This window comes from Paenibacillus sp. FSL A5-0031, from assembly GCF_001956295.1.
Classification (GTDB): domain Bacteria; phylum Bacillota; class Bacilli; order Paenibacillales; family Paenibacillaceae; genus Pristimantibacillus.
In genome coordinates, this window is the sequence record NZ_MRTD01000008.1 from 115343 (window position 1) to 173013 (window position 57671).

Genomic DNA, 57671 nt, shown 5'->3' on the forward strand with positions numbered 1-57671 from the left:
TATATTTATATTTAGATTTTGTATAAAGTTTAATAATTAACATTTGGAACAAGCTAGCTACTGTTGAAAATAAGTATACTAATGAAATATTTAAGTTTAGTTTTACTAAAACAAGAATGATAACTGTGTTAATACATAAATAAATTATTCGAGTAAACGAAATAACATAATTATATTGCGATGCTGTAATAAGCACATTATACTTAGAAATCGTAAATAAATTAATAACATTAGGAACGCCAAGTGCTAAAATCAGCAACATTACTTCATATCGATTTATATCATCACTCACAACAAATAATGGATATATTATCATCATTGAAACAACTAAAACAGAAAAATATACTCCTGTTTCATAATAAGACTTTTTCGCAGCTGATAATATACTATTTATCTTTAAAATATTATTTTCCACAATAGGCTGGTACAGCGCAAATGTAAGTGCCCCACCCAACCCCATTTCAATAATATATAAATATCCAATGAATTGGGCAATAGATGCTCTAAGTCCATTTAGCGAAGAACCATATGTATCAATTATTAATACAGGAATAATTAATCCAATAATAAACGTAACAATTTGCAATATGAAAGATGCAAATGTATTAAGTATTGCTTTTTTCGTTCGCATAATATAATCCTTCCTAAAATGACACCAGCATACTTATTAGAAAAACCGACGTTTAAGTTTCCTATATGCAGTATCCCCTATTGCAAACTTAATAACATTAACTATTAATGCTATTTGTTTACCAAATAGTTTCCAAATAATACTTTTTTTTCTATTTTTTTCTTTTTCACTGTGCCATGAACCCGCGAAATAATGAATTGTGTGCGTTTCGTTAGAGATATCTGTATCATTACTATTCCAATTAAGTGGGCAAAAAACAGTTTTCGGATAAATTGTGTAACCATTCACAATCTGATAATTATTATCTTTAATAAATCCATATTTCAAACATATATCTGTAATTATCTTGACATTTGTAGTAGTATCCAAACTTCCATCTTGCCTTACAAATCCCCTTTGACTATAATAGTCTAAAAAAATATTAATTATTTCATTGCCTTTTGTCGAACCAATAACACCTGTTGTTATACTTTGATGATCTTCGAATCCTGAAAACGCTTCATTATTTAAGAATTGGTCTAAAGGCTTTATTACTTCGACATCAGTATCTAAATAGATACCTCCATAGTTATATAAAGCATATAATCTAACATAATCAGAAACAAAAGCGAATTTTTTACTTTCATATGCTTGCATAACATATAGATTAGAGTTCACATTAAAATTATTTTCGTCCCACCTAATTATCTCATAGTCTGGCATATAAGTTTTCCAACTGTTTATACACTTTATTGCGAGTTCTGGTAATGGATTATTACCAAACCAACAATAATGTATTACTTTTGGAATTTTCATCTCTGTTGATGCACACATATTGGCCTCCTGATAGAGTTTATTCAAATATTTTATTGGATTATCCCTTAAACTGTGAGCATGTCACTTCACTTTTATATAGACAAATTACTGAAATCCGTATTCCCCCAAAAAATGTAGCATTGATTAGAGATTGTACTTATTTAGAAAAAAATAAAGCCAGAGTCTATGCAACTCTATTTTTTTCACATAGCACTTTCGTACCAATTCACCTAGTCTGAACAACTATAAACCAATGAAAGCTGCAATAATTCTTGCATTGTAAATTAGAATTTAATATTGAAAAAATTTATATGGCATCTGCCCTTGTGAGGAATTATTCAATCCACCATAAAATAAGTATATACCTAAAATTATGATCATTAATATACTAATAAATGAAAATGTTTTAGTTCTACTTATCATCGCAAATAATAGAATTTGAAAAACAGTTGCATACGTTGCTATTCGTCCGGCGAACATATACATATATCCCAAAATTGACATTAATAATCCCAAAAAGCTTACAGCTATAATTTGTTTTTGAAAAATATTGTCTTCATATTTATATTCATTCTTCAAATAAAGAAAAATTGCAAACAAAAATATTCCCAACCTTGCTAAAAATAATAGACCAAAATTCCCATTGGTTGAACCTATTTCATTAATATAGTATCCATAGTTCTCAATAGTGGAGGAGATACCAGTTATATTTAATATTTTACCTGAAAATATTAGAGATAAAATAATTATCAAAGCATAAATAATTGGTAACTTCTTCATAAAAAACATATGAATCGGTATGAATAATAAACAGATTATAGCGGAATTATGGATACTAAAAGCAATAATAATAAATGCAATAAATACACCATACTTCGATCTAATTAAGTACCTAAAGGCAAAGAAGATTATAGCAATAGCTAACCATTGCCTTGAAATATTATATGTCTCAAAATAAAACATTGTAATATAACAAAAAACTGAAAGAGCAAAGTTCATTCTCTCCCGAAAAATCCAACACGTACTAATTATCAAACTGTTAGTTAATAGTGCAATGCTAAAAAGTACATAGTGTGGTTCATTTAAAACAAACATAAGTAACCTAATCAATATCTGAAATCCTTGCTCCGTATATTGATAAAATAATTCACCCGAATACGATATACTTGTGCTCTCGATTATTTGAAGATACGCCCACGTATCTTTTCCAACCATCGAGCCTCTTAGACCAGCTACTATAGACAAGGTCAAAACAACAAACATAATCATATATCTTGCAAATAATTTTCTATTGGAGAACTGAGCCAAGAGAGAAAAGATCACACAAAAAAACAAAATACCACTATAAAAAATTGCGGAATAAGGAAAAGAAACTATAAAATTCAAAATCTATTCTCTCCTAACAGTCTTTTACAAACCATATCATTTATAATAATCCTTAATTGAGATACTTTTTTAAAATACATAAATTTATTTTAAAATATCATTCATAAACCTATATGCATTTTTATTAACAATAAATATAAAAGATTTAATTTTATTTTTAACGGTCTTTGATTTTCCAAATAAAAATCTTTTTTTATATAACTTAGAATACTCTTTACTATATAAATTCCCATGATGGATTGCATGCAAAAACAACTTACCTAAATTATCATTTAATAAAATTCTTAATTGTTTGTCATCTAATTGACGATAAATATCATCCAATTCATTACAAGTATTGATCAAATCAATTCCATTTTTCGATAAATCTTTTTTTGTAGTTATGGAGCCTTCTCTTATAATATAGTTATAAAATTTGAAATTTAAATACATTACTCTTGAGGCTTTTATAAACACTCTAGGAGTCCATTGTTCATCCTCATGATATATACCTTTTTTGAAAAATAAATAATTATCTATAAGAAAGTTACGTTTATATAAGTTCAACCAAGTAGCCATATGCATACTATTTCTTAATAATTGTTGCTTTAAAAATTCTTTTCCTGTCATAACTCTATCTAATGAGATATCATTGTGCTCTAGATAAGAGATTGAACTACCTTCTATTCTGATCGCGTCTCCTATAACAATATCCAGATCCTTTTCAATGGCCGATGAATACAATGTCACACATGCCTCTTTATTTACATAGTCGTCTGAGTCTATAAATAGAATATATTCTCCTCTCGACTCCTTCAGTCCATAATTTCGTGCATCTGAAAGTCCACCATTTGTTTTGTGAACAACTTTAACTCTTGGATCTATTCGTGCATACTCATCACACATTTGAGGGCACTTATCCGTGCTACCATCATTTATTAATATAATCTCAATACCATTTAAGGACTGATTTAGTATACTTTCAACACAGCGCTGCAAATCATTTTCTACATTGTACACTGGAACAATAACTGATATTTTTATGTCTATTACATTCAACCTCCAAAAAAAGCATTAAAACCTAAATTTACTCAATCGGCTTTCGTAATAATACTTCTTCTTCCATCAAGCATATACTTAATAGCTTCTTTCAATCCTGTATCATTTTTATATAATGAATATTTTCTAATAGCAAATTGTATAATTAAAAATATACTCCATTTATTTGATAAAAGCTTAAAAAAAACGCCTTTATCAAAAAAGTACTTTTTATTATAACCATTAAACCAAGTAGATGACTCTTGTTTAACAATCCCTATTTGAGAAGCACTCGTATATATTTTTAAGCCTTTCTTTAAACAGTCGTTTATAAACAGTGTATCTTCTCCACTACTATATTTTGCTCCTCCACCAAAAAGTAGAGAAAAATATACATTAGCTTTAATAACGCTTTCTCTTCTAAATGCAATTCTGACGGCTCCATATCTCATAAAGTTTGTATAATTAACTCGATGTTCTTTTTTATTATTCAAACTTCCAACCCTATTCATGTTAAGGGATGGCACATTAAACATTATGATATCTGCGTTTGGATTATTTTCAAAAGCTTCAATTATTAATGTTCCATATCCATCATTATAAATTACATCATCATCAGCCAATAAGCATATGTCTGCATTTGATCTCATTAATGCATTGTTTCTGCTGAGACCGATACCTCGTTCATTAAATGAATACATTTTCACTTGCATGTTCTCGTCTTCATACTCACTATATTCATTCCTGCTACATTGATTTATTATTATTGTATTTGACTTAAGATTCATTTTATCGATAATTGAAAAATCATTTTGATGCATTGTTGAGACCAAAACTTGTAATTTCATTTTAGTATCTAAACCTTTCATTTATTAACTCCTGTATTTATCCAATTAACAAAATCGAAGTATTTCTCAAAATATCTGTTCCCACTAAAATCGCTATATCTTGTTATTACGCCAACTTCATTTTCTTTTTCAAAACCAGGAACATAACACATAAAATCATACTTAAGGACTGGACGATGAGTGTAAAATACTTTTGGATAGTTTATCTTAGAATATCTATCAATTATCTCATCTGTACAATTATCCTTATCTGACATCACTACAAACATATTTTCAAAATTTATGCGCTTTTTCCTCTCATTCCACTTGATTTCAGCATCTTCAAAACTTTTATAATGTACAAAATGAATTTTTATATCATCAATCTTACCTATTGGGTAACCTTTAATTTGACCAAAGTCATACTCTTCACCATCTGCTATTTCTAAAAACTCAAGTTTTGAATTAAGATAGTGTTCCATATTTTCAAGAAAACTTATGAAGCTTTCTGAATCCATACTTAAATTTATTGTAGGAGATAAAAACTTTTTCCCTAATGAGCTATACATTATCCCTCCTATGCAATTGCTGGATATAATGGTGAAATTATCATTTTTTAATCGGCTTCTGAAACTTAGCTCTCTCTTTTTCCGAAAAAAAGGCTCCGATATCATCCTAAATAATTTAGTTTTTATCCTAAAGACTAGTTTCATAACGTCACTCCAAATCTCAATTATCATCTACCAAGCTTTTAATCAGATTTACAATTTCAGCATATGTCTTACTTCTATCAAACTTACTTTCAGCGAATAATCTGTTATTCAGACCCATTTCTTTTCTTAAATCTTTATTATTAATTAGCTCCTCTAATTTATTTGCTACATCCAGTGAATTTTCGCATTCACAGTTTAAGCCAATTTTTAGACTTTCAATATAATTACGATATTCTAGACTTTCTTGAGTGTTTACAACAGGAATACCTGCGGCTGCATAATCGCCTACTTTATTAATTATACTAGAAGCAGTACCTTTAATTATTGGATTGACTCCTATATCACATAAAATTAGTTTACGGACCATATCCTCATACAACATCATTCCTGTAAACTCATAAGATATATCAAGTTCATTTGCATATTTTTCAAAAAAAGTTCGCTTTGGCCCATCACCAATTACTATAAATTTAATATTATAAATGTCTCGCTCTTTTAAAATCTTTAATGCTTCCGATACCGTATTTATATCATAGCTATTTCCAAGAGTACCAATGTATACAATCCAGATTTCGTTTTTCGGTTTAAAGAGTCCTTTTTGTTGTTTTGAATAAGAATCAAATCTCACTAAATCTGTACCTAAGAATACACTTAGCCCACATTCTAATGATTTATTTACAGATAGGGCTCTGTTAACATATGTTTCAGAAACAGCAACAACAGCATTAGCATTCTTGAAAACCTTATTCGCTGACATTTCCATCGGCTTAAACAATAAATCACTAATCAGTGGTAATTTAAACACCATTTTAAATGCTTCAGGCCATAAATCTTGTATATCGATTACAAAAGGTATTTTATTATTAGCAGAGAATTTCGCTACTTTATTTCCAATTGAAATTGGTGGAAATGGGCAGTATATTAAATCTGGCTTTTTGCGTTTTTTCAAATACTTTATTATATTTCCTGCAATAACTTTATTACTATGTATTCTTTTCAAACTAACATTTTTAGAGTATCCCGGTTCATATATTAATGTTGCCTTATATCCCACGCCTTTAATACTATCGCCATCAAAGGTACGTTGTTTTTTTGTTTTATGATAAAAAGTTGAAGCGATTATCTCTACTTTAAAGCCCGCCTCGACAAGTTTTTCAGCAAGATAAGTATACCTACTATTTCCGGATTCACCAGGGAATTGACAATAATTAGTTACTAATAATATATCCTTCATTAATTCCTATCACCATATTTCTATAATAATTTTCTTAATATTCAATCGATATGGTTTCCTAAAATGTCAATATACATTCTGCGCTATTGCTCTATTAATAAGGTAGCTTTAAACATTTTTTTTACTTTTCAACTCATTTAGTAATGGCATGTTTTCTTTAAATGCCTTTATATTTCTGTAAATCAATTCAAACATTCTAATAGGCGTATTATCAGATATAAACGAATTATGCGGTGTTATTAAAACTCGAGGAATATCCCAAAGTATACTCTGTTTTTCAAGTGGTTCCATCTCAAAAACATCAAGAGCTACTCCTCTTAATTTCCCCTTTTCAAGATGAGCTATTAAATCTTCTTCATTAATAATTCCACCTCGAGATACATTTACTAATACAGCATCGTCTTTCATTGAATTTAACATCTCGTAATTTATTATATGTTTAGACTTGTCTGTTAATGGTAATGTTAGGACAACAATGTCGCATTGACCTACATGCAAATTCAATTCATTAACCGTTTTACATTCATCAAAATATTCCTTTTTATTGCCACTATTATCAAAACCCATTACGTTACATCCAAATACCTTAAGGCGTTTTGCCACTTCAATACCTACACTGCCTGTTCCAATAATACCTACTATCTTTCCATTTAGTTCAAGCAGATTTCTATTTTTCATCCACTCAGATCGCCTTTGAGCTTCTTCGAAATACCGTGTGTTTTTATATATTTCAAGTATTTTGACAATTACCCATTCAGCCATTGGGATACTATAAATACCTTTAGCATTAGCAAGTTGTATATCATGATTTTCAATGTAATTGAGTGGAATCTTATCAAGCCCAGCACTTGTTAGTTGTATGAATTTCAGTCCATTGAATTGAGCTATGTCGTTGTTCATGAACAAACCATTACAGACTATAATGTTTATATCTGAAAGTTCAATATTCAAAGCGTTTTTATTAATTGATAATCTCTCATCCTGAACTAATACAACCTTACACCCTAAAGATATTAATTGGTTTATTTGTGAATCTGTATATTGATATGCCCCTGTAAGCAAAAGATTCATTGGCTACTCCTTGTTATTTTCTCTGGAAAGTATTTACTTATAATTTTTTCTATTATTTCTATTATCTTTCTCGAAATAACATGTAAAATAAAAGCTACTAAAAGAATAGTGAATGTTATTAATACCCAATTAAGTGGAAACGGCAGAAATGTTAGTTTCGGTATTATCACATATTGGACTACGTAAATCTCAAGTGTAATTTTGGCTAAAAAACTTATAATAGTATTAAACTTAGGAGGAAGGGAATTTAATTTATCTTCGATACCAGCAAAACATCTTAATACGTAATATAGTAAAACCACTAACACAATTTGGTTTAATATTTGATATGAACTTAAACTACTAATTTTCACAAAAACGAGTTTCGATGAAAAATACAGAATACATATCACTACTAATGCTAGCCAATTTAACAAGTTATTTTTATTTACATATATTTGAATATTTTTCCGGAAATATGCCCCTAAAAGCATAGACTGAAAAAACAAGAAACGTATAAATGGCTCTCGCACATTATCAATATGATATGAAGTTTTATCATAAATAAATATAAATAATAAAATTTCAATAATAAACAACGCTAACATTATTTTTGGTATATTTTCTTCCAATATTCTTATTTTCATTACTATATAAAAAGCTACATATAACACGATGATTGAGGCAACAAAATGATAATATGTTGGGTATAAGTAATAATCAGCTAGAGACCAATTGTCTAAACTATAGAAGCCTAATGCAATATAAAGTGTTGTAATTATCCAAACAATTGGAAAAATCCTAATAATACGTTTACTATACCATCTTAGGAATGTCTGCTTAATATTTACCAAGCAATAACCGGAAACCGCAAAGAAAATCACATCTCCAAGCAAGCCTCCATTCGCAATTAAATCTGTTGGATATACCCCTGTATAATGTGAATTTGTTATCATAATTGCAGCCATCGCTTTAAGAACTGTAATAAAAACGAACATTCTAAGCCCCCTGCTTTATATCTCTTGTTATACTGCCACTATATTGTTTCCCATGTTAAGCACTATTTCTTTAACTTTGATATTATTATTTACAAAAAAGGTATTTGACTCATACATTAGTTTATTTTCAAATTGCCTAATTTCATTAATGCCTTCTTCAAATACCTTTCTAATTTCATCAACACTTTCACTACCATCGGTATAGCAGAAACTTCTAGAAAGTATAGCCATACTAGACCCTACTCTATAATGTTCTGCAATTACATATTCTCCTGGAAGCAAACCTTGACCAAGTCGGGCAATTCCACCAAAGCCATATTGAATACCTTTTGTTTTAAACTTTTTACAAAGCATATCCACTGTACCATCCGTTACAAGTTCAAACATGAACTTCATCCCATATCCTAGATGTAAATCATTAAGTCCAATGTGCGCTAAATCAATACCCTTTACGTTTAAAATTTCATCGATTCTTTCAACCGCTTCAGGTGTCTCGAACAACAAACAAGTCTTAGCCCTCCCATTCACAAACTTTATAAACTTCATGACTTCTTGCTTTGTTTTAAAAAACGGAAGCATAACAATATCGGCTCCATCATTTATAACTCTATTAATTTCAACCTCTGAGCCCTCAAAAATTGGATTAACCCTAACTAAAAGTTCAGCTTTAGTTAGCATATTCTTAATTCTCTTTATATCCTCTATTTTATGACGAGAAATTACTGTGTCCAGATGCCCTTGTCGATCCTCCTTTCCATTTATCTCTAAATCGATAAATACCCAGTCTACACCGCTTTCTTCGGCTACTCTAGCAATCTTCTCTTTGTTTGTTATATACATCAACTTTAAAGCCAAAATTAATTCAACTCATTTCCATTTTTATTTGGCCTTACCTTTCAAAATACTTGAAATAATAACGGGCTAGTTTTTTATTAATCTCTTACTTAGTTGTGACCTCTGTATTTACGTTATCTTGCATACTTAATACCTTATAGATTGTTTTATAAAATATTTTTAAATCCAATGCAAACGAGATGTTAATAACATACTCCACATCGTACTCAATTCTTTTATCCCATTGCACTTCTTTTCTACCATTAATCTGTGCCCATCCAGTAACACCTGGGCGAACACTGAACCTACGGAATTGTTCATCGGTATATTTTTCAAGTGACCAAGGATGATATGTAAGTGTCGGTCTCGGACCTATAATTGACATATCACCTATGATTATATTTATTAATTGTGGAAGTTCATCAATGCTAGTTGCCCTAATAAACCTTCCAATTTTCGTTACTCTTGTATCCCCCTTTGAAGAGTATACGCCGCTTTTTTCTGCACCAATACACATGGAACGAAACTTGTATATTTCAAACACTTTTCCATTTAGCCCTAATCTTTCTTGTTTAAATATAGCTGGACCCTTCGATTCTACTTTTATTAAAATTGCTGTTATCAAAAGAATTGGTGATAAAACTAACAATCCAATAAGTGATATTATTACATCTAATATTCTTTTTAATTTTAAATAATTTGATTTACTTATCATCCGATTGTTTTACTCTCCTGAATAATTATTTAGTTCATACCATTGTTTTTAAAAACATCTATTTAATTTATAAATTATAAAAATTAATAATACAGATGTATAGAAGAAGTGAATCTAATACCATCTCAAAAATTATTTCTCAATTATTAATTCATGTCTGGTGAGATCTCTTAGATATCCCATTAACTGCTCTTTTAGATCTTGTCGCTGTAGTGCAAACTCCAATGTAGTTTTAATAAAGCCCAGTTTTTCGCCAACATCATACCTGACACCTTCAAAGTCATATGCATAAACCGCTTCTATTCGATTTAATTCAGCGATGGCATCCGTTAACTGAATTTCACCACCAGCTCCTGGCTTTTGTACATCCAATATCTCAAATATCTTTGGACTAAGAATATAACGACCCATTATTGCTATATTAGATGGAGCTTCTTCCTTGTTAGGCTTCTCTACTAGACTTTTAACGCTATAAAGACGATTATTAATTTCCTTACCATCAACAATACCATATCTAGAAACCTCGTCTTCAGAAACACTTTGTACTCCAATAATCGATGATTTATAACGATCATATTGCTCGATCATCTGTTTTAGACAAGGCTTTACTGCCTGTACTATATCATCGCCCAGTAACACAGCGAATGGTTCATTCCCTATAAATTTTCGAGCACACCAAATTGCATGTCCTAATCCTCTCGCTTCTTTCTGACGAATATAATGTATATCCACCATCTTTGATGACTTCTGCACTTCGTTTAGTAGTTCAAACTTCCCTTTTTCGAATAAATTCTGCTCTAATTCGAATGAGTTATCAAAATGGTCCTCAATCGCTCGTTTTCCCTTACCGGTCACAATGATTATGTCTTCTATTCCAGACTCTATCGCTTCTTCTACAATATATTGAATAGTAGGCTTATCCACAATCGGCAACATCTCTTTGGGCATAGCCTTAGTCGCAGGTAAAAACCTTGTACCAAGACCAGCTGCAGGTATGATAGCTTTCCGAACCTTCAAATAGTTTCACTCCTATATAATCATTCTGCGTCTATAAATCAGTTCTTAATTATTTTTCTTTTATAACCTCATCATAAGACTTGCCTTGACTCATCCCATACTTCTTAGCTACCTGAATCAACTCATCATATTGCTCAGCAGATAGTTTATCGAGAATAATACTCCGTGCCTTTTTCTTTTCTTCTAGATTCATTCCACCGCTCGCCAAAGCTTGTAGCTCTTTAATATCAGACATACTAAGCTCTTTTAGTAATACGGATGATACCTTCGCTTTTTCAGATACCGTTATTTTTTCCTGAAGATCTTTAGCTTTGTCTATAGAAACCTCACCGCTATAACCGTCTTTAGGCTTATCTTCTTCTTTAGATACGTTTGAATCATTGGATCCATTATTCTTTGTATTATCTGTCGTTGGCTTATCTTTAGTTCCATTTGAACTATCTGTCATTTCATCATCATCAACTGTTGAAGAAGGATCATCCTTCCCCGTTGTATCCGTCCCCTGCTCATCTGTCTTCGTCTCCGGAGTTGTCACTTCATTCAACAAATCACCCTCAAGGTCAGCAGCCAACGTAGAAATAAGCTTATCCACAGCATAATTAGCTGCAAATAAGCCCCCTACTCCTAGTATGACAATGACTGATGCGACCCAAATTAATATCTTCTTCCACTTTTTCTTACGCATGTTCAATCTCCTCCGTTATGTTAGTTTGTCTGCTAAGATACATGTGAATAAAAAGGAACAAGATGCTCGATAACATCTTTAATTGTCGTTTGATTATCTCCAATAGCTTTCTCAATTCGTTTGAATTGAAGCTCGAGTTCTACTCTATTGATTTGTGTTGGCTTGCCTATGTAAATTCGCTCATGTTGTGTGGATGACACTGCTTCTTCATCCGTTAGCAGCTCCTCGAACAGCTTCTCGCCTTCACGCATACCGCTAAAGTTTATTTCGATATCAATATTCGGTTCATAACCTGATAAACGAATGAGATCCTGCGCTAGATCAAGAATACGAACCGGTTCTCCCATATCTAGAACAAATATTTCTCCACCTTTGGCAAATGATCCCGCCTGAATAACGAGCTGAACCGCTTCAGGTATCGTCATGAAATATCTGACCATGTCGGGATGTGTAACAGTAACCGGACCGCCTGCAGCAATTTGCTGCTTGAACCTTGGAATAACGCTTCCACGGCTGCCTAGTACATTACCGAAACGTACTGCCACGAACTGGGTCTCGCTTATTGTATTAATACTTTGTATGTACATCTCTGCAATTCTCTTGGTCGCTCCCATAATGCTGGAAGGATTAACGGCTTTGTCGGAGGAGATCATGACGAACCGTTCCGCTTTATATTTATCCGCGCAATCAGCTACGTTTCTCGTGCCGAAAACATTGTTCTTAACTGCCTCCGATGGATTTCGTTCCATAAGCGGCACATGCTTATGTGCTGCTGCATGAAATACAACTTGCGGCCTAAACCTACGGAATACATCATCTAAACGACTTCGATCTTGAATGTCCGCTATAACCGTTTCCAAATGTACATTAGGGAACTTCGTCTTCAGCTCCATTTCAATCGTATAGATACTGTTCTCACCGTGTCCAAGCAGAAGCAGGGTTTTAGGTCTAAATGAAGAAATCTGCCTGCATAGCTCTGAACCAATCGATCCTCCAGCACCTGTTACTAGAACAACTTTATCGGATACATAATTGGCTATACCCTCTAAATCTGTCATAACAGGTTCTCTACCTAACAAATCTTCTACTTCAACATTGCGTAAAGCCTTTACCGCGAGACGCCCTTTGATAAAATCATTAATAGAAGGGATAATCTTGACCTTTGCTCCGGTCAGCTTGCAAATATTAATAATTTCCGTTATATGCACTCGCTTTGCAGAAGGCATCGCGATAATAATGTCATGGATGTGATGTTTATGTACTATCTCTTCAATGTTCACCCTAGTTCCCAAAACTGATAGACCGACTACCTGCATATTGCGTTTATGTGGATCATCATCAATAAACCCTACTATACGATTGCCTAAAAAGCTGTTGCTTGTCATGATTTCCTTTGCAATTAACGCCCCACAATCTCCAGCACCAACAACAAGTACATTGTTTGTCAAAGCGGTCTTTTTGGTTCTATTTACTCGGATTAAGCGCCAGAGGAACCGTGAGCCTCCCATTAATAGGAGCATGAGTTCAAGTGTTCGAGAGCTAATGGAGATAGGGACTCGTTCCCCATTTAATGCATAAGTTGCTCCGTACGATAAAACAAGTCCAATCACTATGGCTTTGGCCAGCTCAATAATTTCACCAATACTGGCATATTGCCACATTCGTCTGTACATTCGAAAAAAAGCTAAGCTGCTGCCACAAATAATGGTGGTTAAACATGCGAATTCAAGCATTTGTCTCACGTAGATGGGAGGGATGTTTCCGTTAAAACGAAAGAGATAGGATACCCCAATCGCTATCCATATAATACAAATATCTACCACCAGTATGACCAGCATTCTATTTCTATTACTCAACTAACTCATCCCTCCGCCAAAAGACATCTACTTGTATTTTTTCATTTCTCTTGAACACCATAATAATAGTAGTAAGCCTCTTCATTTGCCTTACGCTTCACATTATTCAGCACTACTCCCAAAATTCGCGCATTTACACTCTCAAGGTTTTTTACAGCTTTGCTGGCAATATCCCGCTTTACTTTCCCTTGATCAACAACAAGAATTACGCCATCACTTTTCGTAGCTACAATTTGTGCATCCGTTACTGCAAGCAGCGGTGGCGTATCAATGAGCACAATGTCATACATTTGTCTAAGCTGCTCAATTGTTGCCGTCATCCGCTTTGAACCCATCATCTCTGCCGGGTTTGGCGGTATGGCGCCTGATGTAATCACATCTAGATTAGGAATGTCTGTAACTTGTATTCCTTCCTCGAGCGAGCACTGCTGTGAAATAATGGACGACAACCCATAACGATTAGAGATAGAAAATGTATGATGGGCAGTAGGCTTACGAAGATCGGCATCAATAAGAACAACTTTCTTCTCGGATTGCGCGAAAGTGACAGCCAGATTCGTTATCGTTGTCGACTTCCCCTCACCAGGGCCTGCTGAAGAGACCATTAGCACCTGCAATTTCTCATCTATTGATGAGAACTCTATGTTCGTCCTCAGAGCGCGATAGGATTCTGATATGGGAGAACGAGGATTCGTTAGCGTAATGATCTGACGCTTATTTTTCAATCGAGACACCCTCTAATTCACCTGCCTTGTAAGTTTGAGTTGTTTTGCTGGTTTGGCTAGAATTAGCATCCTCCGTATTCATTCTTGAGATCATAGCAAGCGTGGGCTGACCCAAAAACTGCAGCACATCTGCTTCGGTTTTAATCGTGTCATCCATATACTCAAGTAAGAATGTAATACCTACAGCAATCATTAAAGATACGATAAACGCGATCGCGACATTAAGAGGAACGTTCGGTGAAACCGGACTTGGCTTCGCATCGACTACAGCTTCATTCAGAATCGATACATTCTCCACTTTAAAAATATGCTGGATTTCTTCGCGGAAAACATTCGACACTGCATTCACAACCTGTGCTGCTTGCTTATAATCCACATCCTGCACGACTAATGTCATGACCTGTGTATTATTTACAGAGCTAACCTGGATTTTACGTGAGAGCTCAGTTGCAGTTAATCCAAGCTGTGGATATTGCTCAGCCACTTTATCCAATATAGCTGGTGTTTTAATAATCTCTTTGTACGTATCGATCATTTTGATATTGGAGTTGATTTGATTAAGATCAAGCTGACCGGTTGCCATTTGTGTCGTCGTTTGATTTACGATTATTTTAGTAGATGCCTCATAGACCGGATCTTTAAAAAACATGCTAATAACGGCCGCAGCTGCTGTACAGAGGAAAACAAATACTAATATTAGCGCCAATCTCTTCTTTATGATTGCCATATACTGTCGTAAGTCTAGTTCGTTAGACATGCATATTCCTCCATGGGATATAGTTATTTAGAATGAGAATATAATCCTCAAGAACTATACCTTACTACATAATAATCTATAATCTTACAATATCCTATATATTCCCGAAAAAAATCTTCCTCTCATCCACATGAGAGGAAGATTTTGTATATATTTTTACTTAATTGTCGAAGTTTAGTGCACGGTAAATAATTACTGCTGCCTCTGCACGAGTCGCATTGTTATTTGGCAAGAACTTGCCTGCATTTCCAACTACGATTTTGTGAGTTGCCGCAAATGCAACGCCATCTTTTAATGACGCATTAATTTTTCCAGCGTCCGCAAAGTCTTTTAGTGCAGCATTTACATCAGCTACGTTAGAAGCGCCTTGCGATACTTTCAATGCGCGAGCGATCATCGTTGCCATCTCAGCACGAGTAATCGTTGCATTTGGATCAAATTTAGTATCTGAACGGCCGTTAATGATTTTGAGTTGTGCCGCAGCAGCCACGTATGGTGCATACCAAGCAGCTGAATCTACATCAGCAAAACCCTCTGTAGCTGAGCCATTCTCAAGATCAAGAGCACGGATAAGCATTTTTGCAAATTCAGCGCGAGTTACTTTGTCCTTTGGTGCAAATTGACCTTCTGATTTACCTTCGATTGCACCCTTAGCAGCTACAACGCTAATTTCGCGGCCAGCCCATGCTTCTACAGAAGCAATGTCTTTGAACGAAACTTTGTTTTCTACAACAACATAAGAGGAGAACGAATCACGAGATTCGATAATAGAGTTGCCCGATACACGTCCACCGTGGAATACCAGCTTTCCATCAACGATTTTCGCTACGGAAAGAAGCTCTTTATCAAGACCAGTTGTATCGCCCAGCGGAATGCTGATTACAATCGGTTGATCGAATGAAGTTTTTGCAGTGCCGCCAACCGTTAGGTTGAAGTCATAAACTTCAGATACTGATTTCAGCGTGCCTACAACGTCAGCAGATACATCGCTCTTCTTAATAGTAAGACCAATTGCAGAAGAGAATGAACCGCCTACAGGTACAGTTACTTCAAATTTGCCAATCGTGAATGTTGCACCGGATACATTTCCAGCTGCCGCAGCTTTAACCACTGCATCGGAAAGGTTTAGAACTACATCCTTTTGTGCCACTTCACCAAGATTGATTTGCAAAGCAGTCTTTGCAATTGCAGAAGCTGGTGCTAGTTCTTTTACCTTAGAAGCAACCGTGTTAATACCAGCAATTGCTGACAATACACTCTTCTCATCCAATTGAAGAACAGCTTGTCCATTTACTGTAGTAACACTTGAAGCTGCGCTGATTGCTGCAAGCTTAGCAATTTCTGCTTTTGCATCAGCAACAAATTTAGTAATAATAGCAGCTTTCTCAGCATCAGTTGCTTTATCAAGCGCTGCTTTCAAATCGTTTAGCAATTTGTCAGTTGATTCAGGAAGCGGTGTAGTTGGTGTTACTGTGCCACCTGGACCACCCGGAGTGATTGGAGGTGTAGTCGGGTTCAAATATTGATAAGCTTTGAACAAAGATCCTGCCGCAGCAACGAATGTAGCATCTTTGTCTACAGCCTCTCTTGCACGTGACAATACGCCAATTACATCATCTTTAGTAATACCGAAGTTTGTAAGCAATACCTGTGCTTTATATTGTTTAGTCGACAATTCGTTCAGTACGCTTTGCATTAATTGCTTAACACTGTCTTTATCAGTCAAAAGTGCGAGCAAACCATCCAGATCCTTTGATCCTACTTGCTTAACCAATTCTTTCTGAACATCGAAGAAATACAGTGCAATGTCATCGATTGAAAGATCAGGCACCTCTCCACGATCAGCAAAGGTTTGAAGCAGCGCACCATACTTTGTATGCAATTCCTCAAGACCTGCTACCGTTGGACCGTAAGACCACTCTACTGCATCCAAAAATAGTTGTTCCAATTCTGTTTCTTCTTCATCCGATACAATAATTTTATTTACGATCGGATTTACGATATCGCCTTTTTGATGGATCGTTAAGTTGTTAAGTGCATCTTGCAGTGCTTTTACATTAACCCAACCGTCTGTCGCTTTGAGTGCGTTATCCAGTTTCTTCGCTTCACTTACAAGAGCGGAATCAGCCAATGAAGATGCATAAACAACCCCATTTACTCCAAGCTTCTCTGCCAAACCTTTGCTACTTAGCGGAATGCCAGCGAAAGCCGTAAGGGCTACGCTTGCCGCAATTGTAGAAACTGCTAATTTTTTTCTTAATGTCACTTTCTTCACTCCTAATTATATGATAATAGTTGCACTCATCTAATAGATGAATGACTAATAACGCCATTAAGAACATTTTTAGTATGCGCTTTCTTCAACTTCCAATCATTCTAGCGCGCACTATTTTTTGTAGAAATAGGAAATAAAACGACGCAAAACCCCGTCTGAAGAAGCTATAGTAATAGGCTGGTTATGTATAGGTTTGTCGTCTAACACAGACTGAGCGTTGGATTGCAAATAGGTAACCCACTGTTCTCCCATCCGCCTCTCAATGGACGCGTAGGCTTCGCCAAGACGAAAACCGCGGCGCTCAATATGATGAGCATCGGAAGATACAAAATGAATATGGCCCGCCTTCAATAATGACCATGCGGATTGTTCAATGCGCTTACCAAATCCCCCAAGCAGTGAGTGGGTCGTAACCTGTGCGAATGCGCCTGCTTCAATAAGCTCAGCTAATCGATCGGGGTGCTTCACAACTTCTGCATTTCTTTCTGGGTGAGCGATAATCGGTTTCAACTTCAATACATTAAGCTCATGCACGAGCTCAATCATCGCCTTCGGAATACGGGAGGATGGCATCTCAATCAATACATAACTAGAGCCGGCTAAGGGAAGCAATTCTTTTCTATACCAAGCATCGAGCAGATCATCATGAACGCGGATTTCTTGACCTGTGTGTATAGCAATAGGCACACCCGCAGCTATTAACTGTTCGTTAATAGAGAGAGTGTGCTTAGCTACGTCGATTGCTGTATTGGTATAGGTTCCATTGGCATGGTGCGGAGTGGCGATGATCGTTGTAATTCCCTCTGATACAGCTGCCCGGGCCATATTCAGAGTATCATCGAAACTTGCCGCACCATCATCCAATCCAGGTAAAATATGCGTATGGATGTCTATCATGCTGAGTTCACTTCCTAGTAGAATTTACCTGTTAGGTAGGTTTGAACCTATTCTACCATAGGAAAATGGATCTTTCAGCACTTCTCCCTATAATTCGACAGTAATTACTCTCACTTTTTCATTATATCCTACTATTTCCAAAAGTGTAAGTAAAAAATTGTAAAATGGAGGGGAATGTTCAGAAAAGTTTCAGAACTATAGAAGCTCTTTACGCAGTTCTGCTGCGGATTTTGGTGAAAGGTAGCCGTATGGAATATCGAATACGGTTTTGGCTCCAGACTGTCCTTCACGAGCAAATTTATAAGCCGCTCTAGCATAAGCAACAAGCACGCTAGCCGTGAATTCAGGGTTGCTGTCAAGCTTCAAACCGAACTCGATAATTTGAGTGCTGTTCTCGCCTGTTTTGCCACTGCGAAGCACCATACCACCATGAGGCATTGTGGAATGCTCGGCTTTCAATGTTGCTTCATCAATGAAATGAACAGTCGTATTATAATCGGAGAAATAGTTCGGCATCGTACGGATTTCCTCAGCAATCGCGTCTTGATCAGCACCCTCTTCTGCTACGATGTAGCAATCACGGACGTGCTTCTCACGCGTTGTAAGCTCTGGATTTTCACCGTTACGAACTCGCGCTACTGCCTCTTCACTAGGAATGGTGTATTGAACGCCGTTCTTTACACCTTTCACGCGGCGAATCGCATCTGAATGGCCTTGGCTTACACCTTTGCCCCAGAATGTATATTCCTTGCCTTCTGGCAATATTGCCTCAGCAAGCAAACGATTCAATGAGAACAAGCCTGGGTCCCAGCCTGTGGATATTACACTTACTTTATTGCTCGTTTTGGCAACTGCATCTACCTGATCAAAAAATTCAGGAATACGCGCATGCGTATCGAAGCTGTCAACCGTATGGAACAAGCGGGCAAAAGCAGGAACCTGCTCTGGCAAATCTGTTGCTGAGCCGCCGCAAAGAATCATAACGTCGATATCATCGACAAAGCGCTCAGCGTCTTCAATTTTATATGCTTTTGTTTCAGACGGAATAGATGCTGGGTCTCTGCGAGTAAAAATCGCATCCAATCTCATATCCGCACTTTGTCTAATTGCAAGCTCTACGCCGCGTCCAAGATTGCCGTAACCAACAATACCGATGCGAATCTGTTCTGTCATGACGCCGCCACCTCTTCTTGTTTTATAAATATATTAGATCCAGCCTCTAGCTTCCATTGCCGCTGCGATCCGTTTGATCGAAATCATATAAGCAGCTGTACGAAGGTCAGTGTCATGTTCCTTAGCAAGATCACGAACAGCTACGTAAGAAAGAATCATATTCGTCTCAAGCTTCTCAAGAACCTCTGCTTCGCTCCAGTAGTAGTTAGCCAAGTTTTGTACCCACTCGAAGTACGAAACCGTAACGCCGCCTGCATTTGCAAGTACGTCTGGAATAACTGTGATGCCATGGCTCCAAAGTACGCGATCCGCTTCTGGTGTTGTTGGTCCGTTTGCAGCTTCTGCAACGATTTTTGCTTTAATGCGATCTGCATTTTTAGCTGTAATTACGTTTTCTAGAGCAGCTGGCACCAAAACATCAACATCAAGCTCAAGCAAATCTTCATTAGAAATATAGTACTTCTCGCCATACTCACGGATGGAAGTCGTATCCTTTAGTATGGAGATCTGTTCGATATCCAATCCATTCGGATCGTAAATTCCGCCTCTGGAGTCGCTAACCGCTACAACTTTAATGCCTGCTTCGCTAAGCAAACGAGCAGCAATGCGACCAGCGTTGCCGTAACCTTGAATCGCTGCAGTAGCCGTTTCAATAGGAATATTCTTATCTTGAAGTGCTGCCAAGATTGTGTACACACAGCCTTGTGCTGTTGCTTCATTACGACCTTGGGATCCGCCAAGAATAAGCGGTTTACCTGTAATAACGCCAGGTGAGTTAACGCCTTTTAGTCTGCTGTACGTATCCATCATCCAACCCATGATTTGTGGAGTCGTGTATACGTCCGGTGCAGGAATATCTTTGTCAGGACCTACAAAATCAGCGATAGCTTCCATGAAAGCACGGCTAACACGCTCTAGCTCGCCTTTGCTTAGAAGATGCGGATCACAAATAACTCCGCCCTTGCCGCCGCCGTAAGGAAGGCCAACAACGCCGCATTTAAAGCTCATCCACATGGAAAGTGCTTTTACTTCATCAAGCGTTACATCAGGGTGAAAGCGAATGCCGCCCTTAGTCGGTCCAATCGCGTCATTATGTTGGGAACGGTAACCTTCGAACACTCGAATTGAGCCATCATCCATACGAACTGGGAAGTTAACCGACAGCACGCGCTTCGGCTGCTTCAAGATGTCTGTAACATGCTTAGGCAATTGTAGATGGGCCGCTGCAGTATCGATTTGCTGTTGTGCGATTTGGTACGGATTTAACGTTTCTTCTACTATACTCACTGTCATTTTAAGTTCAGTCCTTCTTCGTAGAGTCCGACTCCCATTCCATGGATTAGCCGCTTTTTTGATTTTACCTTTTTCATCACTATTTTAAAAGAAAAATTTCGTTATTTAGTGCAAAAATTCTACATTTTTATCCATTGTCATGTTAGGTTTCACGTGATGGGAGTTACCATAACACATGCTGTTCTTTAATAATCCTTTTTATGTAAAAAATAAAAGGGTTTCGTACTAAGTTAGTCCAACTTAGTACGAAACCCTCACATGATACATTTTTATACAATTAGAATTCGATCTCATAAACTATGAACCACAATTATGAATCACAAGAATTAACCATTCGACTCCACTGTCTTCACGGACGATTTGCTTCGCGGTTTGCTCTCGATGCTGATCCATATCAGTCCTGCGGCCATGCAGCCTGCGCCGCACATTTGCAGCAGCGCGATCTTCTCATCGAACATCACATACCCAGCTACAACAGCCGCCGCCGGAACCGCATAACGGAAAAAGTTAGAACGCGTTGCGCCAACCTTGAACATACATGCATTCCAAACGACAAAAGCGACAACGGTGCAAATTAATACATTATAGCCAATGGATAAATAATGCCCCGCCTGAAGAGCCGACCAATTGGTTTGCCCCCAAGCCCCAAAGGTGAGCGGCAGCATAAACAACGACCCAAAAGCTATCGTCCACGTGCTTACACGCAGAGCAGAGTATTGCTTCATAAGCGACATGGAGCTTAGATTAAATAACGGACCGACAATACTGACTCCAAGCGCCATCAAGTTGCCGATCATATTGTCAGATGAGAGACTGAAGCTTTCACCGCCGCCCAGTATGACGAAGCATACTCCAACGATAGATATCGCTCCGCCAACAATGAGCCTCTTCGTGATGGTTTCGCGCATGAATAAAGGGGCAAACAATGCAGCGAAGATCGGCCACGGCGCTACGTTCAGCAGCGACGCGTTGGCTAAGGTCGTATATTTAATCGAGTACATCACCGTAATTTCGAGCAGTGTAATGCCAACCAACCCAATGACAGCAAGCTTCGGCACGATTCGCCACGGAATGCCCACGCTGCCCTCTCTTAGCTTAAGAATGAGAAAGAAAAACGGAATAGCCAATCCAAATCTCATAAACGAGAAAACGATGGGATCAAACGACTCCATAGCTAACCGCGATATGCCGAAGTTCGCTCCCCACACAACAGCGATTAGTATAAGACCGCCGTAATTCATCCATCTGCTATTCATGCTCTCCGCCCCATCTATTCACATTTGCCGCCTCATCTGGAAATATCTCATCCAGCATAGCATGGGAATCATTAGAAAAATGCTATCTCTTTTGTTTATTTCTTATGCATTTTAAACTCAAGGAACAACTCGTTATAGTGGGCCAGCATTCTTTTGCCGAGATTGTCGTAAACCTCAAGCCTTTCGGTCAGCTCTTCATCTGGGTAAAAACGCTCATCGCTCGCAATCTCCTCAGGCAGCAGCGCCAGCGCCGCCTCATTCGGAGTCGAGTAACCAACATATTCTGCGTTCTGAGCAGCCACTTCAGGGTCGAGCATGAAGTTGATAAACTGATGCGCGCCTTCGATATTTTTGGCCGTCTTCGGAATAACCATATTATCGAACCAAAGATTTGAACCTTCCTCCGGCACGATATAATCAAGCTTATCGTTCTCATCCATAATTTCCGATGCATCACCCGACCAAACAAGACCGACTGCCGCTTCTTCGTTTGCAAGCAGCATCTTGATTTCGTCACCGACAATCGCCTTCACGTTAGGCGTCATCTGGAGCAGCTTCGCTTTCGCCTCCTGCAAATGAGCCTCTTCCGTATCATTTAGCGAATAACCCAAAGAGTTAAGCCCCATGCCCATAACCTCGCGAGCACCGTCCAGCAGCAGGATCTGGTTGCGCAAGCTTTTATCCCATAGGTCATTCCAACTGGAGAAGGTCAGGTCCCCGACTAGCTCTGGATTGAACACAATTCCGACAGTCCCCCAAAAATAAGGAATGGAATAAGCATTGTCCGGATCAAATGATAAATTCATGAAACGCGGATCGATATATTTTAAATTCGGGAGTTTCGAGTGATCGAGCTTTAAGAGCAAACCATCCTCTTTCATCTTGCTAATCGCATACTCAGAAGGAATGCTCACATCAAACGTCGTACCGCCTTGTCCAATTTTGGTCATCATCGCTTCATTCGAATCGAAGGTTTGGTAAATGACCTTAATGCCTGTCTCATCTTCAAAGCGGTCAAGCAGCTCGGGATCAACATAATCACCCCAGTTGTAAATCGTCAGTGTATTGCTTCCGCTGTAGCCTTCACTATCATTCAAGTACGAAGTCAGATAGATGAGGCCAAATGAAACAACAAACACGATTACGAACATACGTACAAGCTGTGTCATTAATGCCCCTCCTTGCTTGACGGCTTCATATTTCGTTGATTAATGAAGTAATAACCAACGACCAGAATGATCGTAAATAAGAAAATAAGTGTCGACAACGCATTAATCGATAACGACACACCTTGGCGCGCCCGTGAATAGATCTCAACAGAGAGCGTCGAGAAGCCGTTGCCGGTTACAAAAAACGTTACTGCAAAGTCATCTAGCGAATACGTCAGCGCCATGAAGAACCCTGCGAATATGCCCGGTCTGATGAATGGAAGCACGACGCGCGTCAGCACCTGCCACGAGCTGGCACCAAGATCATGCGCCGCATCAATCAACGTTGAACTCATTTCCTGCAGCTTCGGCAGCACCATAATAACGACAATCGGAACACTGAACGCAATATGCGACAGCAAGACGGACACAAAGCCCAGCTTGATGCCAATCATCGTAAATAGGATCAGAAAGGACGCACCGATAATAACATCGGGACTTACGATCAATACATTATTGAGCGTCAAAAGCGATTGTTTCGGTCGATTGCTGCGAATATGATGAATAGCTATCGCACCAATAACACCAAGAATCGTCGAAATTGCAGCGGACAGCAGCGCAATAACGAACGTGTTCAGGACAATGATGAGTAAACGCGTATCCGCGAAAACCTCTTTGTAATAATCAAGCGTGAAGCTCTCGAAATTACGCATCGAGCCGCCGCTATTGAACGAATAAAACATTAAATAGAAAATAGGCGCATAGAGTACTGCAAACACGAGTACGAGATAGATGTTCGACCATTTATTTTTTCCGCGCATCTGCCGCACCTCGCTTTCGATTGCCAGTTAACAGCATCATCGCCGCCATCGCTAGAATCAAGAACACAGCAATCGTCGAACCCATACCCCAGTCCTGCGTCACGAGAAAATGCTGCTCGATTGCCGTACCTAGCGTAATAACCCGATTGCCGGCAATAAGCCTCGTAATCATGAACAGAGATAATGCAGGTATAAATACAGCCATACAGCCGGACTTCACACCACTGATCGTTAGCGGAAAAATAACACGCCGGAACGTTGTCCACGCCGATGCGCCAAGATCACGCGCCGCATACACGAGCGTCGGATTCATTTCCTCCAATGCATTGAAGATCGGCAAAATCATAAAAGGAATAAAGATATATACGGATACAAAGATAAAGCTAAAGTCCGTAAACAAAATTTGCTGTTTCGGAATGCCGATCGCTTCCAGCACGGAGTTTGCAAAGCCGTATGTACCGAACAAGCCAATAAACGCATAAGCCTTTAGCAGCAAATTGATCCAGCTAGGAAGTATAATAAGCAGCAGCCAGAGCTGTTTATGCTTAGTTTTTGTCAATAAGTAAGCTGCCGGATACGCGACAAGCAATGATATTGCGGTTATCAGAAACGCGTACCAGAAGGAGCTAAGCGTCATTTTCATATAAACCGGCGTAAAGAACTTCACATAATTGTCCAGCGTGAAGTTGCCCTCTACATCAAAGAAGGAGTAATAGGCAATTAACACGATCGGCGCTATAACAAATAACACAATCCAAGCCATATACGGTATGAGATAAAAACTACGTGATTTATTCGACATCTGCGGCCTCGCTGTATGCTTCAAGACGCTTATCGAATTCTTCTTCCGTTTCACCCAGTCTCATAACATGGATGGCTTCTGGGTCAAAGGTTAATCCGATCTGCTCCCCTACTGTAGCTTTGCGAGTGGAATGGACAAGCCACTCATTTCCTGATTCATCGTAACAGCAAATCTCGTAATGTACGCCCCGGAACAATTGCGAATCTACACGCACTTGCAGCTTACCATTCTCTGAAGAAGTTATTTCCAAATCCTCTGGCCTGATTACAATATCAACAGCCTCATTTGGCGTGAGCCCTTGATCGACGCATTCAAATGAACGACCAGCGAACTCCACCTCGAAGTCGCGTGCCATTCGGCCTGGTACAATATTGGATTCACCAATAAAATCCGCAACAAAGCGATTGATCGGCTCATCGTAAATATCTGTTGGCGTTCCGCTTTGTTGAATTTTTCCTTCATTAATAACAAAAATTTCGTCAGACATCGCCAGCGCTTCCTCTTGGTCATGCGTTACAAATATAAATGTGATGCCAAGTCGGCGCTGCAGCTCGCGCAGCTCGTACTGCATTTCCGTACGAAGCTTAAGGTCAAGCGCGGATAACGGCTCGTCCAGCAAAATAATTTCCGGCTCGTTCACGATCGCCCGCGCGATGGCAACACGCTGCCGCTGACCGCCAGACATCTCCGAAATCTCCCGTGATTCGTAACCGTCCAAGTTGACGAAACGAAGCGCATCCTTCACTTTATTCGTCACATCCGCGTTTTTCATCTTCTTGATTCGCAGGCCAAAGGCAACATTCTCGAACACATTGAGATGAGGAAAAAGAGCATAATCCTGAAAAACCGTATTTACTTGTCGTTCATTCGCAGGAACCCGGTTTATCACTTTATTATGGAAATAGATTTGACCCTCTGAGGGTTCAGTGAAGCCAGCTATAAGCCGGAGCACCGTCGTCTTGCCGCAGCCGGACGGACCAAGCAGCGTATAAAATTTGCCTCGCTCTATTGTAAAGCTGACGTCTTTGAGGACAGCAGCAGCATTATGAGCATATTGTTTTGTCACATGTTCAAAACGAATAATCGTTTGGTCTTGCATATCGCATTCCCCTTTGCAGTTTTAGAAGAAACAATAGTGATTATACAGCATCCCCGAAAATCAGCAATACTAAAAGGAAAAATGATGTCAACAATGCTCATGACGCAACCTGTTTTTCAATTCATTGAATATGAAAGCGCTATACATTACGATTAATTCAGGTTCAGTTAGTGAACATTATTATAAATTGGAGGTTTAAGCATGAGTAAACTGACATCCGAGCAACCGGTATCCGGCGGAGTTAAAGTTTCCGTACAACGATTTGGTCGTTTTCTAAGCGGCATGGTCATGCCGAATATTGGCGCTTTTATTGCATGGGGACTCATTACGGCACTATTTATTCCAACAGGCTGGTTTCCGAACGAAAGCCTAGCAACTCTTGTTGGACCGATGATTACCTACTTGCTCCCTATACTCATCGGCTATACCGGTGGTCAAATGATTCACGGCGTACGCGGAGGCGTAGTCGGCGCAATCGTCACACTCGGCGTTATTGCAGGGGCGGACATTCCAATGTTCCTCGGAGCCATGATCGTTGGCCCGCTAGCCGCATGGGTGCTGAAGAAATTCGATCAATCTATTGAAGGAAAGATTCCTTCGGGCTTTGAAATGCTCATCAACAATTTCTCGTCCGGCATTATTGGCGGCGGTCTTGCACTGATTGCCTTTAAAGGCATTGGACCGGTCGTAGCCGCATTAAGCAAAGTACTTGCTTCAGGCGTAGAGTGGTTGATCAACACTGGTTTCCTGCCGCTTGCGAACATTTTGATCGAGCCAGCTAAAGTACTGTTCCTCAACAACGCGATTAACCACGGCATATTAGGCCCGCTCGCGCTGGATCAAGCATCACAAGCCGGTAAATCCATCATTTACATGCTGGAATCCAACCCAGGACCTGGTCTTGGCATTCTGCTTGCTTATTGGGTATTCGGAAAAGGAATGGTTAAGCAATCGGCGCCAGGCGCTGTTGTCATTCATTTCTTCGGCGGTATACACGAGATTTACTTCCCGTATATTCTAATGAATCCGCGTTTGATTATCGCAGCTATCGCTGGGGGTGTTGCTGGTACATTCACCTTCTCCATCTTCGGAGCTGGTCTTGTCGCCGCGCCATCACCGGGCAGTATTATCGCCTATATCACCATGACGCCAAAAGGCGGACTACTAGCAATGCTAAGCGGCGTAGTCGTCGCAACAATCGTTTCATTCCTCGTCTCTGCTGTTCTTCTTAAAACAAGCAAGCAGGCAGGAGATAACGACAACGAGCTTGAGCTAGCCGCGCAAAAAGTTCAGCAAATGAAAGCTGAATCCAAAGGCAATGCTGCTTCACCTTCCACAGAGCAAGTACAGCTAACGAAAGAGCAAGTGAACAAAATTGTGTTTTCCTGCGATGCGGGCATGGGCTCAAGCGCGATGGGCGCTTCCATTTTACGCAAAAAAATAAATGCAGCTGAGCTGCCGATTACTGTTATCAACACGGCGATAAACGATATTCCAGGCGATGCCGACATCGTGATCACCCATAAAACATTGACTGACCGCGCACGCCTAAAGGCGCCTAACGCAGAGCATATTTCCATTGATAATTTCCTTAAAAGTCCAGAGTATGACTTGCTCGTACAAAGACTAAGTTCATGACTTCATACTTAACGCTGACAGTTTACTGTCGGCGTTAAGTCCATTCTTCTGCTAAGGAGGATAGCCTATCAAAGCCTCAACTAGGCAACGTCGAATTATCGAACTGCTGCTGAGTCAAAAGCAAGAAATTACTGCAGCCGATATCGCGTCCATTGTCGGTACGAGCACAAGGACGATCCATCGCGAGCTTGTCGATATCGAATCGTTACTTGCCGCAAACGGCATTGTACTTCACAAAATAGCAGGGCTTGGTATTCAAGTAGAAGCAGACTCGGATACTCTTGAGCGATTCAAACAATCGTTTGAGCCTTCTGATTACTTTGAATATTCGGCTGAAGAACGAAAAATCGTTATTCTCTGCAGACTGCTTGAGCATGACGAGCCGATAAAGCTGTTTGCACTCGCCCATGAGCTGCGCGTTACGATGCCGACCATCAGCCATGATCTAGATGAGCTGGAGGAACTGATCATCAAACAGGGGATGACCCTTGTTCGCAGAAGAGGATATGGCGTTGAAATTATTGGATCTGAAGAAGATAAGCGTCATTCGATTAGCTTGCTTGCCATAAATCATCTCGACGATTCCGATCTATTCGGTCAATTCAAGAACCTTACAGTCTCAAACCCGATCACAGCACAGCTGCTCGACATGATCGGCAAAGAAAACTTTAAGCGGCTCGAGCATGCGCTATGGGAACTAAATGACGAATGGCCACACACGTTGTCCGAATCTAACTATACAAGATTGCTTATTAAGCTGTCGGTTGCGTTAACCCGAATAGAGAACAACTGCTATGTCACAGCAAGCGAATATCGTCATTCTGATGAAATCATTCCATTGCTGCGAAGCTTGCTCGATGCGCTCAATCTACAGCTCCCAATAGAAGAAAAAACGTATCTTTCACAACTGCTGAATAGCGAAGCTTTTCTAGATAACGGTCTGTTAATTCATCATGAAGATATGAAGGCCATTGAAGGTGTCAGGCTGCTCATCCGTTATGTCGAGGATCAGCTTAACATGTCGCTCATGGAGGATCGATCGCTAGAAGAAGGACTTATTCAGCATATAAAACCAGCCTTTCAGCGCATTAAGGACGGCATCGCCATCCGCAATCCGATGTTAGTGCCGATCAAAAAAGATTACGCTATATTGTTTTCCATTGTTCAAAGCGCTGTACAACAGGTTTATCCGCTTCTACAAGTGCCTGACGAGGAGATCGGTTATATCGTTATGCATTTCGGAGCTTCCCTTGAGCGGTTAAAGCCTTTTCCAAGAAAAATAAGAGCTGTTCTCGTTTGTACGAGCGGCATCGGTTCCTCCAAGCTTTTAGCTGTCAAAATTGCTAACGTACTGCCGCAAATCGACCTGATCGGTCATTATTCATGGTATGAAGCGACAAGGCTTCCGCCTAGCCGCTATGATTTGATCATTTCAACTGTTGATTTGCCGCTAGAGCCGGATCGCTATATTAAGCTGAGTCCCCTGCTCACACCGGAAGAAACCAATAAGCTTCGCAGCTATATAGAGGGCACAACCTTGAAGAAGGCCGCTCCCTCCCTATCAGCAAATGAAGACACGGCAGGCCAGTCTCCTCTGGATCGTTTGCTGCAGCTTCAGCTGTATTCCGGCATCGTTCTTCAGCTGCTTGACGGCTTCCATGTGCATGATTTAACGCTGTTGCCAGATCAAGATCGATTGGATCACCAGCTGCCGAGCATGCTTTCCTTAATTGGAAAGCCATATATCGATGCAAATCGCGAAAAAATAGCCGATCAGCTGCTCGCAAGAGAGCTGCAAGGAAGTCTGGTCATACCAGATACCGAGCTTGCTCTGCTTCATACACGCAGCGAATGGATTAAAGAGCCTCTGCTTGCTTTATATCGATATGATCGATCTTTGCAGCTAGGCGAGGATGAAGATGCGCAGGCCAAGCACCTGTTGATGATGCTCGGCCCTCTCAAGCTTGATTCCTATAGCCTTGAGCTGCTAAGTGAAATTAGCGCAATGCTGCTGCTGCCGGATCTACTTACTTTATTAGCGCATGATGATGCGGCAAGCATTAAGCTGTTTATTTCAAAGAAGCTGGAACAATATATAAAAACCAAATTGGATTGGAGAGAATAATCATGACCATTCTATCTACAGAGAAAGTAAAATTAAACGTTAACCTCAAGGACAAATACGAAGCGATCCGCATGGTTGGACAAATGCTTGTTGACGCAGGGCATGCTCCGCAGTCGTATATCGACAAAATGATTGAGCGCGAGGAGTCTCTATCCACCTATATTGGCGGAGGGCTTGCCATGCCTCATGGCACGAACGAATCGAAAGCACTTATTCAATCTACAGGCATGGCCATTATTACCGTACCGGCAGGCGTAGACTTCGGCGGCGAAGAGCCTGCTCAATTAATTATCGGCCTAGCGGCTGTCGGCGACGATCACCTTGATATTTTGACCAATGTTGCTGTGCTCGTGTCTGAGGAAGAAGATATGCAGCGCATTTTGAACGCTTCGTCGGAGCAAGAATTGATTTCTATCTTTGAATCGGGGATGGAATCATGAAGGCCGTTCACTTCGGCGCAGGCAACATAGGCAGAGGTTTTATCGGTTTGCTGCTGCATAACGCGGGCTACGAGGTATGTTTTGTTGATGTTAATGATACGCTTGTCTCGCAGCTGCAAGAAAAAGGGCAATATGCGGTTAAGATTGCAAACGAGCAGGGCGACACGTATCTTGTTGACCATATAACTGCTATTGACGGCAAAAATATAGATTTAGTCGCTAAGACTATCGCGGAAGCGGATATCGTCACAACCGCTGTTGGCGTATCGGTACTGAAGCACATTGCCGCTGCGGTCGCTAAAGGAATTGAGCTTAGAATCGAGAGCGGCAAAGCCGCTCTTCCGGTTATTGCGTGCGAGAATGCCCTTGGCGGCAGCACGATTTTGAAGCAATTCGTTTATGGCCATCTATCTGCGGATGTACAGGCGAAGGCCGATCAGCATATCGTTTTCCCTGACGCCGCCGTTGACCGTATCGTTCCACTGCAGCAAAATGAAGACCCACTTGAAGTTATGGTCGAGCCTTTCTATGAGTGGACTGTAGAGCGCTCCCCATTGCTTAATTCGCTTAAGGAAATTGACGGAGTACACTACGTCGATCAACTGGAGCCGTATATCGAGCGCAAGCTGTTCACTGTTAATACAGGGCATTGCGTTGCAGCGTATCACGGTTTCCTTAAAGGCTGCGAGACGATTCAAGAAGCGATGAACAACAAAGAGATATTGGCAGAGGTACGAGGCGCATTGCAGGAATCAGGAGCTGCGCTTATCCAAACGTATCAATTCGATGAGAAAGAGCATGCGCTTTATGTTGAGCAAATTTTGGAGCGCTTCGTTAATCCTTACTTGGTAGACGAGGTTGTTCGAATCGGCCGCTCGCCTATTCGCAAGATTTCTCCGAATGACCGTCTAGTTAGACCGGCCTCATTAGCTTATAAATATGGCATGCCTGCCATTCATTTGACCACGGCCATGGCAGCGGCTTTACATTTTAATGCTGTAGATGATCCCGAGGCTGCCGAGCTGCAAGCTTCCATTAAGGAACTAGGCCTTCATTCTACGATAACAAAATATACAGGTTTAGATGAGCAGCATCCGCTTCATATACAAGCGGCAGAGCAATACCGCAAGCTGGAGCAATCACTTCAATCTGCGGCGAAAGGAGTCTGAAGTTAATGACATTAACACTTAAAGGGATAGCAGCATCACCGGGTATCGCCATTGCCCCGGTCTTCCATCTCGCTTCCGAGCGTTTCATACCGACTGAGCAATCTGTGCAAGACAGTGCGCAGGAAATAGAAACGTTCCGCCGTGCTGTTGCAAGCACCCGTGAAGAGGTTGAAGCGATTCGCACAAAAACAGAGGAGCGCCTCGGAGCAGACAAAGCCGAAATATTTGAAGGTCATCTGATGATTTTGGAAGATCCTGATTTCATTGAAGCGATTGAGCAGAAAATAGCCGAAGAATCCATAGATGCTCAATTTGCGCTCCATGAGATTTCCAATTATTTTATCGACCTGCTGCAATCGATGACCGATGAACTGCTAAGAGGGCGCGCCGTTGATATTGAGGACGTATCCGGACGTATCATGAGTCATTTGCGAGGCGTCCCACATACCGACCTAGCCAATCTGTCGGAGGAGTGTATTATCGTCGCGCGCGATCTGACGCCTTCAGATACTGCTCAGCTTAATTTGAACTACGTACGCGGTTTTGTCACAGAGATAGGCAGCCGCACCTCGCATTCTGCCATTATGGCGCGGTCATTGGAAATACCAGCAATCGTAGGGATCGGTCAAGCGGTTCAAGATATGAAAGAGCAAGCTGTTATTATCGTTGATGCGGCTGAAGGCATTGTCCTAATTGAGCCTACGGAAGAAGAACTGGCAGCCTATCAAGAAAAGAAACAAAAGGATGATCTGCGCAGAGCGGAATTAAGCAAGCTGAAGGATAAGCTCACTTTGTCCAAGGATGGCAAGCAAGTTGAGCTGGCAGCCAACATCGGCAGCTTGGAAGATATTCAGCGGGCAATCGACAATGGCGCCGAAGGAATTGGACTTTTTCGTACCGAATTTCTATATATGGGGCGCAGCTCCCTCCCAACGGAGGAGGAGCAGTTCACCAGCTACAAATATGCGCTTGAGAAAATGAACCCTAAGCCAGTCGTCATTAGGACGCTTGATATAGGCGGAGACAAGGAGCTCCCCTACATGGAGCTGCCGAAAGAAAGCAATCCTTTCCTCGGACAGCGCGCGCTGCGCCTATGTCTCGATAGACAGGACTTGTTCCGTACACAGCTGCGGGCACTTCTCCGCGCCAGCCGCTACGGCAATTTGAAAATCATGTTCCCGATGATTGCCGTATTAGAAGAGCTCCTCGAGGCAAAGAAGCTGCTTGAGGAAGAAAAGCAGAAGCTCATCGCCGAAGGCGTACAGCTTGCCGAGCATATCGAAATTGGCATGATGGTCGAAATTCCAGCCGCGGCAGTCGCTGCCGATCTTTTCGCTCCTGAAGTTGATTTCTTCAGCATCGGCACTAATGATTTGATTCAATATACAATGGCGGCAGACCGTATGAACGAAACGGTATCGTACCTGTACCAGCCATGGCATCCATCCTTGCTTCGCCTCATCAGCTTCGTTATTCAAGCGGCAGAGAAGGAAGGCAAATGGGTGGGCATGTGCGGCGAGATGGCAGGCGATCAGACGGCAATCCCCTTGCTTCTTGGCCTTGGCCTGCATGAATTCAGCATGAGCGCAGGTTCGATTCTGCAAGCAAGAGAGCTGATCGGACAGCTTGACCAGTCCGAATGGTCGGTTCATGCCAATCAAGCACTGACTATGCGGAGCACTCAGGAAATTACACAATTCGTAGAACGCACAAGAAACGGAGTGATTCATCATGATTAGCAAAACTTACACTATCATCAATCCGACGGGCTTTCATGTACGCCCTACTAAAACCTTCGTCCAAACAGCAAACACCTTTCCTTGTAAAATCAGCGTCATTGCCAAAGGGAAAAAAGTAAACGGCAAAAGTTCGCTTAGCATGCTGACACTTGGTATTGCGATGAATGAAGAAGTGACTTTGGAAATTGACGGCGAACAGGAAGACCAAGCGCTCGAGACGCTTGGTCAATTGCTCACTGAAATTCACGAATAGCAGATAATTAGCGGCTGACCGAATGAGAAGAGATCATCTTAATTGATCGCTTCCAAGATGGTCAGCCGTTTTTGTATATGACTGTGCGGAGTTAGTCCGGCTCACCTCACTTCCTTGCGCTACATTTGTATACAAAAAAAAGACACTCTCATCCACTTTTCATCGTGTTTGAGAGCGTCTTTGCATATAGGGCTGTGTCACGGATTATCCGAGACTAGCCCTTTTTTAAATTAAACAGATGCCGGAACTGCCGGTTCCAACTGATCGTCCTTCGTTTTCCGATGGGACAAAGTAAAGTACAGATAAGAAAGCACAGCGAACAGAATAGCAATGCCCGCCATAATTGCAACATATCCAGCCATCGAGCTGAAATCTCCGCTTGAGATAATATCTCTAAAGCCTTTGACCGAGTAAGTCATTGGCAGGAACGGCGATACTTTTTGCAACCATCCAGGTACAAGCTCGATAGGGAATGTGCCCGCAGAGCTCGTTAATTGGAAGATAAGCAAAATAACTGCGATAAATCGTCCCGGATTGCCCATTGAAGCAACTAGGAATTGAATAATCATCATAAACGTAATGCTGGTTAGTATGGAGTACATGACGAACAAGCCCATGCTTTGCACTTCCAGCTTCAGCACATAAATAAGAGCAGCATCCGCAATCAATGCCTGAATGGTGCCGATTAGCGCTAAAGTGAGTGCTTTACTCAAAAACCAGCTCCAGCCGTTAACTGGACGAACAGCCGGTTCACGAACCGAATATACAATCGTTAATAGCATAGCCCCGACATATAATCCAAGCGATAGGAAATACGGCGCAAGACCCGTACCGTAGTTATCTACCTTCGTTACTTTCTCTACATCAAGCTTTACTGGATCGGAGAACATATCCACCATCGTATCGGTCAGCTTTAGATCAGACGTCTTATCCGACGCTTCATTCAGCTTGCCTGACAGCTCCTGAGTGCCATCCTCCAATTTCAACAAACCTGATGCTACTTGCTGCGCACCATCCTCCAACTCTACCGAACCATTAACGAATGGCGTAATGCTTGAGGACAACTGTGAAAGTCCAGACGTAAGCGTTGCTGCCCCGCTGTTCAGCTGTTTGGCACCTGTTGCAAGCTTTGTTCCGCCGGCACTTGCTTCAGCAAGCTTCGAGCCGAACTGATTCATGCCGGTTGAAAATTTCTTCGCACCAGCGACTACCTGCTCTGCGCCTGCACCAAGCTGTTTACCGCCGGCCGCTGCTTCCTCGACCTTCTTATCGAAGGTTCCAAGTCCATCAGATACTTTGACTAGGCCTTCATTAAGCTTAGACGCCCCGTCTCTTAGCTGCTTCTGTCCTTCTGAAGACTTCTCCAGACCCGCCGCAAGCTCTCGGCTCGCTTTGAGCAAAGACGCAAAGCTTTCGCTATCCGCCAGCTCTGGATTCGCCTGACCCAGCTGCGCCAGCCCATTCGCCAGCTGCGACGCTCCTGCCTTCAGCTGCTCCTCGCCCGCAGCTGATTCCTTAAGACCGCCCGCTAGCTGCCCCGAAGCCTGCTGCGCGTCCGACGCGCCTCCCGCCAGCTGTCCGCTCGCTCCGGCTAATTGCGACAAGCCGTCGCTAAGCTTCACCGCTCCGGCTCCAAGCGAGCCCGCGCCTTCACCAAGCGATGCGGCTCCCGCGCCAAGCTCCTTCTGCGCTGCCAGCAGCTGTGCCAGGCCGCTAGCCAAGTTATTCGTGCCCGTGCTAAGCTCGGCACTGCCTTTGCCAAGCGCCTTGCCGCCATCGTTCAGCTTAGCGACTCCCTCTTTGAGCGTAAGCGATCCGCTGACCAGCTTCGCTAAGTTTTTCTCGATGAGTACGGCTCCGTCCTTCGCCTTCGTCGTCCCATCAGCAATTTCACCTGCACCATCGCTCGCTTTGCTTATGCCATCCACGAGCTCCTCCATTTGCTCAAACACAGTGCGCGTATAAGCCGACGTCACTTCTTTGTTAAGCTCCATTTTCATGGTGTCGACTGCTTTGCTGCCAATCTGAGAAGCTAAAAAGTTATAGCTCTCATTAGCTAAATACGTAAGCTTAGCCGGTGTTGGCTTATCTGAGGTTAAAGTGGTTGTTTTCTCCGAGAAATCAGAAGGAATCTCAATGGCCAAATAGTAGCTATGATCCTCCATTCCCGCCTCGGCTTCCTCTTTACTTACGAAATGCCATTCGAATTTTTCATTTTCCTTTAGCTCTGCCTCAAAATCATCGCCAATATGCATCATCTCGCCGTTAAATTCGTACCCTTTATCCGCATTAACGACGGCTACCGGCATCTTATCCAAATTTCCGTACGGGTCCCAAAACGCCCCTAGAAACATCGATGAGTACATAACGGGAATCATCAGCACGCCAATTACCGATATCAACAACATTTTGTTGCGGCCGATTCCGGACAATTCTTTACCAAACTGCTTTAAACCTTTGAACTTCAAATCGTCCACTCTCCCAATTACTGATTGACCGTTTCTCTCATTCGGTCATTTCTTTGTGTAAAAAAAGGCATCCAGGTTATTCCGGAGCCAATCCTACTTGCATATAGAATCGCAATTTTTCCGCTACTTGCTGTTTGTTCAGCGGTTCATGCGTTTTTTTCCATTCTACCGTAAGCGCCATATACAAGCGGAGCATAACAAACGCAGTCATTTCTGGATCACAAGGCTTAATCTCGCCTTTATCGATCGCCAGCTGGATTTGATGCTGAATATAACCAACGACTGCTTTCTCTATTTGCTGTATACCCTCCAGCGCCATGGGCGTACCAATCTCGCGTACCTCATGCGATAGCTTAAGTGCAAGCTCATGTTCCTCGCGAAAATCGAGCAGCTGCTCGAGCGCAGCGTTCAAATTATCGAAGAATAACCGATTAGGATCAACAACCTTTTCTGCAACCTGCTTCATTTCAATAATAAGCTTCTTCATAATTTCGTGGAACAACTCTTCTTTATTCGTAAAGAACGTGTAGATCGTCCCTTTGCCCACATTCGCAATTTTCGCTACCTGATCCATGGTCGTCGCCTTATACCCAAACAATGCAAACGACTTCCCCGCAGCATTCACAATCTGCTGTCGTCGATCAATGGCCATTCCTTCACCTCCGAGCATTTCATTCCTTTATCACTTTAAAAACTGACCAAAAAACTAAAACGGTCATTTCGACTTCCGTTATCATAGCACGCTCCAATTCCGATTGCAATACCCGATTCATACAATAGCAATATGGCTCAGGACATAACGACAAAAAAATGACTTTACTCGTCAAAAAGCGCTATACTATATGTACGAATTAATTAATTTCTGCACAGCAGATTAAAAGGAGTGTTCCCCTTATGTCATACAAAGAAATCACGTCCATTGAAGAATGGAACAACGTCTATGAAGCTTCAGCTACTCGTCCACTCGTTATATTCAAGCACAGCACCACTTGCCCGGTCAGCGCTAACGCTTACCAAGAATTCAATCAATATCTTGATGGGAAACCAAGAGAAGATGTGGAATACGTGCTTGTAAAAGTTATCGAATCGCGTCCGGTTTCCAACCAAATCGCTGAAGATACTTCCGTTAAGCATGAGTCCCCGCAAATTATTTTTATCGAGAAAAAAGAAAAAGTGTGGACGACGTCCCACTGGTCGATTACTAAAGCTCATATTACAGCTGTACTCGACTAATTTTTTATAAATTTTTCAAAAAAAGCTTCCAGCCATATGCCTCAGCGCATAACGGTTGGGAGCTTTTTTTCATACTATTCCTCCGGATCTAGCTTACATTCTGCCAGCGTCAGCATTCGAGTACGATACTTCCATTTGTGTCCGATAAAGATGGCAAGGAAAAGGGGAATGCCGATGTAGGAGGCGAAGATATAAGCCCAATCAATACGCCCATCCTTGAGAGCGCCGATAAACTGACCGCCAATCACAACAATACAGAGCAGCATAGCTAGGATTGGACCAAATGGAAACCACTTCGCCAGATAGGCCAGATCCTCTAGCTTGTGGCCTTGTGATACATAGGCTCTGCGAAAGCGGTAATGGCTAATTGCAATGCCAAGCCAAACGATAAAGCCAGACATACCCGAAGCATTCAGCAGCCATACGTAGACGACGCCGTCACCGAAGAAGGAAGCTAAGAAAGCGAGCATGCCAAGAGCCCCCGTCACAAGAAGCGCCGCTACAGGAACCCCGCGCACGTTCAGCTTAGCCAGAAAACGAGGGGCTTTCCCCTCCTTCGCCAGCACCCAAAGCATCCGCGTAGAGGCATACATACCGGAATTGCCTGCTGACAATACCGAGGTCAAAATGACCGCATTCATAATTGAAGCCGCTAAGGCAAGACCTGCTCTCTCGAAAATGATCGTAAATGGACTCGTCGAAATGTCCCCGCTCGCAAGCTTCGCATTTGAATAAGGGATTAACATGCCAATTAGCAATATCGCCAATATGTAGAACAAGAGGATTCTCCAAAAAATAGAACGGATGGCACGCGGGATATTCTCTCTAGGATTCTCACTCTCGCCAGCCGTGACTCCAATTAGCTCCGTACCTTGAAAAGAGAAGCCCGCAGCCATAAATACGCCTAACGTAGCTAGAAAACCAGCAGGAAACGGATTGTCCGTCAGATTGCTTATGCCCACCGCTTTCCCATTCCAAATGCCGATCACCATCATCAAGCCGATAGCGATAAACACGATTACCGTTACAATTTTGATCATAGCAAGCCAGTATTCCGATTCGCCGTAACCCTTAACAGACAGAAGGTTAAGGCTAAGCATTAACAATAGAAATAGACCGCTCCACAAAATAGACGGACTGTTCGGAAACCAAAACTTCATAATAAGCGTGGCTGCAGACAGCTCCGCCGCAATCGTTATCGCCCAGTTGTACCAATAGTTCCAGCCAAGTGCAAAACCAAGCGAAGGATCAACAAAACGTGCTGCATAGGTGCTGAACGTTCCAGACACAGGCATATAGGTAGCCATTTCCCCTAAGCTTGTCATCAGAAAATATACCATTATGCCAATCAGGGTATAAGCAAGCACTGCTCCTCCCGGCCCAGCAGAGTGAATGGCACCGCCACTCGCAAGGAACAAACCCGTACCAATAGAACCTCCAAGCGATATCATGGTCATATGCCGAGCCTTCAAACCTCTGCGCAGCGTGTTCGAATCCTCTCGTTGCTCACTCATCGTCACGTTCCTCCTTTCCATCTCCTCAGTTTGTTGAATTTCCCGTATTTTATCCATCCAATAAAAAGTTTAGTAAGACAATTGATTGAAAAATAATAAGATAAGCCTCTCTATATAAACGCAGCAAAAGTTTGTGAATAAGCCGCTAATAAAACAGATGATTATCCAGTATCACACAACGCTAAAATACGACAAATGGACTATCATAATTTCCATTTTTTAATATATAATGAGTAGGTGTGAATTCCACGCAACGATGAGAGGAATGGTAAAATGTTTGGTAAATTAGCAGCAGATGCCCTTGGAATAAGTGATATTGGCGCGATCATCAAGCCCGAAGATTTCAGCAAAGCCGATTCTGACGATTACGTCATGCATGAGGATAACGAGAAAATTTATTTTCTCATTAAGTCAAAAACCGACGAATATTGCTTCACAAACCTAGCACTCATTCATCTTGACGGAAAAAGCGCCTTGAGCAAAAAACGGACATTGAAGCGCTACTCTTACAGTGCTAATCAAATTTCACAAGTTGCATTAGAAACAGCTGGAACAGTCGATCTCGATGTTGAAATCAAGTTCACGATTGGCTCAGTGCCATTCTCCATTGATGTCAACAAGAAGCATATCGAAGAGCTGAAAGACCTTTATAAAGCACTTATCAAAATCTCAGAAATTACACGCGAGAACGAAATCTCGCTTGAATATGCAAGACGCAGTCTGGATCTCGCATCCACAACGTTGCAGCAAATCCATAAAGGCGACTTCAACGTCGTCGAACAATTCGACGGACTGAACAAATCTGCGTTCAACTGGCTAGTTAACACACATAAGCAATATCGCATCAAGGATTTTGGCGCTATTTTTGAGCGTTATATCAATAACTAGTTAAGAGGCCAATTTCATACGATACGAAAAAAGACGAAGAACGTCCTTCTGCTCATGGCAAAGGGACGTTCTTTTTTTGTCCAAATATAAGGAGGGAACACATCATGCACACTTTTGAACATATGCACACGCTTTTTATTGAGAAACATTTAGAAAAGAGAAGCGGTGAACGCAAAGCGAGATTATTAAGAGGACACAGCTATGGCGAGAAGCTCCTTCTTCAAAATGTATGGTGGCCGGTATTCGGCAATTTTGATTACCTGCACCCAGAATATGAAGTCTATGATCGGAACCGCAAATCGTATTTTCTTGATTTTGCATTTCTCCCGCCTTATGGGCGTTTTGATATAGAATGCGACGGGTTTCAGTCTCATGTCAAAGACATGGATCGCGAGAAATTCAGCTACTCACTTAATCGCGACACTTTCTTAACTGCATTAGGCTGGAAAATGATCCATTTTTCTTTTGACGATATTAAAGATCGACCAGAAATATGCCGCTCTTTGCTTCAGCTCGTTATCGGACCTTATTTATTGCATAAAGTAAATATAAATCCCGTTTCAAAAATTGAAAAAGATTTGCTCCTATTCGCATGGCAGCTCGGTCGCCCTATACGCCCAATTGATGTTTGCAACGCGTGGAAGCTCAACTTCCGCACAGCCCGCAAGCTCCTTGCTGGACTAGCTGACAAAGGTTGGCTCCAATCCGTATCAAAAGGGAGTACCATCAGATATTATGAGCTAAAAAAAGACACGCTTGAGCTCTTATTCTAATATGGCGTAGTGAGGGAATCATGATCAGTATTGCATTTCACTAGTAAACAGCTAATCGGAATTGTGAATTATGGTAGTGATTGCGCTAGTTAATTATGATAGTTAACTACAATATTGCATCGCGCTAGTGATTGCGTTAGTTAATTGTGCTAGTTAACTGCAATAGTGCATCGCGCTAGTGATTGCATTAGTTAATTGTGCTAGTTAACTGCAATAGTGCATCGCGCTAGTGATCGTGCTATTTAATCACCATTGTGAATTAAGCTATCCTGTAGAAATGCAGGATAGCGGCTGGATTAGCTTAATTCGTAGCATCTATGTTGTATTTATACCATATAGCATCTCATTTACAAGCTTGCAATACCGAATTACGAGCTAGTTCCTGCAGAAATACAGGATAGAGAGGTTTTACTCCTAAATTAGTGTAAGTTACTGCAAATGTGCAGGATAGCCGCATCAATTCAACTAGTTAGCCAAATAGACTATAGTCATCAACCGTCAGTAACAACGCGCGACAATCACGGTATGGGATAGCGAAAAAATTCATTTAAAACTAAGGTCCAAAGTCTAAAAGCATAAACTCACCCAATAAAAAATCTATAAATCATTTCGTTTCGGTTCAAAACTAGCAGCCCGCACTCACCTTTAATAAAGAAGCATGTTGTTTAATCTACATCTTATATAAATCCATAACCGCCTGCAGAGCCAGCCCGCTCCCTAACGAGCAAAGACATCAAAACCTAAAGACCAAAGTGCCAGAACCTAAAGCCCACCAACTAAAATAAATCTACAAATCATACTGCCTTTAATCCAAAACAAACAGCCTGCTCTCATCTTATACAGAGGAGCAAGCTGTTTGGTCTACATCCCATAAACATCCATAGCCGCCTGCAGTGCCAGGCCTGCAACCAACTGATGACCGTGTCGAAGCAGAACGGCTTCCAGCGCGCCGAGCGTAAGCAGCACGTTGCGCTTGCTGCAGCTGTAGCCCATTGTACCGATGCGCCATATTTTCCCCTTCAAGGGACCGAAGGAGCTGGCGATCTCGATGCCGTAATGATCAAGCAGCATCGAACGTACAGATTCTCCATCTATGCCAGCCGGAATTTCAATACAGGTAACGACGGTCATTTTGCAGGCCGGGTCGCCGTAGAGACGCAAGCCCATTGCCTCCAAACCAGCAATCAACGCCCCTTCGTGCTCACGATGCCGCGCAAAACGCGCCTCAAGCCCCTCTTCCAGCACAAGCCGCAGCCCTTCACGAAGCGCATAAAGCATGGATGTCGCTTCCGTATGATGGTTGAGCCGAGCAGAGCTCCAATAATCCTGCAGCTGACTCAAATCCAAGTAGTTGCTTTGAATCGGTCGCAGCAGCGGGTCATCCTCGTCGTCAGCGAGAAGCAGCCCTCTTTCAACCTTTTTGCGGCTGAGCAGCTTCACCTCTGCGCGTTTATTGTACGTAATCGGCGCCATGCCTGCCGGTACGGATAAACACTTCTGCGTGCCGCCAATTACCGCATCGATGAGCAGGCGGTCAGTCGCTACCTCAATACCGCCAATTGTCGCAACAGCGTCCACAACGAAGAGCGCATTCACTTCCCTGCACGCTTGCCCGATGCCTTCGAGCGGCTGCATTCTTCCCGTTGATGTCTCGCCATGCACAAGAGCTACGACATCAGGCTGATGCTCCTTTATGGCATTAACTATTTCCTCCGTTAAAAATACACTGCCCCAATCTTTCTCCAGCGTTACAACCTCAGCACCGCAGCGCTTCGCAATCTCGGTCAGCAAATGGCCGAAGCGTCCATAAATCGGCACAAGCACCTTATCGCCAGGCTCGATCAAGCCTACGAGAACAGCCTCTATCCCCGACCTCGACGTCCCATCCACAGGGAATGCCCATTCATTATCGGTCTTAAATAATTGGCGCAGCATCTCCATTGTTTCATTCATTAATGCCGTAAACTCTGGGTCAAATTGTCCCAATATCGGATACGACATCGCCCGCAGCACCCGCGGATCCACCTCGACTGGGCCTGGTGTCATAATCGTACGCGGTGACGGCGCCAAATCTTTGTATAGCTTCATAGCTCTTCCCCCTCATAGCCTAGTCGATACAGCAGCTCTGTCAGCACGAGTACACCAACCGCAAGCTCACGAGGCTCTGTATACTCCTCCGGTGAATGCGATATGCCTCGTCTACTTGGAACAAATAACATCGCAGTCGGACAAATATGCTCAAACATTTGTGCATCATGCCCCGCTCCGCTAACCATTCGTTTCGAAGAAATGCCCATTTCACCACAAATATGATCCATATGCTGTTTAAGCACGTCATTCATCGGAACCGGTTCTTCCCTAAACCACTCCGTTCCATGAATCTGCAGCTGCCTCTCACCAGCCAATGCCGCAAAACGCTGTACGACCCATCGGCAAAAGCTATCGAGAGCCTGTTCATTGGCATGACGCGCATCTACAGTAAATACAACCTTTCCCGGAACGACATTCGGTACATTCGGAAACACCTGCAGCCTGCCAGCGGTCGCCACTAATGGCGATCCTAGCCGCATAGCCTCTTGACGCAGTGCCCCAATCATCGCACTAACCCCCTCAAGCGCATCCCTGCGCATATGCATCGGAGTTGTTCCCGCATGATTCGATTCGCCAATGACTTCAAACTTCAGTCTCCGCTGGCCAGCAATTGTTTCCACTACACCGATAGCGACGCCTTCCCGCTCCAGCACCGCCCCTTGCTCGATATGGATCTCAATAAACGCACCAATATCATGTCGGCGGCTATCCCTGCCCGTTCCTTCGCCAAAGCCGCATTGCTGCATTGCATCCGCAAAAAATACATCTTGAGCATCCTGCAAATGTACAATTTGCTCAAAGTTTCGTTTGCCGGCGATGCTGCCCGATCCCCAGTAAGCCATCGGAAATCGGCTGCCTTCCTCTTCGCAGAGAGATACAAGCTCCAGCGTTCGCTTCGGCTTGCCGAATTGCTTTTGCAAATAATCAAGTGCCAGCAAACCCGCCGCGATGCCGTAGGCTCCGTCATAATGCCCGCCTTGAATAACCGTATCAATATGTGAGCCCGTTATAATAGAAGGCGCATCCCGATCGTCGCCTTGTAATTTTCCAAATAAGTTGCCAACGTTATCAAACTCCGTCGTTAGGCCGCAGCCCTCCATTTTGAGCGCAAGCGCTTGCTGCGTCTCCAGCCATCCCTCGGTATATAGCAGCCGCGTTATGCCGCCTTCTTCATCCGGGCTATATGTTGCCAGCCAATTTAATACTTGCATAACCTGCGTCTCGAAATACGATAATAGCCGTTCCTTCTCTCTCGGATGGGAAAGTACACTTCGCATCATAGCTGCTCCTCCTTCCATTAACTTAAGCCTAGCGCCTAACCCACTCGCCTTGCATACTCTCGCTTAACCCTTCCGATTCTTCATAGACAAGGCGACCCCTTACATAGGTAGCCTTTATTTTGCAATGAAGCTCTTCACCGACATACGGACTATGCTTATGACGTTGATACAGCTGCTCTGCTTCCAGCGTATAAGATTTGTTCAAATCAATCAGCACAAGGTCAGCGTCTGCGCCAATGCGTATTTCACCCTTCGAATCTTGCAGTCCAAATCGTCTTGCCGGCCCGCTTGCCAGCAGCTCGCTGATCAGCGTGAGCGGCATCCCCCGCTTCACATGGCCTTCTCCCACAACGAGCTCTACCGAGCTTTGCGCTCCGGCGATACCGCCCCAAGCATTAAAGAAGTTGTCCGCCTCCTTCATCGAGGCTGGACAAGGCGAATGATCCGAAGAAATCATATCCACTCGCCCTTCGGCAACGGCATTCCACAGCTTCGCCCGCTCCTTGGCATCTCGCAGCGGCGGAGAGCATTTCGCCACCGCTCCCTTATGATCCAAATCAGCCGCCGTTAAAGCTAAATAATGCGGACAGGTTTCAACCGTAACGTTCATCCCGCGCTCACGCGCAGCCGTAATCAGATTAATGCCCGCCTCGCTGCTAATATGAACAAAATGAAGCGCACAGCCCGTTTGCTCCGCATAAAAGAGTGCCCGATTGATAGCCTCCAGCTCAGCAATAATAGGCCGCGAGGCCACATAGTCAGCAGGCGTCAATCGTCCTTCCGCCCGCATCGCTTGACCAAGCTTAGCTACAATCGGCTCACTCTCGGCATGAAGAGCTAGCACCTTGCCTAGACCCGCGATGATCTTCATGCCTTCGAGCAGCGTATAATCATCCACCTCTCGAAACGCATCCTCACTCGGATCACCCGGCGATGACATGAATGCTTTAAAACCAACCACTCCAGCTTCATCCAAAGGCGCAAGCTCATGCAGCTTGCCAGGTACTAAACCGCCCCAGATGGCATAATCCACATAGGAACGCCCCTCTGCAGCCGCCAGCTTCTGGTGCATAGCATCCACAGTGACTGTAGGCGGAATGCCATTTAGCGGCATATCCACATAGGTGGTACAGCCGCCAGCAGCGAGAGCAGCAGACCCCGTCTCAAAGCCTTCCCACTCTCCCAAGCCCGGCTCATTCAAATGGACGTGTACATCAATCATGCCAGCCATAATCGTTAAGCCCGCTGCATCCACTACCAAATTCGCCTCTATATCATCGAGATTCTCGCCAAGCACAACAATACGCCCCGCTTTGATTCCTATGCCCAGCATTCGCACTTCATCCTTCAATACGACGCTGCCGTTTTTGATCAATACATCCAGTTTCTCTCGTCCGACCATCTCACCCTCCGCCTTTCATTGCCCAGTCACTTTTATGCCGTTTATGAGCCGAATCTGCCAAATCGCAAAGCAGCTGCGCTGCTAATGAAATAAACCGCGGACAACGAGGTCCGCGGCCCTATTAACTACCTATTTGTGTAAAACTAATCTTCAAGGATATGAACATGTTTTAGCCGCACTCTATTACTTTTTCAGCTCTACTTCTATTTCAGCTCAGTCACGATCAAGCTTGCATCTACCTCTTTTAGCAGGCTTAGGTCATGGTAGGAAGCTGGTGCAGGGATCGATTTAATGTTGCCAACCGACTTTAGATATTCTCCGACAGCCGGGCCATTGCTTCCAAACACATAAGTATCGCCGACTTCCATGGAATACACATTCCGTGACATGATTTGTGTCAGTTCTTCCTCACTAAGGTGCAGCTCAGGCGCTAATGTTTTAATCGCTTCCTCACGGTTGTCATTGATATAATCCGTCGCTTTCTTCAAAGCGCGCAGGACAGCTTTTAAAGTGTTCGGGTTTTTCTTAAGGAAATCATCTGAAACTTGGATCGTCGTATGCACGCTCATCCAATTCACATCACCTTGCTTATCAGGAAGCTCGCTCTTCGTACCGCTGAAGAGGAACTTGCCGCCGCCTTGGATCGCCTTCGTAATGAACGGCTCCCAAGCAGCCAGCGCATCGATGTCACCCTTCTCCAAAGCGACAACCGCGTCGCTCGGTGCAAGATTTACATATTTGATTTTGCTTGCGTCTACGCCAAGCTCTTTAGCCATGTTATTGATTGCAATCGTAACGTCAGCACCGCTTGGAATACCAATCGTTTTTCCTTCAAGATCCTTCGCGCTCTTCAGCTCAAGCTTGCTTGAACCTACAACCGCTTGCGTGCCAGCAATTTGTGCGAGCGGCGCAATGATTTTGACCGGAATGTCTGTTGATTTCAAAATAATATCCATAAAGTTCGTTTGAATACTTACAGGTGCGCTGCCGCCGGCAACCATCGGTCCGATATCCGGCCCGCTCTCGATCAGTTGACTCGTTACATTAAGTCCTTCTTCCTTGAAATAACCAAGCTTGTCGGCAATAATTTGCTGCGATGAGATTTGTGCATCACGAACACCAACTAGCGTTAGATCTTTCATCTCAAGCTCAGTGGATGCCGGCACATTTGCATTTGCATTTGCCGGCGCCTTCTCATTGCCGCCGCACGCAGCAAGCACAAAAGTTAACGACGTAAGGACAATTGCAGATTTAAACCATTTTCCCGATTTTTTCATTGGTATTCCCTCCACTTATCTCTTTTTAGTTGTACTGCTTCAGCTTCGTATGTAGCGTTACTTCTCGATGGCATCTCGAAGTCCGCCTTTACGCCAAGCCATTACCCTCTTCTCAACCAGCTTCAGCAGGTAAGAGAACAAGCTATATTCTAGGCCAATCAGAATGATGGCAATGAACATATTCGATATTTTAAAATAATTTCTCGCATCTACGATGATATAGCCAAGCCCTGATTTGGCCCCCATCATCTCGGAGACGATGAGCGCCGAGAAGGATAAGCCCAGACTCACCTGCGCGCCAACGAGAAAATTCGGAATGGCCGACGGCAGCATCACTCTCGTAAAAATTTGCCGCTCCGTCGCACCCAAGCTGAGCGCAGATCGGATCAGCGTGGAAGGCACCGACTTAAAGCCGTCCAGCGTGTACACCAGCACCGGAATAAACGTCGTCCACGCAATAAGCAGTACCTTCGGAAACTCACCGATCCCGAACCAGATAATAAACAATGGCAGCAGCGCTAAGGTCGGAATCGGGCCAACTAAGTTGAGAATGGGCGAAAACCACCGTTCAACCGTTTTGAACTTGCTCATGATGACGCCAACCCCTACCGCCACCGCACTTCCGATGACAAACCCAAGTGCAATTCGAATCGTACTAGAGACCAAGCTGTCTGTAATAATCCCCGTCTTCGCGAGCTCCCAGCCCTCCGATAGCAGCACGGTCGGTGCAGGAAGAAAGTTAGGATTAAAAAACTTTGCCGTTTCATTCACTCTAGAGAACAGCTCCCAAAAAACGAAAAACATAATGGATGGGAGAATGTTATATTTCTGAAAGAACTGATTCATCGCCGATGGCCGCTTGCCTCGCGCCTGCTTGCTTATTACCGTCGTCCCCGTCCGTGAAGCCTGCATGCTTCCTGTGTCCTTCACGGTAGATAATTTGGCTCCGTTCATTATGACCCCACCTTTGCTTGCGCTAGCTCCAGATGCTCCTCATCCATAAGAACCCGTTCAATGCGGCTCATCATTTCGCCAAAACCAGCAGAATGGGAAGATCGCGGATGTTTAATTCCGACCTCAAAAATTTCTGCAATTTCACCACGCTTCATCACGACAACACGATCCGCGAGATAAACCGCTTCGCTTATGCTGTGTGTCACGAACAGAATTGTTGGTTTGAGCTGGCTGCAAATCTTTTGCAGCTCTACTCGCATCGTCTCTCGCGTCAGTACATCAAGTGCGCCAAACGGCTCATCCATTAGCAAAATGTCCGGCTTGCTCGCAAGCGCCCTTGCAATGCCTACCCGCTGCTTCATGCCCCCCGACAATTCACCAGGATAATGTCCGGCGTATTGTTCCAGCCCTACCAGCTTCAGAAACTCCATTGCGGTTTCCTTCGCTTGCGCTTTTGGCATCTTCTGCACTTCTGGGCCGAAGGCAATGTTGTCCTTTATGGTCATCCAAGGGAATAAGGCATGATCCTGAAATACCATTCCTCTCGACTTGGAAGGACCCTTAATTTCTTCTCCATCTACCGTAATCGCACCATCATCAGGCAGAAGGTAACCCGCAATCATATTTAACAGCGTCGATTTGCCGCATCCGCTATGGCCAAGTATGCAAATAAACTCATGCGAGTTAACTGTGAGATCTACATTTTTCAAAATCGTTCTGCTTCCAAAGCTTTTCCCAACCTGATTCACTACTAATTTCATTTGTACCAACCCCAATCCCTTGTTGTTGTCAGGTTATATAACATAAAATTGTTTTGTAGCTACATCATAATCCGAATCCATGTCATTGTCATTGTGCATAGTAGCTAAAAATATCCCGTATTCCTTGCATAATCCGCACAATCATATATTTACACCCCGTTGCATAGATGATATATTGTGTCATATAATCTAACATAAATAGCATTGGCGGTGTGGTTATGCTCCTAAAAGAACTCTTATCTCTCCCGGTATATGCGAATGCAAAAATACTTGCCGGACATGATGGCATGACAAATAGCGTCCAATCGGTCAACATCATGGACGCTCCAGATATTATTAACTATTTGAAACCGCAGGAATTGCTTCTCACGACCGGTTATGCGATGAAGGATCAACCAGAGGCGCTGCTCTCACTCGTCAAAAGCATGGCTGAGTTCGGATGTGCCGGTCTAGCGATTAAGACCAAACGTTTTTTGCAGGAGGTGCCAAGCGACGTGCTTCAGTGTGCGGAAAAGTTGCATTTCCCGATTATCGAGCTGTCACTGGCGCATTCGCTGGGTGATATATGCAACGACTCGCTTAGCCATATTTTGGAGAAGCGCACGGATGAGCTGCATTATGCCTTGACGACACATAAACAGTTTTCACAAATGATCATGCAGGGCAAAAGCACCGTCGACGTCATCGAAGCGTTGTCGCTTCTTATCGACTCTCCGGTTATGCTGATTAATCCACAAGGCGGACTTCTACATCGTTCAAACGCTATGACAACGGAATTGTATCTTGCATTGTCGTCCGATCTTCAAGCGGAGCTGATCTCACCCTCGCTGCACAGCTCTTACAGCATCCCATTTACTTCTCAAGCTTTCATTGGCGCACCTTTTACAGCCGTTGAGCTGTACCCCATTGTTACCTTTCAGCTAGAAGGATTGTTGGTCGCTTTGACGAGCGACAGCAGCAAACACTTCAGCAACTTAACGAAACATGCAATGGAACAAGCCGCCAACGTTATCGGGCTCGAGCTTATCAAGAAGCAAGCGGTCAAAGAGCGGTCGCGGCGTTATAAAAATGAGTTTTTCTCCGACTTTGTTGACGGCCTCATCACCTCTGAGCAAGAGCTTATTCATCGCAGCAAAAACTATGATTTGTTGAATCATCCCGTTTACGTCAGCATTGTCGCTAAGCGCGACACCTCTTTTGATTCTTTTCGTCCGCCCAGCACACTCGAATCTGATGGCCGCTTTATATCCGAGCGCGACCGCCATTACAATGTGCTGAAAGGCGAGTTTTCGAAGCTTGATTTGCGTTTTGTACTTTTTACGAAAAACGAATACTTCTGCTTCCTTATCGCGCTTAAGGCAAATCAAGATGCTGCCAAAGGCACCGAAGATAAGTTTTTAGGGCAGCTGAAGCAAATGGTGCTTTGCCTAAGCGAGCAGCACGGCATCCCCATCTCGATTGGCATCGGGAATCCGGTATCACAGCTTACACATGTCCCATTATCCTATAAGGAAGCGATCGAAGCGCTGCAAACAGGCTACGACGCGCGAAAGAAGCAGTTTGTCCAACCTTACCGCGCCAAAGATTTCAGCAACTTGCTGCGGATGATCCCAAAGGAGGAGCTCAAGGAATATTACGAGGAGACGTTCAAGGATTTATTAAGCATTGAAGGCAAGGAGCGCAGCGATTTAATGAAGACGCTCAGCACCTTCTACGATACGCATTGTCAGCTTGCCGAAACGGCAAAGCAGCTGTTCGTGCATCGCAACACCGTCACCTATCGCCTCGAAAAATGCGAAAGGCTCACCGGCCGCGATTTGCGCGATCCCGTGGAGAGCCTTCGCTTCCGCACCGCATTTTCGATGCAGTCGATGTTCATGACAGACTAAGTGCAAACTTGAGCACTCGACTCGTATTACTTTCCACGCTGTAAGGGCATATTTGTGCTTACCAGCAAGTTTTTGAGCTGCCTCGTATGCCAAATGCACCTAATAAGCATATATATGTGCTTATTAGGTGCTAACTCTGGCACTTAGGTGCTGCAAGAGCATCCGCGCCCTTAAAGCGGTTAGTCGAGCTTGCCCACCGCACCGCTCTACCTAACCCCGCGCTTCGCCTTTTTACAGTTCAGCTTGTAGGTTTTTCCGTACGCCTTGCCGTAGCGTACGATTTTACGAAGCATCGATTGGTCGTCAAGCAGTAAGAACGGGCATGGATCAGGCAGCGTATTAACTTCAAGTATCCATGGCTTAAGCTCGCGATCAAGCGCAAGATCAACACCTAATTCCTTAATGCCGGGATACGTCTGGTGGAGCTTCATCGCGGTGAGAACGCCAAGCTTATCCATCCCACTCAGCATCCGCCGCCTCACTGGCGCACTCATATATCGCTTCAGCAAATAGCCCGTTGGATAAATTGTTCCTCCCTGACTGCCATTCGTTACAATTTTCCGAGGATGAGCTACTCTGCCCAAAGTTCCCGTCGCCTCCCAAACCCCGTGCGGCGACTGCTGCACCACGAGCCTTATATCAAACGGACGTCCCTTATGCCTCAGCAAGCGGATCCCTTTTTGTACTAGGTAAGCCTTCCTTTTTGAATCTCTCAAAATAGACCGATAAACCGCCTTATAGGTGAAAAAAGCCAACTTTCTCTCTCCAAGCTGGTACGAATAGGGCCGAAAGCCCTCCTCGTCAAGCTCTACCCTCATCACACCTCTGCCCTGTCCACCTCTGATCGGCTTTACATACACCATCCCCCACTGTTTCAACATTTTACGCAGACTCTTCCTTGTCATCATCTCCGCTTCCGGCAAATGATTCTTTAACACCGAGTCACGTCTCATCACTTCCGATTTGGCCCACTTATCCGCAACCGTACGACGATGTTTTTTCATAAACGATATAGCAGCCACCCTCTCTCTCTCACAAGATACTACTGCCTCATGATTCACTCTTAATAGCATACGAAGCTTGAACGAAATGGATTTAGGCGTTTGTCCCCATAATCAGAACCTAGAGGCGCAAACGACATATGCTTAATTAACGCATTCATTCGAGATATTTGTCCTACAGGAGGCTCAACACCAAATGTCACCATTAGCTCTGCTTCATCCGCATATCAAGCGAATCGTCCAGCATCACCCCTGGTACATCACCCTTCTTCAACAGGATGGAATAGATCCGCAAGTTTGCCAGTTGTCTGATCTTCCGCTCATCACGTCGGACATTTTGGAGCAGCATTATTTTACGGGGAGAGCTCGAGAAGAGGAAGGTTTGTCCGTTTACAGAACCTCAGGCACTTCATCAGGCGTTCGCAAGGCGATTTATTATTCAAAGGAAGATGACGAGAGTTATATCGATGCAAAAACAGCCTGCTTTCAGGATTGGCTGACCGCCAGCGCCAGCATAGCCAGCACTGACGCTGAACCTCCCGTTCCTATTCGCAGAGCGTTAGCCGACATGGGTACAGGGCATGCAGCAAATACAGCGCTGACCATCTTTGACCAGCTCGGCCTAGCGGCAGACTCCCTGTCGTTCTCGCTCCCGATTGAAGAGCATATTGCGAGGCTGGAATCCTATCGTCCAGAGCTTCTATATACGATGCCATCGATTTTGGATGCTATCGTCTCTCACGCGGAGGAACCAAAGCAGTTTGGCATCAAAAAAATTATAGTGGTCGGCGAAATCGCCCCGCTCCAGTGGCAGCACAACATAGCCGAACGGTTCGGAATCGAGCCGCAGCATATTTTAGACACGTATGGCTCGATTGAAGTTGGAGCGATCGCCTCCTATTCACATGAGCTTGGGCTATATGTCATCGCTGATGGCATCTATGCCGAGGCAATACCGGCGGAGCAAATCGACGACAGCTTTGAGCCGCTTACAGAGAACGAAGCCGTTCTCGTATTGACCTCTTTTGTACGTTCATTGTTCCCAGCCGTGAGGTATGTCACCTACGACGTCGTGCGTGATTTCCAAACCATCTGCATAGACGGCAAGCAGCGGCAATGCTTCAGCTGTATCTCCAAGCGAATCGGTACAGATCTGAAGCATGGGGAAAAAATCAGCCTATACGATATCGAAAATGTCGTGCACCAATACATCCATGACGCTCAGCTTCGAGTAAGACTCCGCGAGAATAAGCTGCATGTTCATATTCAAAGCAAATCGCTGAAAGATGAAATGCTTGTCCATATTAAGCATGCCATCGAGCATAAAATTGGGGACATTGGACAAATGATTCAAAATCGCATGCTTGAGGGCATTACGGTAACACGCGCAGCGGAAAATGAACAACTTGAACGCGGGACGGTGAAATCCAAAAAAATTTATTTTTAAGGGGTGCTGGCCTTTGGAGAGAAATTTGTTGTCCATCATCGGGAATACGCCGCTTGTTCAGCTCTCGAAGCTGTTTGCGAACGATCGCGGCATTAAAGTATTCGCAAAGCTTGAATTGCTAAACCCGGGAGGCAGCGCGAAAGACCGCTCCGCCGCCCGTATTATTAATAAAGCATGGGATGAAGGATTGATCGGGCCCGGCTCCGTCATCATTGAGTCCAGCTCAGGGAATATGGCGATTAGTCTCGCTGCCATCAGCTCCTACCTCGGCATGAAATTCGTAAGCGTCATTGATCCGAAGGCGACGCAGCAAAATATCCGCATCATGCGTGCTTATGGCGCAGAGATCGAACTGGTTGAGGAGCCTGACATTGAGACAGGTGAGTTTCTGCCCGCAAGGTTAAATCGAGTACAGCAATTATTAGAGCGCATCCCCAATAGCTTCTGGCCGAATCAATATGCGAATAAAAACAACTATTTGTCTCACTATGAGGGTACGATGCACGAAATTGCTGAAGAGCTGGGACATGTCGATTTTGTTGTCGGCGGCGTCAGCACCTGCGGCACCATGTTAGGCTGCTCGCAATATGTGCGCGAGCATAAGCTATCCACGAAAGTGGTTGCTGTTGATGCGGCAGGCAGCGTTATTTTCGGAGGAGTGAACGGCAACCGCCGCTTCCCGGGACTTGGAACAGGAATCATACCGCCCTTTGCCCAGACGAGGTTTATGGATCAAGCTATAAAGGTAGCCGATAAAGATATGGTCGATGGCTGCAGGCTGCTCGTTGCGCAGGAATCGATTTTGGCAGGACCTTCCTCTGGCGCGATTATCCATGCCTTAAAATCGATCGAGCACGAGCTGCCCGATGATGCCATATGCGTCGTTATTATACATGATCGCGGAGAGCGATACATGGATACCGTATTCAACGATGAGTGGGTAAAGCAGCAATTCGGCTGAATTCGCTCTGAAATTCAGCACACTCCCTAATCCAAAAACGAGAGGAACATGACCGTGCTATATCTCGGCGATGAACATATTCGCACGATCGGATTGCACTGGGAAGAGCTTGTTGACAGCATAGAGGTTGCGGTGCAAATTATCGATTCAGGCGATTATGCACAGCCGATAAAGCCCTACCTGCGTTATCGCAATCCAGCTAATCGTATCATAGCTATGCCGGCTTACATCGGCGGATCGGTAAAGACTGCCGGTATGAAGTGGATCGCCAGCTTCCCAGGCAATATCGATTCCGGTTTGCCAAGGGCACACAGCGTCACACTGCTCAACAACGCAGAAACAGGCATTCCTTACGCCATGCTGGGCACCCCGCTGCCGAGCGCTGCCCGGACAGCTGCAGTCAGCGGTTTATTCATCCGCCATTATCTAAAAACACGTACCGCATCAAAACGCTTAAAGGTTGGAATCATCGGCTTCGGGCCTGTAGGCCGCCTTCATTATGATATGTGCTGCCGCTTATTCGGGGAGCATTTAGAGGATATACAGGTGTATGATATACGCGGATGCGAGCTGGATAACCCTGAGCTCTCTGCTGTGGACGCTGCACTGCGCCATCGTACGCGTCTCGCCAGCAGCTGGCAGCAGTTATATAACGAGTGCAATCTCATTATTAATTGCACAGTAAGCTCTCAGCGTTATATCGATACTCCTCCCGCTGAAGGCACTCTTCTGCTCGATGTTTCTTTACGGGATTATACAGCAGCAGCTATAAGCGGCATTAACGCGATTATCGTCGACGATTGGAATGAGGTTTGCCGCGAAAATACTGACATTGAGCTGCTGCATCTTGAGAGCGGCTTAACAGAAGCACAAACCAGCTCCCTAACCGATGTGATTTGCCGCGGAGCGCTTGCCAGCATCTCCGATTCGGAGCCTATATTATTTTGTCCGATGGGTATGGCCGTGTTTGATATGGCGATAGCCGATTATTTCGTCCAGCGAGCGCAAGCGCTTGGAATCGGACTACAGCTGAAGTAATGCTCCCAGCGGAAAAATGGCTATATGCCGCTTCTCGGGTATACAAAAAAAGGATGACACCATCGGCACGCATGGCATCATCCTTTTTTTCGTCGGTGCTATGATGTGATAGGAGGCAAGCCTGCTCGATCAAGCAGATTGACCAAGTCGATTGACTGGAAATGAATATACCTTCGAACGTTCTCCAGCCTCAGCCGCTTCTTCGCTAGCCTTCTTCGCATTGGTCAGCTCCATAAACCAAGCTTCGTCCCATGTATCTAAAGCTAAGTCAATTGCATTTTGAAAAACCTGCGCATCATTTATAGTAATTTCGGATACGTTTTTGAGCCATGATGAACGAACGGCTACGGTTTTCCCTATAACCTCTACGTTATCCGACTTTACAACGCTCACGGTTACAAATCCTTGCAAAATATCGATGGTTTCGACAAAACCATGAATGAGCTCGCCATCTTTTGTTTTACCTTGTACCCAATCGCTTATGTTGAATTTCATCTCCAAACACCACCTATCCCTAATAGTAAGAATACCCCGTTAACTGTAACTTTTTTTGGTACACTTGCTTTAAAAAAGTAGACGCTTCTTTTATGATTAAGCTACGTCCTATTGGTGACTTCCATACTGTAAGTTTAATAATTACAGTTACCTTTGTCAAGTTGTTCATGAGAAATGGACGTTTTGGCTTTAACGCCCAGCTTCCCACTACAATAATATGCAGTTTAGCTCCAGCCCCAGAAGAACCCGTCTCTCTCCCAAGCGGCCTTCCCCTTATGAAGCTTACGGAACACTTTTTTCACTTCTTTGTCGATTGAAGCGTTGCCGTGCTCATTCACATATATAAACGATTCGCCAAAATGGCTTTTTATATGCTCAACTGCGGCGCTTTGATGCAAAATCCCTTTTTCCTTCAATTCGTTCAGCATCCATTCTGCAACCTCATTAGCAGTATGCGACATCGCTCTCACTCCTTCATTAAATAAACGCTGTAACTATAGCACACTTCGTCCTTCCTCTACAATATAAGGAGCCGCTGTGCGCATTGACAGTGTATTGTCCATTCCTCTATATTATATTTATCACAATTTAATTTTGTTAAACTTAGAACATTAGCTCCTTGCCTTTTAAACAAACAAATTCACCTTCCCACGGAGGACAACAACATGGACAGCAACGAAATTTTAAAACTGGACAATCAAATATGCTTCGCTTTTTATGCCTGCTCTCGAGAGATTACTAAGCTTTATCGCCCAATGCTCGAGAAGATCGACCTTACCTACACGCAATACGTTACAATGCTCGCCCTATGGGAGCAGGATCATGTCACGGTAACCGCTCTTGGCAATAAGCTTTATCTGGACTCAGGCACGTTAACCCCTCTTCTTAAGAAGCTGGAGGCTGCAGGACATATAACGCGTACGCGTGACCGCAACGATGAACGCAGCGTATTGGTGGAACTCACAGAGCAAGGCCGAGCGTTAAAGGAACAAGCCGTCGATATTCCTCATCAGCTCGCATGCAAGCTTGACGGCACACCTGAAGAAGGTGCTGCATTGCTGGAACAAATGCATCAGTTCCTAGACCGAATACAGCAAGGATCAGCTAGAGCATAACGGAAAAAGACAGCTGCCAATTACTTATTCTGAAATTCTGAAGGGAGCAAGCCATGACATTATCTACGGTTAGGCCATTTGGCCAAACGAGTTTGCAGTTATCTCCGCTTGGCCTTGGCTGCTGGCAATTCAGCAATGGCAAAGGGCTCGTCGGAAAGTTTTGGCCCGCTCTGAAGGGCGAAATCATTAATGATATCGTAAAAACAAGCTACGAAGGCGGTATTAACTGGTTTGACACCGCTGAAATTTACGGAAACGGCCAATCCGAGCAGCTGCTCGCCAGCGCTTTGCGCGAAGCCCTACCAGCAGAAGATAAGGTCTATATTGCGACCAAGTGGTGGCCGGCAATGCGTACCGCCAGCAACATTGGCCGTACAATTGATGTGAGAATTAAACAGCTTGAGGGGCGTACAATTGACCTCTATCAGGTGCATCAGCCCTTCTCCTTCTCTTCAGTGAGCAGTGAGATGAAGGAAATGGCGAAGCTGGCCGCTGCCGGAAAAATCAAAAATATAGGGGTAAGCAATTTCTCCGCTAAACAAATGCATGAGGCCGATCGCGTTCTGCGAGAGCATGGCTTGCAGCTCGCCTCCAATCAAGTAAAATACAGCCTGCTTGACCGCCGCATCGAGAAAAATGGTATTCTCGAGACGGCGCAAGAACTCGGTTGTGCAATCATTGCTTATTCTCCGCTTGAACAGGGTATATTAAGCGGGAAGTTTCATCACGATCCTTCTCTGATCAAAGCAATTAGCGGCCCGCGCAAATGGAGCTCCGCTTTTCAAACAAACGGCCTAAAACGATCTAAGCCGCTTATTGATTCGCTTGAGCAGGTAGCTGCTCGTTATGAGGCTACGGCAACACAAATCGCGTTAAATTGGCTCATCCATGCTCATGGAGATACTGTATTCGCGATTCCCGGAGCATCAAAAATTCACCATGCCGAGCAAAACGTGAAAGCTATGCGTTTTAAGCTGACAATAGATGAAATTAACGAAATTAGCGAAGCTTCAGCACTTGCAGCTCGCTAATCCCGCCTCTCGATTCAAAGCAAGGAATGCAGGGTATAAGTAGATGTAACCTCATTCTAGCTTAGATACGAGAGGAGAACTCCCCTATGACGACAGCCATTGGAGTATTTGACAAAGAAGAAGGTGTCTTGGAAGCGATCAAACGGTTTCAAGCAGCGAGAACAAATAGACATAATCTTAGAATCGTTCTGAAGAACAAGGAATCGGCTCCGCTTCTTGTTTCCGATTCAAGCATCCCTATTGAGGAAGTTTATGAAATTCGAGAAGCGCAAGAGGTGAACCAAGCCGGAACGATCACTCCGCTTAGCGCCGCACCATTTGCAGCAGGTTCAGGTTATACCGCCGGAAGCACTGGCATAAACGGCGGCCCTACCGGCATAGCCGCAGGCACAGTGAAGCTCGATAATGAGCCTGACACCAAAGACGTGCTCCATGATATTGGCATAGAAGACAAATTCATCGAACCTTGCAAAGAAGCTATCGATCAAGGCTACTACTTGCTAGTGGCTGACACCGATAACGAAGCCGCAGCAGGAGCCTTGCTACTTCAGTCGGGTGCATATAAAGTTCTTTATTAAAAGCAAGCCAGAGGCTGTCCCTAGCAAATAGGGGCGGCCTCTTATTCATTTAAAGACCAATGAAAACAGCCTCTGGCCACATGCTAACTCGCCTCTATTTATTTCAT

Annotated in this window: 53 protein-coding genes and 1 pseudogene (1 of these 54 cut by a window edge); 17 read left to right on the forward strand and 37 right to left on the reverse strand. The window is 43.2% G+C overall.

What is annotated here, in order from left to right; genetic code table 11:
* From BK120_RS15805 to BK120_RS15925, 25 genes are all read right to left on the reverse strand, one after another.
* On the reverse strand, nt 1-631 hold the 5' end (the start) of the coding sequence (locus tag BK120_RS15805) for a lipopolysaccharide biosynthesis protein (RefSeq protein WP_076268456.1). The gene continues 908 nt to the left of window position 1, outside the view; only the first 631 of its 1539 coding nucleotides appear in the window; its start codon is at nt 629-631; the stop codon falls past the left edge of the window.
* A 36-nt stretch (nt 632-667) separates the two neighbouring features.
* The gene (locus BK120_RS15810) at nt 668-1471 is read right to left on the reverse strand and encodes a glycosyltransferase family 32 protein (RefSeq protein WP_256710912.1); all 804 of its coding nucleotides are present in this window, start codon (nt 1469-1471) and stop codon (nt 668-670) included.
* Between the two features lie 246 nt (nt 1472-1717).
* Nucleotides 1718-2812 (reverse strand): EpsG family protein, encoded by a 1095-nt coding sequence (locus tag BK120_RS15815; RefSeq protein WP_076268458.1) that lies wholly within the window; start codon nt 2810-2812, stop codon nt 1718-1720.
* Nucleotides 2813-2896: 84 nt separating this feature from the next.
* Nucleotides 2897-3850, reverse strand: coding sequence for a glycosyltransferase (locus tag BK120_RS15820; protein ID WP_076268459.1), 954 nt, complete (start codon nt 3848-3850; stop codon nt 2897-2899).
* A 32-nt stretch (nt 3851-3882) separates the two neighbouring features.
* Nucleotides 3883-4698, reverse strand: a complete 816-nt coding sequence (locus BK120_RS15825) for a glycosyltransferase family A protein (protein WP_083682043.1) — start codon at nt 4696-4698, stop codon at nt 3883-3885.
* Nucleotides 4695-5396: a DUF1919 domain-containing protein gene (locus tag BK120_RS15830; RefSeq protein ID WP_083682045.1), complete on the reverse strand. Its 702-nt coding sequence runs from the start codon at nt 5394-5396 to the stop codon at nt 4695-4697. The genes BK120_RS15825 and BK120_RS15830 overlap by 4 nt, the downstream gene beginning before the upstream one ends.
* Nucleotides 5386-6603, reverse strand: a complete 1218-nt coding sequence (locus BK120_RS15835) for a glycosyltransferase family 4 protein (protein WP_076268461.1) — start codon at nt 6601-6603, stop codon at nt 5386-5388. The genes BK120_RS15830 and BK120_RS15835 overlap by 11 nt, the downstream gene beginning before the upstream one ends.
* 108 nt (nt 6604-6711) lie before the next feature.
* On the reverse strand, nt 6712-7674 hold the full coding sequence (locus BK120_RS15840) for an NAD(P)-dependent oxidoreductase (protein ID WP_076268462.1): 963 nt from the start codon (nt 7672-7674) through the stop codon (nt 6712-6714).
* The gene (locus BK120_RS15845) at nt 7671-8651 is read right to left on the reverse strand and encodes an acyltransferase family protein (protein WP_076268463.1); all 981 of its coding nucleotides are present in this window, start codon (nt 8649-8651) and stop codon (nt 7671-7673) included. Before BK120_RS15845 ends, BK120_RS15840 begins: the two co-directional genes overlap by 4 nt.
* Nucleotides 8652-8678: 27 nt before the next feature.
* A complete protein-coding gene (locus tag BK120_RS15850) occupies nt 8679-9506 on the reverse strand; it encodes an aldolase/citrate lyase family protein (RefSeq protein ID WP_076268464.1) in 828 nt (275 codons plus the stop codon).
* A gap of 85 nt (nt 9507-9591) precedes the next feature.
* Nucleotides 9592-10200, reverse strand: a complete 609-nt coding sequence (locus BK120_RS15855; protein WP_076268465.1) for a sugar transferase — start codon at nt 10198-10200, stop codon at nt 9592-9594.
* Between the two features lie 132 nt (nt 10201-10332).
* Entirely contained in the window at nt 10333-11217 is an 885-nt protein-coding gene (gene galU, locus BK120_RS15860) for a UTP--glucose-1-phosphate uridylyltransferase GalU (protein ID WP_076268466.1), read from the reverse strand.
* A 49-nt stretch (nt 11218-11266) separates the two neighbouring features.
* Nucleotides 11267-11902 (reverse strand): TraB/GumN family protein, encoded by a 636-nt coding sequence (locus BK120_RS15865; protein WP_076268467.1) that lies wholly within the window; start codon nt 11900-11902, stop codon nt 11267-11269.
* Nucleotides 11903-11934: 32 nt separating this feature from the next.
* Entirely contained in the window at nt 11935-13758 is a 1824-nt protein-coding gene (locus BK120_RS15870; RefSeq protein WP_076268468.1) for a polysaccharide biosynthesis protein, read from the reverse strand.
* Between the two features lie 41 nt (nt 13759-13799).
* On the reverse strand, nt 13800-14492 hold the full coding sequence (locus tag BK120_RS15875) for a CpsD/CapB family tyrosine-protein kinase (RefSeq protein ID WP_076268469.1): 693 nt from the start codon (nt 14490-14492) through the stop codon (nt 13800-13802).
* Nucleotides 14473-15240, reverse strand: a complete 768-nt coding sequence (locus tag BK120_RS15880) for a YveK family protein (protein ID WP_076268470.1) — start codon at nt 15238-15240, stop codon at nt 14473-14475. Before BK120_RS15880 ends, BK120_RS15875 begins: the two co-directional genes overlap by 20 nt.
* 160 nt (nt 15241-15400) lie before the next feature.
* The gene (locus BK120_RS15885) at nt 15401-17506 is read right to left on the reverse strand and encodes an S-layer homology domain-containing protein (protein ID WP_076268471.1); all 2106 of its coding nucleotides are present in this window, start codon (nt 17504-17506) and stop codon (nt 15401-15403) included.
* Nucleotides 17507-17626: 120 nt separating this feature from the next.
* Nucleotides 17627-18412: a tyrosine-protein phosphatase gene (locus tag BK120_RS15890; protein ID WP_076268472.1), complete on the reverse strand. Its 786-nt coding sequence runs from the start codon at nt 18410-18412 to the stop codon at nt 17627-17629.
* A 195-nt stretch (nt 18413-18607) separates the two neighbouring features.
* The gene (locus BK120_RS15895; protein ID WP_076268473.1) at nt 18608-19585 is read right to left on the reverse strand and encodes a diaminopimelate dehydrogenase; all 978 of its coding nucleotides are present in this window, start codon (nt 19583-19585) and stop codon (nt 18608-18610) included.
* A 33-nt stretch (nt 19586-19618) separates the two neighbouring features.
* Nucleotides 19619-20878 (reverse strand): Glu/Leu/Phe/Val family dehydrogenase, encoded by a 1260-nt coding sequence (locus BK120_RS15900; protein ID WP_076268474.1) that lies wholly within the window; start codon nt 20876-20878, stop codon nt 19619-19621.
* A 326-nt stretch (nt 20879-21204) separates the two neighbouring features.
* Nucleotides 21205-22134, reverse strand: coding sequence for a DMT family transporter (locus BK120_RS15905; RefSeq protein ID WP_076268475.1), 930 nt, complete (start codon nt 22132-22134; stop codon nt 21205-21207).
* 95 nt (nt 22135-22229) lie between these two features.
* A complete protein-coding gene (locus BK120_RS15910; protein ID WP_076268476.1) occupies nt 22230-23303 on the reverse strand; it encodes an ABC transporter substrate-binding protein in 1074 nt (357 codons plus the stop codon).
* Nucleotides 23303-24103: an ABC transporter permease gene (locus tag BK120_RS15915; protein ID WP_076268477.1), complete on the reverse strand. Its 801-nt coding sequence runs from the start codon at nt 24101-24103 to the stop codon at nt 23303-23305. Before BK120_RS15915 ends, BK120_RS15910 begins: the two co-directional genes overlap by 1 nt.
* On the reverse strand, nt 24087-24905 hold the full coding sequence (locus BK120_RS15920) for an ABC transporter permease (RefSeq protein ID WP_076268478.1): 819 nt from the start codon (nt 24903-24905) through the stop codon (nt 24087-24089). The genes BK120_RS15915 and BK120_RS15920 overlap by 17 nt, the downstream gene beginning before the upstream one ends.
* Nucleotides 24895-26004: an ABC transporter ATP-binding protein gene (locus BK120_RS15925; protein WP_076268479.1), complete on the reverse strand. Its 1110-nt coding sequence runs from the start codon at nt 26002-26004 to the stop codon at nt 24895-24897. Before BK120_RS15925 ends, BK120_RS15920 begins: the two co-directional genes overlap by 11 nt.
* 201 nt (nt 26005-26205) lie before the next feature.
* Here BK120_RS15925 and BK120_RS15930 point away from each other — a divergent pair, with 201 nt between their 5' ends.
* From BK120_RS15930 to BK120_RS15955, 7 genes and pseudogenes are all read left to right on the forward strand, one after another.
* On the forward strand, nt 26206-27642 hold the full coding sequence (locus BK120_RS15930) for a PTS mannitol transporter subunit IIBC (protein ID WP_076268480.1): 1437 nt from the start codon (nt 26206-26208) through the stop codon (nt 27640-27642).
* A gap of 94 nt (nt 27643-27736) precedes the next feature.
* Nucleotides 27737-27877, forward strand: a pseudogene (locus tag BK120_RS36420) (HTH domain-containing protein); the annotation flags it as partial.
* A 189-nt stretch (nt 27878-28066) separates the two neighbouring features.
* Complete coding sequence (locus BK120_RS15935; RefSeq protein ID WP_083682047.1) at nt 28067-29767, forward strand: BglG family transcription antiterminator; 1701 nt, start codon at nt 28067-28069, stop codon at nt 29765-29767.
* A gap of 2 nt (nt 29768-29769) precedes the next feature.
* On the forward strand, nt 29770-30207 hold the full coding sequence (locus BK120_RS15940) for a PTS mannitol transporter subunit IIA (protein ID WP_076268482.1): 438 nt from the start codon (nt 29770-29772) through the stop codon (nt 30205-30207).
* Nucleotides 30204-31376: a mannitol-1-phosphate 5-dehydrogenase gene (locus BK120_RS15945; protein WP_076268483.1), complete on the forward strand. Its 1173-nt coding sequence runs from the start codon at nt 30204-30206 to the stop codon at nt 31374-31376. The genes BK120_RS15940 and BK120_RS15945 overlap by 4 nt, the downstream gene beginning before the upstream one ends.
* Nucleotides 31377-31381: 5 nt before the next feature.
* A complete protein-coding gene (gene ptsP / locus BK120_RS15950; protein ID WP_076268484.1) occupies nt 31382-33115 on the forward strand; it encodes a phosphoenolpyruvate--protein phosphotransferase in 1734 nt (577 codons plus the stop codon).
* Entirely contained in the window at nt 33108-33368 is a 261-nt protein-coding gene (locus tag BK120_RS15955; RefSeq protein WP_076268485.1) for an HPr family phosphocarrier protein, read from the forward strand. Before ptsP ends, BK120_RS15955 begins: the two co-directional genes overlap by 8 nt.
* Nucleotides 33369-33598: 230 nt before the next feature.
* On the opposite strand, the gene BK120_RS15960 is transcribed toward BK120_RS15955, so the two are convergent.
* Together BK120_RS15960 and BK120_RS15965 are read right to left on the reverse strand one after the other, a co-directional pair.
* The gene (locus BK120_RS15960; protein WP_083682049.1) at nt 33599-35836 is read right to left on the reverse strand and encodes a YhgE/Pip domain-containing protein; all 2238 of its coding nucleotides are present in this window, start codon (nt 35834-35836) and stop codon (nt 33599-33601) included.
* Between the two features lie 76 nt (nt 35837-35912).
* Entirely contained in the window at nt 35913-36488 is a 576-nt protein-coding gene (locus BK120_RS15965; RefSeq protein WP_076268486.1) for a TetR/AcrR family transcriptional regulator, read from the reverse strand.
* A gap of 242 nt (nt 36489-36730) precedes the next feature.
* Here BK120_RS15965 and ytxJ point away from each other — a divergent pair, with 242 nt between their 5' ends.
* The gene (gene ytxJ / locus BK120_RS15970; RefSeq protein ID WP_076268487.1) at nt 36731-37069 is read left to right on the forward strand and encodes a bacillithiol system redox-active protein YtxJ; all 339 of its coding nucleotides are present in this window, start codon (nt 36731-36733) and stop codon (nt 37067-37069) included.
* A 74-nt stretch (nt 37070-37143) separates the two neighbouring features.
* On the opposite strand, the gene BK120_RS15975 is transcribed toward ytxJ, so the two are convergent.
* Nucleotides 37144-38583 carry an amino acid permease gene (locus BK120_RS15975; protein ID WP_076268488.1) on the reverse strand — a complete coding sequence of 480 codons (1440 nt, stop codon included), beginning with the start codon at nt 38581-38583 and terminating at the stop codon, nt 37144-37146.
* Between the two features lie 273 nt (nt 38584-38856).
* Here BK120_RS15975 and BK120_RS15980 point away from each other — a divergent pair, with 273 nt between their 5' ends.
* Nucleotides 38857-39471 carry a PH domain-containing protein gene (locus BK120_RS15980; protein WP_076268489.1) on the forward strand — a complete coding sequence of 205 codons (615 nt, stop codon included), beginning with the start codon at nt 38857-38859 and terminating at the stop codon, nt 39469-39471.
* Between the two features lie 104 nt (nt 39472-39575).
* Entirely contained in the window at nt 39576-40244 is a 669-nt protein-coding gene (locus BK120_RS15985) for a PDDEXK family nuclease (protein ID WP_076268490.1), read from the forward strand.
* An 861-nt stretch (nt 40245-41105) separates the two neighbouring features.
* Here the strand turns inward: BK120_RS15985 and BK120_RS15990 are convergent.
* The 6 genes from BK120_RS15990 to BK120_RS16015 form a co-directional block, all read right to left on the reverse strand.
* Nucleotides 41106-42332 (reverse strand): pyridoxal-phosphate-dependent aminotransferase family protein, encoded by a 1227-nt coding sequence (locus BK120_RS15990; RefSeq protein ID WP_076268491.1) that lies wholly within the window; start codon nt 42330-42332, stop codon nt 41106-41108.
* Entirely contained in the window at nt 42329-43615 is a 1287-nt protein-coding gene (gene allC / locus BK120_RS15995) for an allantoate deiminase (protein WP_076268492.1), read from the reverse strand. Before allC ends, BK120_RS15990 begins: the two co-directional genes overlap by 4 nt.
* A gap of 28 nt (nt 43616-43643) precedes the next feature.
* Nucleotides 43644-45017, reverse strand: a complete 1374-nt coding sequence (locus BK120_RS16000) for an allantoinase (protein WP_076268493.1) — start codon at nt 45015-45017, stop codon at nt 43644-43646.
* A 203-nt stretch (nt 45018-45220) separates the two neighbouring features.
* A complete protein-coding gene (locus tag BK120_RS16005) occupies nt 45221-46294 on the reverse strand; it encodes an ABC transporter substrate-binding protein (protein WP_076268494.1) in 1074 nt (357 codons plus the stop codon).
* A 57-nt stretch (nt 46295-46351) separates the two neighbouring features.
* On the reverse strand, nt 46352-47206 hold the full coding sequence (locus BK120_RS16010) for an ABC transporter permease (protein ID WP_076268635.1): 855 nt from the start codon (nt 47204-47206) through the stop codon (nt 46352-46354).
* Nucleotides 47207-47247: 41 nt separating this feature from the next.
* Nucleotides 47248-48009 carry an ABC transporter ATP-binding protein gene (locus BK120_RS16015; RefSeq protein ID WP_076268495.1) on the reverse strand — a complete coding sequence of 254 codons (762 nt, stop codon included), beginning with the start codon at nt 48007-48009 and terminating at the stop codon, nt 47248-47250.
* 218 nt (nt 48010-48227) lie between these two features.
* On the opposite strand from BK120_RS16015, the gene BK120_RS16020 reads away from it, so the two are divergent.
* On the forward strand, nt 48228-49898 hold the full coding sequence (locus tag BK120_RS16020) for a PucR family transcriptional regulator (RefSeq protein WP_076268496.1): 1671 nt from the start codon (nt 48228-48230) through the stop codon (nt 49896-49898).
* A 206-nt stretch (nt 49899-50104) separates the two neighbouring features.
* Here the strand turns inward: BK120_RS16020 and BK120_RS16025 are convergent, their stop codons facing one another.
* Nucleotides 50105-50902 (reverse strand): YheC/YheD family protein, encoded by a 798-nt coding sequence (locus BK120_RS16025; protein WP_076268497.1) that lies wholly within the window; start codon nt 50900-50902, stop codon nt 50105-50107.
* Nucleotides 50903-51095: 193 nt separating this feature from the next.
* On the opposite strand from BK120_RS16025, the gene BK120_RS16030 reads away from it, so the two are divergent.
* The 3 genes from BK120_RS16030 to BK120_RS16040 are packed head-to-tail and all read left to right on the forward strand — an operon-like array spanning nt 51096 to nt 54345.
* Nucleotides 51096-52346 (forward strand): phenylacetate--CoA ligase family protein, encoded by a 1251-nt coding sequence (locus BK120_RS16030; RefSeq protein ID WP_076268498.1) that lies wholly within the window; start codon nt 51096-51098, stop codon nt 52344-52346.
* Between the two features lie 13 nt (nt 52347-52359).
* Nucleotides 52360-53307 carry a 2,3-diaminopropionate biosynthesis protein SbnA gene (gene sbnA, locus BK120_RS16035; protein WP_076268499.1) on the forward strand — a complete coding sequence of 316 codons (948 nt, stop codon included), beginning with the start codon at nt 52360-52362 and terminating at the stop codon, nt 53305-53307.
* 48 nt (nt 53308-53355) lie between these two features.
* Nucleotides 53356-54345, forward strand: a complete 990-nt coding sequence (locus tag BK120_RS16040; RefSeq protein ID WP_256710913.1) for a 2,3-diaminopropionate biosynthesis protein SbnB — start codon at nt 53356-53358, stop codon at nt 54343-54345.
* Between the two features lie 129 nt (nt 54346-54474).
* Here BK120_RS16040 and BK120_RS16045 read toward each other — a convergent pair whose 3' ends face one another.
* Complete coding sequence (locus BK120_RS16045) at nt 54475-54840, reverse strand: IDEAL domain-containing protein (protein ID WP_076268500.1); 366 nt, start codon at nt 54838-54840, stop codon at nt 54475-54477.
* 224 nt (nt 54841-55064) lie between these two features.
* Nucleotides 55065-55301, reverse strand: coding sequence for a DUF6953 family protein (locus BK120_RS16050; RefSeq protein ID WP_054026129.1), 237 nt, complete (start codon nt 55299-55301; stop codon nt 55065-55067).
* A gap of 204 nt (nt 55302-55505) precedes the next feature.
* Between BK120_RS16050 and BK120_RS16055 the strand changes: the two genes are divergently transcribed.
* From BK120_RS16055 to BK120_RS16065, 3 genes are all read left to right on the forward strand, one after another.
* Complete coding sequence (locus tag BK120_RS16055) at nt 55506-55955, forward strand: MarR family winged helix-turn-helix transcriptional regulator (protein WP_076268501.1); 450 nt, start codon at nt 55506-55508, stop codon at nt 55953-55955.
* 53 nt (nt 55956-56008) lie between these two features.
* Nucleotides 56009-56986, forward strand: coding sequence for an aldo/keto reductase (locus tag BK120_RS16060; RefSeq protein ID WP_076268502.1), 978 nt, complete (start codon nt 56009-56011; stop codon nt 56984-56986).
* Nucleotides 56987-57072: 86 nt separating this feature from the next.
* The gene (locus BK120_RS16065) at nt 57073-57564 is read left to right on the forward strand and encodes a hypothetical protein (RefSeq protein ID WP_076268503.1); all 492 of its coding nucleotides are present in this window, start codon (nt 57073-57075) and stop codon (nt 57562-57564) included.
* Nucleotides 57565-57671 lie beyond the last annotated feature (107 nt).

Excerpts from the sequence above, each read along its gene's own strand:
- BK120_RS15825 (WP_083682043.1), bottom strand. The coding sequence starts at position 4,698 with ATGAAAGGTTTAGATACTAAAATGAAATTACAAGTTTTGGTCTCAACA.
- BK120_RS15830 (WP_083682045.1), bottom strand. The coding sequence starts at position 5,396 with ATGATAATTGAGATTTGGAGTGACGTTATGAAACTAGTCTTTAGGATA.
- BK120_RS15835 (WP_076268461.1), bottom strand. The coding sequence starts at position 6,603 with ATGAAGGATATATTATTAGTAACTAATTATTGTCAATTCCCTGGTGAA.
- BK120_RS15840 (WP_076268462.1), bottom strand. The coding sequence starts at position 7,674 with ATGAATCTTTTGCTTACAGGGGCATATCAATATACAGATTCACAAATA.
- BK120_RS15845 (WP_076268463.1), bottom strand. The coding sequence starts at position 8,651 with ATGTTCGTTTTTATTACAGTTCTTAAAGCGATGGCTGCAATTATGATA.
- BK120_RS15855 (WP_076268465.1), bottom strand. The coding sequence starts at position 10,200 with ATGATAAGTAAATCAAATTATTTAAAATTAAAAAGAATATTAGATGTA.
- BK120_RS15865 (WP_076268467.1), bottom strand. The coding sequence starts at position 11,902 with ATGCGTAAGAAAAAGTGGAAGAAGATATTAATTTGGGTCGCATCAGTC.
- BK120_RS15880 (WP_076268470.1), bottom strand. The coding sequence starts at position 15,240 with ATGTCTAACGAACTAGACTTACGACAGTATATGGCAATCATAAAGAAG.
- BK120_RS15890 (WP_076268472.1), bottom strand. The coding sequence starts at position 18,412 with ATGATAGACATCCATACGCATATTTTACCTGGATTGGATGATGGTGCG.
- BK120_RS15895 (WP_076268473.1), bottom strand. The coding sequence starts at position 19,585 with ATGACAGAACAGATTCGCATCGGTATTGTTGGTTACGGCAATCTTGGA.
- BK120_RS15900 (WP_076268474.1), bottom strand. The coding sequence starts at position 20,878 with ATGACAGTGAGTATAGTAGAAGAAACGTTAAATCCGTACCAAATCGCA.
- BK120_RS15905 (WP_076268475.1), bottom strand. The coding sequence starts at position 22,134 with ATGAATAGCAGATGGATGAATTACGGCGGTCTTATACTAATCGCTGTT.
- BK120_RS15910 (WP_076268476.1), bottom strand. The coding sequence starts at position 23,303 with ATGACACAGCTTGTACGTATGTTCGTAATCGTGTTTGTTGTTTCATTT.
- BK120_RS15915 (WP_076268477.1), bottom strand. The coding sequence starts at position 24,103 with ATGCGCGGAAAAAATAAATGGTCGAACATCTATCTCGTACTCGTGTTT.
- BK120_RS15920 (WP_076268478.1), bottom strand. The coding sequence starts at position 24,905 with ATGTCGAATAAATCACGTAGTTTTTATCTCATACCGTATATGGCTTGG.
- BK120_RS15925 (WP_076268479.1), bottom strand. The coding sequence starts at position 26,004 with ATGCAAGACCAAACGATTATTCGTTTTGAACATGTGACAAAACAATAT.
- BK120_RS15930 (WP_076268480.1), top strand. The coding sequence starts at position 26,206 with ATGAGTAAACTGACATCCGAGCAACCGGTATCCGGCGGAGTTAAAGTT.
- BK120_RS15935 (WP_083682047.1), top strand. The coding sequence starts at position 28,067 with ATGCCGACCATCAGCCATGATCTAGATGAGCTGGAGGAACTGATCATC.
- BK120_RS15940 (WP_076268482.1), top strand. The coding sequence starts at position 29,770 with ATGACCATTCTATCTACAGAGAAAGTAAAATTAAACGTTAACCTCAAG.
- BK120_RS15945 (WP_076268483.1), top strand. The coding sequence starts at position 30,204 with ATGAAGGCCGTTCACTTCGGCGCAGGCAACATAGGCAGAGGTTTTATC.
- ptsP (WP_076268484.1), top strand. The coding sequence starts at position 31,382 with ATGACATTAACACTTAAAGGGATAGCAGCATCACCGGGTATCGCCATT.
- BK120_RS15955 (WP_076268485.1), top strand. The coding sequence starts at position 33,108 with ATGATTAGCAAAACTTACACTATCATCAATCCGACGGGCTTTCATGTA.
- BK120_RS15965 (WP_076268486.1), bottom strand. The coding sequence starts at position 36,488 with ATGGCCATTGATCGACGACAGCAGATTGTGAATGCTGCGGGGAAGTCG.
- ytxJ (WP_076268487.1), top strand. The coding sequence starts at position 36,731 with ATGTCATACAAAGAAATCACGTCCATTGAAGAATGGAACAACGTCTAT.
- BK120_RS15975 (WP_076268488.1), bottom strand. The coding sequence starts at position 38,583 with ATGAGTGAGCAACGAGAGGATTCGAACACGCTGCGCAGAGGTTTGAAG.
- BK120_RS15980 (WP_076268489.1), top strand. The coding sequence starts at position 38,857 with ATGTTTGGTAAATTAGCAGCAGATGCCCTTGGAATAAGTGATATTGGC.
- BK120_RS15985 (WP_076268490.1), top strand. The coding sequence starts at position 39,576 with ATGCACACTTTTGAACATATGCACACGCTTTTTATTGAGAAACATTTA.
- BK120_RS15990 (WP_076268491.1), bottom strand. The coding sequence starts at position 42,332 with ATGAAGCTATACAAAGATTTGGCGCCGTCACCGCGTACGATTATGACA.
- allC (WP_076268492.1), bottom strand. The coding sequence starts at position 43,615 with ATGATGCGAAGTGTACTTTCCCATCCGAGAGAGAAGGAACGGCTATTA.
- BK120_RS16000 (WP_076268493.1), bottom strand. The coding sequence starts at position 45,017 with ATGGTCGGACGAGAGAAACTGGATGTATTGATCAAAAACGGCAGCGTC.
- BK120_RS16005 (WP_076268494.1), bottom strand. The coding sequence starts at position 46,294 with ATGAAAAAATCGGGAAAATGGTTTAAATCTGCAATTGTCCTTACGTCG.
- BK120_RS16010 (WP_076268635.1), bottom strand. The coding sequence starts at position 47,206 with ATGCAGGCTTCACGGACGGGGACGACGGTAATAAGCAAGCAGGCGCGA.
- BK120_RS16015 (WP_076268495.1), bottom strand. The coding sequence starts at position 48,009 with ATGAAATTAGTAGTGAATCAGGTTGGGAAAAGCTTTGGAAGCAGAACG.
- BK120_RS16020 (WP_076268496.1), top strand. The coding sequence starts at position 48,228 with ATGCTCCTAAAAGAACTCTTATCTCTCCCGGTATATGCGAATGCAAAA.
- BK120_RS16025 (WP_076268497.1), bottom strand. The coding sequence starts at position 50,902 with ATGAAAAAACATCGTCGTACGGTTGCGGATAAGTGGGCCAAATCGGAA.
- BK120_RS16030 (WP_076268498.1), top strand. The coding sequence starts at position 51,096 with ATGTCACCATTAGCTCTGCTTCATCCGCATATCAAGCGAATCGTCCAG.
- BK120_RS16040 (WP_256710913.1), top strand. The coding sequence starts at position 53,356 with ATGACCGTGCTATATCTCGGCGATGAACATATTCGCACGATCGGATTG.
- BK120_RS16045 (WP_076268500.1), bottom strand. The coding sequence starts at position 54,840 with ATGAAATTCAACATAAGCGATTGGGTACAAGGTAAAACAAAAGATGGC.
- BK120_RS16050 (WP_054026129.1), bottom strand. The coding sequence starts at position 55,301 with ATGTCGCATACTGCTAATGAGGTTGCAGAATGGATGCTGAACGAATTG.
- BK120_RS16055 (WP_076268501.1), top strand. The coding sequence starts at position 55,506 with ATGGACAGCAACGAAATTTTAAAACTGGACAATCAAATATGCTTCGCT.
- BK120_RS16060 (WP_076268502.1), top strand. The coding sequence starts at position 56,009 with ATGACATTATCTACGGTTAGGCCATTTGGCCAAACGAGTTTGCAGTTA.
- BK120_RS16065 (WP_076268503.1), top strand. The coding sequence starts at position 57,073 with ATGACGACAGCCATTGGAGTATTTGACAAAGAAGAAGGTGTCTTGGAA.